The sequence below is a fragment of the Streptomyces xantholiticus genome (genome assembly GCF_014651015.1).
In the GTDB taxonomy this organism is placed as follows: Bacteria; Actinomycetota; Actinomycetes; order Streptomycetales; family Streptomycetaceae; genus Streptomyces; species Streptomyces xantholiticus.
The window spans coordinates 108,621-164,943 of the sequence record NZ_BMWB01000007.1 but is presented as its reverse complement, the minus strand read 5'-3'; the positions used below and the strand labels follow the sequence as shown (position 1 = coordinate 164,943).

53 protein-coding genes and 1 pseudogene (2 of these 54 only partly in view) are annotated in these 56,323 nt (G+C 70.9%); 25 read left to right on the top strand and 29 right to left on the bottom strand.

The genetic code is table 11. The annotated features are described in order from the left end of the window. From IE198_RS14175 to IE198_RS14155, 5 genes are all read left to right on the top strand, one after another. Positions 1–10 carry the 3' portion of an ATP-binding protein gene (locus IE198_RS14175; protein ID WP_189886377.1) on the top strand. It extends 422 nt beyond the left edge of the window, so 10 of the gene's 432 nt are visible here — the last part of the coding sequence; its start codon lies off the left edge, out of view; its stop codon occupies positions 8–10. Between the two features lie 293 nt (positions 11–303). Further along, positions 304–1,200: a helix-turn-helix domain-containing protein gene (locus IE198_RS14170; protein WP_189886376.1), complete on the top strand. Its 897-nt coding sequence runs from the start codon at positions 304–306 to the stop codon at positions 1,198–1,200. Positions 1,201–1,232: 32 nt separating this feature from the next. Then, positions 1,233–2,117: an RpnC/YadD family protein gene (locus IE198_RS14165; protein ID WP_189886374.1), complete on the top strand. Its 885-nt coding sequence runs from the start codon at positions 1,233–1,235 to the stop codon at positions 2,115–2,117. A 183-nt stretch (positions 2,118–2,300) separates the two neighbouring features. Further along, positions 2,301–2,771, top strand: coding sequence for a hypothetical protein (locus tag IE198_RS14160; RefSeq protein ID WP_189886372.1), 471 nt, complete (start codon positions 2,301–2,303; stop codon positions 2,769–2,771). A 206-nt stretch (positions 2,772–2,977) separates the two neighbouring features. Next, positions 2,978–3,679, top strand: coding sequence for an LPXTG cell wall anchor domain-containing protein (locus IE198_RS14155; protein WP_189886370.1), 702 nt, complete (start codon positions 2,978–2,980; stop codon positions 3,677–3,679). A gap of 82 nt (positions 3,680–3,761) precedes the next feature. Here IE198_RS14155 and ppc read toward each other — a convergent pair whose 3' ends face one another. Next, entirely contained in the window at positions 3,762–6,491 is a 2,730-nt protein-coding gene (gene ppc / locus IE198_RS14150) for a phosphoenolpyruvate carboxylase (protein WP_189886368.1), read from the bottom strand. Between the two features lie 216 nt (positions 6,492–6,707). Between ppc and IE198_RS14145 the strand changes: the two genes are divergently transcribed. Next, positions 6,708–7,718: an acyl-CoA desaturase gene (locus IE198_RS14145; protein WP_189886366.1), complete on the top strand. Its 1,011-nt coding sequence runs from the start codon at positions 6,708–6,710 to the stop codon at positions 7,716–7,718. Continuing rightward, on the top strand, positions 7,718–8,404 hold the full coding sequence (locus IE198_RS14140; RefSeq protein ID WP_229833931.1) for a TetR/AcrR family transcriptional regulator: 687 nt from the start codon (positions 7,718–7,720) through the stop codon (positions 8,402–8,404). Before IE198_RS14145 ends, IE198_RS14140 begins: the two co-directional genes overlap by 1 nt. 71 nt (positions 8,405–8,475) lie before the next feature. Here the strand turns inward: IE198_RS14140 and IE198_RS14135 are convergent, their stop codons facing one another. Next, positions 8,476–9,297 (bottom strand): trans-aconitate 2-methyltransferase, encoded by an 822-nt coding sequence (locus tag IE198_RS14135; RefSeq protein WP_189886362.1) that lies wholly within the window; start codon positions 9,295–9,297, stop codon positions 8,476–8,478. Between the two features lie 130 nt (positions 9,298–9,427). On the opposite strand from IE198_RS14135, the gene IE198_RS14130 reads away from it, so the two are divergent. Further along, positions 9,428–9,925 carry a MarR family winged helix-turn-helix transcriptional regulator gene (locus IE198_RS14130; RefSeq protein WP_189886360.1) on the top strand — a complete coding sequence of 166 codons (498 nt, stop codon included), beginning with the start codon at positions 9,428–9,430 and terminating at the stop codon, positions 9,923–9,925. On the opposite strand, the gene IE198_RS14125 is transcribed toward IE198_RS14130, so the two are convergent. From IE198_RS14125 to rsmI, 15 genes are all read right to left on the bottom strand, one after another. After that, entirely contained in the window at positions 9,884–10,663 is a 780-nt protein-coding gene (locus IE198_RS14125) for a LuxR C-terminal-related transcriptional regulator (RefSeq protein ID WP_189886358.1), read from the bottom strand. The genes IE198_RS14130 and IE198_RS14125 overlap by 42 nt on opposite strands. A gap of 273 nt (positions 10,664–10,936) precedes the next feature. Beyond that, entirely contained in the window at positions 10,937–12,049 is a 1,113-nt protein-coding gene (galK, locus tag IE198_RS14120; RefSeq protein WP_189886357.1) for a galactokinase, read from the bottom strand. Next, positions 12,046–13,014 carry a UDP-glucose 4-epimerase GalE gene (gene galE / locus IE198_RS14115; protein WP_189886355.1) on the bottom strand — a complete coding sequence of 323 codons (969 nt, stop codon included), beginning with the start codon at positions 13,012–13,014 and terminating at the stop codon, positions 12,046–12,048. The genes galK and galE overlap by 4 nt, the downstream gene beginning before the upstream one ends. Next, positions 13,011–14,054, bottom strand: coding sequence for a galactose-1-phosphate uridylyltransferase (galT, locus tag IE198_RS14110; RefSeq protein WP_189886353.1), 1,044 nt, complete (start codon positions 14,052–14,054; stop codon positions 13,011–13,013). The genes galE and galT overlap by 4 nt, the downstream gene beginning before the upstream one ends. Before the next feature lie 383 nt (positions 14,055–14,437). Then, on the bottom strand, positions 14,438–15,124 hold the full coding sequence (locus tag IE198_RS14105) for a helix-turn-helix transcriptional regulator (RefSeq protein ID WP_189886351.1): 687 nt from the start codon (positions 15,122–15,124) through the stop codon (positions 14,438–14,440). 234 nt (positions 15,125–15,358) lie between these two features. Beyond that, a complete protein-coding gene (locus IE198_RS14100) occupies positions 15,359–17,203 on the bottom strand; it encodes an outer membrane protein assembly factor BamB family protein (protein ID WP_189886349.1) in 1,845 nt (614 codons plus the stop codon). A gap of 55 nt (positions 17,204–17,258) precedes the next feature. After that, the gene (locus IE198_RS14095; protein ID WP_189886347.1) at positions 17,259–19,100 is read right to left on the bottom strand and encodes an outer membrane protein assembly factor BamB family protein; all 1,842 of its coding nucleotides are present in this window, start codon (positions 19,098–19,100) and stop codon (positions 17,259–17,261) included. Positions 19,101–19,360: 260 nt separating this feature from the next. Next, positions 19,361–21,166: an ABC-F family ATP-binding cassette domain-containing protein gene (locus tag IE198_RS14090; RefSeq protein WP_189886346.1), complete on the bottom strand. Its 1,806-nt coding sequence runs from the start codon at positions 21,164–21,166 to the stop codon at positions 19,361–19,363. Positions 21,167–21,209: 43 nt separating this feature from the next. Continuing rightward, positions 21,210–22,523 (bottom strand): acyltransferase family protein, encoded by a 1,314-nt coding sequence (locus IE198_RS14085; protein ID WP_189886344.1) that lies wholly within the window; start codon positions 22,521–22,523, stop codon positions 21,210–21,212. 287 nt (positions 22,524–22,810) lie between these two features. Next, positions 22,811–23,719: a 4-(cytidine 5'-diphospho)-2-C-methyl-D-erythritol kinase gene (locus tag IE198_RS14080; RefSeq protein WP_189886342.1), complete on the bottom strand. Its 909-nt coding sequence runs from the start codon at positions 23,717–23,719 to the stop codon at positions 22,811–22,813. Beyond that, positions 23,716–24,576 (bottom strand): 16S rRNA (adenine(1518)-N(6)/adenine(1519)-N(6))-dimethyltransferase RsmA, encoded by an 861-nt coding sequence (rsmA, locus tag IE198_RS14075; protein WP_189886340.1) that lies wholly within the window; start codon positions 24,574–24,576, stop codon positions 23,716–23,718. Before rsmA ends, IE198_RS14080 begins: the two co-directional genes overlap by 4 nt. Further along, positions 24,573–26,006 (bottom strand): resuscitation-promoting factor, encoded by a 1,434-nt coding sequence (locus IE198_RS14070; RefSeq protein WP_373299860.1) that lies wholly within the window; start codon positions 26,004–26,006, stop codon positions 24,573–24,575. The genes rsmA and IE198_RS14070 overlap by 4 nt, the downstream gene beginning before the upstream one ends. A 196-nt stretch (positions 26,007–26,202) precedes the next feature. Further along, positions 26,203–27,072 carry a TatD family hydrolase gene (locus IE198_RS14065; RefSeq protein WP_189886338.1) on the bottom strand — a complete coding sequence of 290 codons (870 nt, stop codon included), beginning with the start codon at positions 27,070–27,072 and terminating at the stop codon, positions 26,203–26,205. Between the two features lie 33 nt (positions 27,073–27,105). Continuing rightward, a complete protein-coding gene (locus tag IE198_RS14060) occupies positions 27,106–27,585 on the bottom strand; it encodes a hypothetical protein (RefSeq protein WP_189886336.1) in 480 nt (159 codons plus the stop codon). Positions 27,586–27,715: 130 nt separating this feature from the next. After that, positions 27,716–28,603: a 16S rRNA (cytidine(1402)-2'-O)-methyltransferase gene (rsmI, locus tag IE198_RS14055; RefSeq protein ID WP_189886334.1), complete on the bottom strand. Its 888-nt coding sequence runs from the start codon at positions 28,601–28,603 to the stop codon at positions 27,716–27,718. 53 nt (positions 28,604–28,656) lie between these two features. On the opposite strand from rsmI, the gene IE198_RS14050 reads away from it, so the two are divergent. After that, a complete protein-coding gene (locus IE198_RS14050; RefSeq protein ID WP_189886331.1) occupies positions 28,657–30,387 on the top strand; it encodes a dolichyl-phosphate-mannose--protein mannosyltransferase in 1,731 nt (576 codons plus the stop codon). Between the two features lie 342 nt (positions 30,388–30,729). On the opposite strand, the gene IE198_RS14045 is transcribed toward IE198_RS14050, so the two are convergent. After that, positions 30,730–31,788 (bottom strand): tetratricopeptide repeat protein, encoded by a 1,059-nt coding sequence (locus IE198_RS14045; protein WP_189886329.1) that lies wholly within the window; start codon positions 31,786–31,788, stop codon positions 30,730–30,732. Between the two features lie 136 nt (positions 31,789–31,924). Between IE198_RS14045 and IE198_RS14040 the strand changes: the two are divergent. The 3 genes and pseudogenes from IE198_RS14040 to IE198_RS14030 all read left to right on the top strand — a co-directional run. After that, positions 31,925–32,285 (top strand): annotated as a pseudogene (locus tag IE198_RS14040) (transposase family protein); the annotation flags it as partial. Positions 32,286–32,309: 24 nt separating this feature from the next. Then, positions 32,310–32,468, top strand: coding sequence for a tetratricopeptide repeat protein (locus tag IE198_RS35185; RefSeq protein WP_229833917.1), 159 nt, complete (start codon positions 32,310–32,312; stop codon positions 32,466–32,468). 220 nt (positions 32,469–32,688) lie between these two features. Then, entirely contained in the window at positions 32,689–32,889 is a 201-nt protein-coding gene (locus tag IE198_RS14030) for a hypothetical protein (RefSeq protein ID WP_189886559.1), read from the top strand. Between the two features lie 210 nt (positions 32,890–33,099). On the opposite strand, the gene IE198_RS14025 is transcribed toward IE198_RS14030, so the two are convergent. Further along, positions 33,100–33,876 carry a DUF817 domain-containing protein gene (locus IE198_RS14025; RefSeq protein ID WP_189886327.1) on the bottom strand — a complete coding sequence of 259 codons (777 nt, stop codon included), beginning with the start codon at positions 33,874–33,876 and terminating at the stop codon, positions 33,100–33,102. A gap of 150 nt (positions 33,877–34,026) precedes the next feature. Between IE198_RS14025 and IE198_RS14020 the strand changes: the two genes are divergently transcribed. The 5 genes from IE198_RS14020 (at position 34,027) to IE198_RS35180 (ending at position 37,814) form a co-directional block, all read left to right on the top strand. Continuing rightward, positions 34,027–35,664 (top strand): penicillin-binding transpeptidase domain-containing protein, encoded by a 1,638-nt coding sequence (locus IE198_RS14020; protein ID WP_189886325.1) that lies wholly within the window; start codon positions 34,027–34,029, stop codon positions 35,662–35,664. 55 nt (positions 35,665–35,719) lie between these two features. Further along, positions 35,720–36,238, top strand: a complete 519-nt coding sequence (locus IE198_RS14015) for a YbaK/EbsC family protein (RefSeq protein WP_189886323.1) — start codon at positions 35,720–35,722, stop codon at positions 36,236–36,238. Then, positions 36,235–37,119, top strand: a complete 885-nt coding sequence (locus IE198_RS14010) for an EamA family transporter (RefSeq protein ID WP_189886321.1) — start codon at positions 36,235–36,237, stop codon at positions 37,117–37,119. Before IE198_RS14015 ends, IE198_RS14010 begins: the two co-directional genes overlap by 4 nt. Before the next feature lie 116 nt (positions 37,120–37,235). Continuing rightward, a complete protein-coding gene (locus IE198_RS14005; protein WP_229833915.1) occupies positions 37,236–37,421 on the top strand; it encodes a hypothetical protein in 186 nt (61 codons plus the stop codon). A gap of 66 nt (positions 37,422–37,487) precedes the next feature. Then, positions 37,488–37,814: a PIN domain-containing protein gene (locus IE198_RS35180; RefSeq protein WP_308426806.1), complete on the top strand. Its 327-nt coding sequence runs from the start codon at positions 37,488–37,490 to the stop codon at positions 37,812–37,814. A 72-nt stretch (positions 37,815–37,886) separates the two neighbouring features. On the opposite strand, the gene IE198_RS13995 is transcribed toward IE198_RS35180, so the two are convergent. The 6 genes from IE198_RS13995 to IE198_RS13970 form a co-directional block, all read right to left on the bottom strand. Continuing rightward, positions 37,887–39,077: a serine hydrolase domain-containing protein gene (locus IE198_RS13995; RefSeq protein WP_189886319.1), complete on the bottom strand. Its 1,191-nt coding sequence runs from the start codon at positions 39,075–39,077 to the stop codon at positions 37,887–37,889. 57 nt (positions 39,078–39,134) lie between these two features. After that, the gene (locus tag IE198_RS13990; protein ID WP_189886317.1) at positions 39,135–39,593 is read right to left on the bottom strand and encodes an organic hydroperoxide resistance protein; all 459 of its coding nucleotides are present in this window, start codon (positions 39,591–39,593) and stop codon (positions 39,135–39,137) included. 117 nt (positions 39,594–39,710) lie between these two features. Then, a complete protein-coding gene (locus IE198_RS13985; protein WP_189886541.1) occupies positions 39,711–40,145 on the bottom strand; it encodes a MarR family winged helix-turn-helix transcriptional regulator in 435 nt (144 codons plus the stop codon). A 41-nt stretch (positions 40,146–40,186) separates the two neighbouring features. Continuing rightward, entirely contained in the window at positions 40,187–40,954 is a 768-nt protein-coding gene (locus tag IE198_RS13980; protein WP_189886315.1) for an energy-coupling factor ABC transporter ATP-binding protein, read from the bottom strand. Next, positions 40,951–41,712, bottom strand: a complete 762-nt coding sequence (gene cbiQ, locus IE198_RS13975; protein ID WP_189886313.1) for a cobalt ECF transporter T component CbiQ — start codon at positions 41,710–41,712, stop codon at positions 40,951–40,953. Before cbiQ ends, IE198_RS13980 begins: the two co-directional genes overlap by 4 nt. Before the next feature lie 18 nt (positions 41,713–41,730). Beyond that, positions 41,731–42,810 carry an energy-coupling factor ABC transporter permease gene (locus IE198_RS13970; protein WP_189886311.1) on the bottom strand — a complete coding sequence of 360 codons (1,080 nt, stop codon included), beginning with the start codon at positions 42,808–42,810 and terminating at the stop codon, positions 41,731–41,733. A 167-nt stretch (positions 42,811–42,977) separates the two neighbouring features. Between IE198_RS13970 and IE198_RS13965 the strand changes: the two genes are divergently transcribed. Beyond that, positions 42,978–43,319 (top strand): SsgA family sporulation/cell division regulator, encoded by a 342-nt coding sequence (locus IE198_RS13965; protein WP_189886309.1) that lies wholly within the window; start codon positions 42,978–42,980, stop codon positions 43,317–43,319. Between the two features lie 197 nt (positions 43,320–43,516). Here the strand turns inward: IE198_RS13965 and IE198_RS13960 are convergent, their stop codons facing one another. Together IE198_RS13960 and IE198_RS13955 are read right to left on the bottom strand one after the other, a co-directional pair. Continuing rightward, positions 43,517–45,682 carry an MMPL family transporter gene (locus IE198_RS13960; RefSeq protein ID WP_189886307.1) on the bottom strand — a complete coding sequence of 722 codons (2,166 nt, stop codon included), beginning with the start codon at positions 45,680–45,682 and terminating at the stop codon, positions 43,517–43,519. 116 nt (positions 45,683–45,798) lie between these two features. Continuing rightward, positions 45,799–46,371, bottom strand: a complete 573-nt coding sequence (locus tag IE198_RS13955) for a TetR/AcrR family transcriptional regulator (RefSeq protein ID WP_189886305.1) — start codon at positions 46,369–46,371, stop codon at positions 45,799–45,801. A 191-nt stretch (positions 46,372–46,562) separates the two neighbouring features. Here IE198_RS13955 and IE198_RS13950 point away from each other — a divergent pair, with 191 nt between their 5' ends. After that, complete coding sequence (locus IE198_RS13950; RefSeq protein WP_189886303.1) at positions 46,563–49,982, top strand: S41 family peptidase; 3,420 nt, start codon at positions 46,563–46,565, stop codon at positions 49,980–49,982. Between the two features lie 7 nt (positions 49,983–49,989). Here the strand turns inward: IE198_RS13950 and IE198_RS13945 are convergent, their stop codons facing one another. After that, positions 49,990–50,616: a MerR family transcriptional regulator gene (locus IE198_RS13945; protein ID WP_189886539.1), complete on the bottom strand. Its 627-nt coding sequence runs from the start codon at positions 50,614–50,616 to the stop codon at positions 49,990–49,992. A 171-nt stretch (positions 50,617–50,787) separates the two neighbouring features. Here IE198_RS13945 and IE198_RS13940 point away from each other — a divergent pair, with 171 nt between their 5' ends. The 4 genes from IE198_RS13940 to IE198_RS13925 all read left to right on the top strand — a co-directional run bounded on the left by IE198_RS13940 (position 50,788) and on the right by IE198_RS13925 (position 54,491). Further along, on the top strand, positions 50,788–52,317 hold the full coding sequence (locus IE198_RS13940) for a flavin-containing monooxygenase (RefSeq protein ID WP_189886301.1): 1,530 nt from the start codon (positions 50,788–50,790) through the stop codon (positions 52,315–52,317). Then, entirely contained in the window at positions 52,314–53,252 is a 939-nt protein-coding gene (locus IE198_RS13935) for an alpha/beta fold hydrolase (RefSeq protein ID WP_189886299.1), read from the top strand. Before IE198_RS13940 ends, IE198_RS13935 begins: the two co-directional genes overlap by 4 nt. Further along, positions 53,249–54,130: an SDR family oxidoreductase gene (locus tag IE198_RS13930; RefSeq protein WP_189886297.1), complete on the top strand. Its 882-nt coding sequence runs from the start codon at positions 53,249–53,251 to the stop codon at positions 54,128–54,130. The genes IE198_RS13935 and IE198_RS13930 overlap by 4 nt, the downstream gene beginning before the upstream one ends. A gap of 106 nt (positions 54,131–54,236) precedes the next feature. Beyond that, on the top strand, positions 54,237–54,491 hold the full coding sequence (locus tag IE198_RS13925; protein WP_189886295.1) for a hypothetical protein: 255 nt from the start codon (positions 54,237–54,239) through the stop codon (positions 54,489–54,491). 101 nt (positions 54,492–54,592) lie between these two features. On the opposite strand, the gene IE198_RS13920 is transcribed toward IE198_RS13925, so the two are convergent. Beyond that, positions 54,593–55,390, bottom strand: a complete 798-nt coding sequence (locus IE198_RS13920; protein WP_189886537.1) for an exodeoxyribonuclease III — start codon at positions 55,388–55,390, stop codon at positions 54,593–54,595. A 117-nt stretch (positions 55,391–55,507) separates the two neighbouring features. On the opposite strand from IE198_RS13920, the gene IE198_RS13915 reads away from it, so the two are divergent. Both IE198_RS13915 and IE198_RS13910 read left to right on the top strand, forming a co-directional pair. Beyond that, the gene (locus IE198_RS13915) at positions 55,508–55,996 is read left to right on the top strand and encodes a GNAT family N-acetyltransferase (RefSeq protein WP_189886294.1); all 489 of its coding nucleotides are present in this window, start codon (positions 55,508–55,510) and stop codon (positions 55,994–55,996) included. 109 nt (positions 55,997–56,105) lie between these two features. Then, positions 56,106–56,323 carry the 5' portion of a trypsin-like serine peptidase gene (locus IE198_RS13910; protein WP_189886292.1) on the top strand. It continues 727 nt past the right edge of the window, so the window shows 218 of its 945 coding nt (coding positions 1–218); its start codon is at positions 56,106–56,108; its stop codon lies beyond the right edge, outside the window.

Genomic DNA, 56,323 nt, shown 5'->3' with positions numbered 1-56,323 from the left:
GCTGCCGTGACCGTCGCCGCCGGGTCGCGGATTCCCGCGATGCGGTTCTCCGCGACGCGGCGGGGCACGACGCAAAAGGCTTGAAAGAACTTCTTCAAGGACCGGGGGAAAGAACCCTCCCGACCCCACCCCGCCCCACGCTCACCCCGTCACTCGCACGGGTGACATTGGCCAATTGGGCTGGATTTGCGTCCGGTTGGCGGGCATATGCTCGCGGCGACAACCACAGACATGCGACGGCCCCCGGCCGGGAGTGCAATCCCGATCGAGGGCCTGACCACCGAGGAAGTTAGGCCCTTCCCGATGGATACCCAGCAGGTTAGCGCGCCCTCGCGCGCCACGTCCCGCGTTCCCGGCCGTGTCACCGCCTTCGGCGTGATCCACGTCAACGCGATCCACACCACACGTTTCACGATCGTCGGCAACCACCTCGCCCAGCACCAGCAGTTGTCGCTCACCGCGATCGGGCTCGCCGTCCACATCCAGTCGCTGCCCGACGGGGCCAAAGTCGGCATCAAGGTGCTGGCCGACTGCTTCCCCGAGAGCGAGGCCCGCATCGCCGCCGCGCTACGGGAGTTGGAGGACCACAGCTACCTGTCGCGCACCCTGGAACGGCTGCCCGACGGCAAGGTCGTGACGCGGACGATCTCGTACAACCGGCCGTGCACCGCCGTCCCGGCCGCGACACCGACGCCGGCACCCGTACCGCCCCCGGATCCCGAACCGGCCGCCGTGGCGGAGGCCGCCCCGGCACCGGAACCGGCCGTGGCGCCCGAGCCGCCCGCCCCACCCGCGCCCTTGCCGCCGCGTCCACCGCTCCCCCAGCCGCAGGCCCTCGACCTTGAGCGGCACCGCGCGGCCACCGACCTCCTCGGCGGCCTGCGCCGTCACGAACCGCGGCTGCTGCTGGCCGAGCACGACATCCGCCGTCTGACACCCGCCGTCGCCACCTGGCTCGAACGCGAAGTCCACCCCGACGCCGTACGCCACGCCCTCACCACCGACCTGCCCGAACGCCTGAAACAGCCCGCCGCCCTTCTCGCCCACCGCCTCACCGCACTCCTACCGACGCCCTTGCCGACCCTCGTCCCACCGAAAGCCCGCAACCCCCTCCAGAACTGCGACAGGTGCGACCGCGCCTTTCGCGGCCCGGTGCCGGGCCGCTGCCGCGATTGCCGCGAGGCGCAGGCAGCCGCTTGAACCGTCCTCACCCTCACAACCGAAGGCACCCCATGGTCAGTTCTCCCCACGAGGCGATGCACCGCATCTTTCAGGAGTATCCGGAGCTGTTCTCCCGCGTCTCCGAGGTGCTCGGTGTCCCCTTCACGGCACCCGTCTCGGCCACACTTCTGCCCACCGACCTCACCGAGGCCCGTCCCTTGGAACGCCGCATCGACACCCTGTTACGCATCGACACCGAGGACGACGAGACGTTCCTCCTGGCCATCGAGGCCCAAGGGAAAAGGGACCCGGACAAACCCGCGAGCTGGGCGTATTACCTGTCCTTCCTGTACACGAAGTACCGGACGCCGCCACTGTTGCTGGTCGTCTGCCAGGACCGGGCCACCGCCGAATGGGCCTCGCGCCCCGTACCCATCGGCCCGCGAAAGTGGCCTGCGCTCACCCTGCGCCCCCTCGTCGTGGGTCCGCACAACATGCCGGTGATCGTCGACGTGGCCGAAGCCCGGAAGGACCTGGCGCTCGCCACGCTGGCCGCCATCACGCACGCCGGCGATCCGGACATCGGTGCCATACTGAAAACGCTGTCCGCCGCACCTCGGGACGCACCGGAAGCCATAGCCGACCCCATCGTCGAACTCACCGCACAGGGCCTGGGCAACCGCCCGGCCGCAGATCAGTGGAGGAACCTGGTGGCCGTGGATCTTTCTTTCTACACGTCTCCGCTCTCGGAGGAGATCCGGGACGAAGGCCGCGCGGAAGGCCGCGCGAAAGGCCTCGCAGATGCCATCCTCCTCGTCCTTCAGCAGCGGGGACTCGCCGTTCCCGACGAGGCCCGCGAGCGGATCACCACCTGCGACGACACGCAGTTGATGAGCACGTGGCTCAGCCGCGCGGTGACCGCCGCCTCCACCGAGGCGATCTTCACCGCGGAGTAGCAGCGGACATCGGCGAGCGACGCCTTCCGTTGCTCCTCCCGGGCGAGCGCACGCCCAGGTAGCCGTAGGCCGCTGCCCGGGCGTGCGCGGTGCGGGCCACCCGACCGCACCGGAGGAGCACGCTCTCGTCACCGACCCCGCGAGGTTGACCCGGCGTAGCCCCATGGCCAAGGATCACGGCCCATGAAGCGGAATTCCTCCGGCCGGATGCTGGTCCACACGCGTAATGCGGCGATGGCGCTCGTCGCCCTTCTGCTGCTGATCGCGGGCTTCTGGTCGTCGTGGGGCACCGCACAGCACATCCTGCTCTCCAAGGGCCGTGAGCACGGCACGCTCGCCGTCTCGCGCTGCGACGACGACACCTGCACCGGGGCGTACACGCCCATGGCTCCGTCACCGGACCGGGCGGCGGTGACGATCGAGAAGTCGGTCTCGGTGAAGAAGGGCGTCACGCTGTCCGTCGTACTGAAGCCGGGTACGGGCGAGGCGGTGCGTACGGGGCCGGCCGGTGGTCTGTACGCCTGGGTGCCGTTGGGCGGTGCGCTGTTGCTGTCGGCCCTGGTGATCGGCGGCGGTCTGCGGCTGACGCGGCTGGCGTGGGGCGCGGCGGGTGTCGGCGGGGCGCTGCTGCTGGCGTCGTTCCTGGCACTGTGAGCGGGGTCGACCCTGGCACTGCAAGCGGGTCGACCGGAGCCAAGTGCCTTGGCGGAATCATGCATTCACCTGATCGTTATCAGGACTATCGGGACGAGCGGGAACTCTTGGTGCGGATACGGCGCTCGGCAGCTTGACCCGCGCACCGGTTCACCGGGACGCTGAGCCGCCCCCCACGGCCTTCCCTCTCACCCATGGACTGCCCCATGCGCATGCTCAATTGCACCGGCGCCCTGCTGGCCGCCGCAGCGCTTTCGCTGACGGCCGCCCCCGCCGCGTTCGCCACCCCGCCCGGCGACAACGGCAACGTCAAGATCCACGACATCGCGACGGGCGAGTACGACCACCGCAACAACCCCAAGGTCTGCACGTTCTACCTCGACAGCTTCCAGTTCGACGGTGCCCAGAAGGTCGACTGGGAGATCCAGGCGTGGGCGGTGAACGACCTCGCCAAGGCGACTGTGGTCAAGTCCGGGTCCCTGACCCTGGACGGTTCCGGCCACGAGCGCACCGAGGAGATGACGCTCGCGGACGGCCAGTACAAGCTGTTCTGGACCTTCGACGGCCAGAAGAGCAGCGCCGCCAAGCACAAGGTCTTCAAGGTCGACTGCACCGACGAGGAGACCCCGGGCGAGGACAAGCCGGGTGACAAGCCCGGTGACAAGCCGGGCGAGAAGCCGGGCGAGAAGCCCGGTGACAAGCCGGGCGACGACGCTCCGGCCGCCCCGGACGAGTCACCGGCCGCCTCCGAAACCGCCGCCCCCGCGCCGTCGGCCGACGGCGCCTCCGGCGACCTGGCGGAGACGGGTGCCGGTGCGCCGGTCAGTGCGCTCAGTGCCGCCGCCGCGGCTCTGGTCGCCGTCGGCGGTTACCTGCTGGCGCGGCGCCGTACGGCACGGCGTCACTGAAACGACAGCGTCACTGAAACGACGGTGCCCCCGCCCGCCGCTGACTCACAGCGGCGGGCGGGGGCACCCGCATGTCCGTGTATCAGCCGGTGTTGCGCAGACCGGCCGCCACACCGTTGACCGTCAGCAGCAGGGCGCGGGCCAGCAGCGGGTCCGGCTCCTCACCGCGTTCGGCCGCATCGCGCTGCCGCTTGAGCAGGGCGACCTGGAGGTAGGAGATCGGGTCGAGGTAGGCGTCACGGATGGAGAACGTCTGCTGCAGCACCGGGTTGGAGCCGAGCAGTTCGTCGTTCCCGGTCACCTTCAGCACCTCGCTGACGGTGAGGGCGTGCTCGGCCTCGATGGTCTCGAAGACGTGCTTCAGATGGTCGGGCACCAGCGTGTCGACGTAGTGGCGGGCGATCCGCAGATCCGTCTTGGCCAGGGTCATCTCGACGTTGGCGAGGAAGTTGCGGAAGAAGTGCCACCGCTCGTGCATCTCGGTCAGGACGGTGTCGAGGCCCGCTTCGCGCAGCGCCTTGAGCCCGGAGCCGACGCCGAACCAGCCGGGCACGATCTGCCGCGACTGGGTCCAGCCGAACACCCACGGGATGGCCCGCAGTCCGTCGAGGCCGGCACCGGAGTCGGGGCGGCGGGAGGGCCGCGAGCCGAGGTGGAGTTCGGCGAGCTGGTCGACGGGGGTGGCGGCGAAGAAGTACGCGGGCAGGTCCGGGTCCTCGACCAGCCTGCGGTACGCGGCGTGCGCGGCGTCGGAGACCGTGTCCATGGCCGCGTCCCAGCGCGCGAGTGCCTCGTCGGACTGGCGGGGCGCGGTGTGCAGTGCGGAGGCCTGGAGCGTGGCGGCGACCGTCAGCTCGAGGTTCTCCCTGGCCAGGGACGGGATCAGATACTTGTCGGAGATGACCTCGCCCTGCTCGGTCACCTTGATCTCGCCCTCGAGGGTGCCCCAGGGCTGGGCGAGGATCGCGTCGTGCGAGGGGCCGCCGCCGCGGCCGACGGTGCCGCCGCGGCCGTGGAAGAGGCGCAGCCGTACGCCGTGGCGGTGGGCGACGTCGCGGAGCCTGCGCTGGGCGCGGTGGATCTCCCACTGGCTGGTGGTGATGCCGCCGAACTTGGAGGAGTCGGAGTAGCCGAGCATGACCTCCTGGACGTCGCCGCGAAGCGAGACGAGCCGGCGGTAGGAGGGGTCGGCGAGCATGCCCTCGAGGATGACGTCGGCGGCCTTGAGCTCGTCGGTGGTCTCCAGCAGAGGCACGATGCCGATCTTGGCCCAGCCGGCGTGCAGGTCGATCAGGCCGGCCTCACGGGCGAGGACGGCGGCAGCGAAGACGTCGTCGGCGCCCTGGCACATCGAGATGATGTACGACTCGATGACCTCGGGGCCGAACCGTTCGAAGGCTTCCTTCACGGTGTGGAAGACGCCGAGGGTCTTCTCGCCGGCGGCGTCGAGCGGGGCCGGGGTCGGGGCGAGCGGCCGGCGGGAGCGGAGCTCCTTGGCGAGCAGCTTCTGCCGGTATTCGCGCGGCATGTCCGCGTACCGCCAGGACTCCTCGCCGAGCCGATCGAAGAGCTGGCCCAGGGCGTGGTGGTGGGCGTCGGCGTGCTCGCGTACGTCCATGGTGGCGAGCTGCAGGCCGAAGGCGGACAGGGTGCGGATGACCCGGTCCATGCGGCCGTCGGCGAACAGGCCGCCGCGGTGTGCGCGCAGCGAGGTCTGGATGACGGTGAGGTCGGCGATGAGCTCGGAGGTGCCCAGGTAGTCGCGGCCTTCCTCGTGCGGGGTGCCCTTGGCGAGGCGCTCGCGGGTGTTGACGAGCTTCTGGCGGATGCAGGTGGCCTTGAGCCGGTAGGGCTCCTCCGCGTTGAGCCGCTTGTAGCGGGGGCTGATCTCGGGCAGCCGCTCCAGGTCGGTCCCGAGCGAGGCGAGCAGCTCGTCGGTGGCTCCGGCGTAGCGGATGGAGTTCGACAGCAGGCCGCGGAGGTAGTCGATGACCTCGATGGCGTCGGTGATGCCGTGCTCGTGCTGGAGGATCAGCACGTCCCAGGTGACGGCGGGGGTGACGTTCGGGTTGCCGTCGCGGTCGCCGCCGATCCAGGTGCCGAAGGTGAGCGGCCGGGTGCCCGGGGGCAGCTCGACGCCGACGCGCTCGAGCTCGGCGGCGAGGTCCTCCAGTACGTCGCCGACGGCGCCCGCGTGCAGTTCGTCGAGGTAGTAGATGGCGTTGCGGGCCTCGTCGGCGGGCTCGGGCCGGACGACGCGCAGCTCGTCGGTCTGCCAGATGAGGTCGATGTGCTCGGCGAGCCGCAGGTCGTGGCGGCGCCGGTCGGCCGCGATGCCCGGGTTCTCCAGCAGCTCCGCGATGCGGCGCAGCTTGTTCAGCACGGAACGCCGGGCCGCCTCCGTCGGGTGGGCGGTGAAGACGGGCCGTACGTTCAGGTTCTTCACGGTTTCGCGCAGGTGCTGCGGGTCCGCGTCCTTGAGCCGGTCGGCGGTGCGGGCCAGTAGGCCGCCCTCGGCGGCGCGCTTCTCGCGCATCTCGTGGCCGCGGTGCACCTGCTCGGTGACGTTGGCGAGATGGAAGTACGTGGAGAAGGCGCGGACCAGCTTGGCCGCGGTCTCCAGGTCGGTGTCGCCCAGCAGCTGTGCTGCGGCCTCACCGTCGGTGCGTGTCAGGGCTCGGACACGCTCGACGAGGTCGAGGAGTTCCGGGCCCTCCTGGCGGACGAGGGTCTCACCCAGGAGATCGCCCAGTCGGCGGATGTCGGCACGCAGTTCTGCACTGGCTGTGGGTGTCTGGTCGGCACTGCTCACAGGTGCGGCTCCTTGCAGTGTTTGAGCACGTCTGGAGGGGTACTGGAGGCTTGCGGACCGCGCTGTCCGACGTGACACAGGATAGGTGTCCATTTTCGCGGCGTTGTCCACAGGTCTCTTGCCGCGCTGCTCGGCGCTGCCATACTTACGTCGCCGTAGGTTACGGAACCGTAGCCAGGCGTCCGTCCCCGCTCTCCCCACCCCCAGGGAACCCACATGACCACAAGTCCCGACCTGCTGGACGACGTCCCGGAGACCCCGGAGTCCGACCTGCCCTTCGCGACCCGGGGCGGCGACAGCAAGCGGTCGATCGAACAGATCACCCTGCTGCTGTTCATCACGGTGCCTTTCCTCGCCCTGCTGGCGGCCGTGCCGCTCGCCTGGGGGTGGGGGGTGAGCTGGCTCGACCTGGGGCTGCTGGTGGCGATGTACTACATCGGCTGCCACGGCATCACGATCGGCTTCCACCGCTATTTCACGCACGGTTCGTTCAAGGCGAAGCGCCCGCTGCGCATCGCGCTCGCGATCATGGGTTCGCTGGCGGTCGAGGGGCCGCTGGTGCGCTGGGTGGCCGACCACCGCAAGCACCACAAGTTCTCCGACGCGGAGGGTGACCCGCACTCGCCGTGGCGGTTCGGCGAGACGGTGCCCGCGCTGATGAAGGGCCTGTGGTGGGCGCACATCGGCTGGATGTTCGACGAGGAGCAGACGCCGCAGCACAAGTACGCGCCGGATCTGATCAAGGACCCGGCGCTCCGCCGGGTCTCCCGCGGCTTCGTCTACTGGACGGTGCTGTCGCTGGCGATCCCGCCGCTGGTCGGCGGTCTGGTGACGATGTCGTGGTGGGGCGCGTTCACTGCCTTCTTCTGGGGCTCGCTGGTCCGCGTGGCGCTGCTGCACCATGTGACCTGGTCGATCAACTCGATCTGCCATGCGGTGGGCAAGCGCCCCTTCAAGTCTCGGGACCGTTCGGGGAACGTGTGGTGGCTGGCGGTGCTGTCGTGCGGCGAGTCGTGGCACAACCTGCACCACGCCGACCCGACGAGCGCACGGCACGGTGTGCTGCGCGGACAGCTCGACTCCAGCGCCCGACTGATCCGCTGGTTCGAGAAGGCGGGCTGGGCGTACGACGTGCGCTGGCCGCAGCAGTCCCGTATCGACGCCCGGCGCAGTGACTCCAGGGCCGGTGAAACCCGCCGTGAGAAGGGTGCCGCGAAGACGGCATGATGGACGTCGTGGCGAGTGACGGAAGTATCGGCAGCCCGGAAAAGACCAGGACGCCCGGCGGCAGGCGGGCCCGCCGCGTCCGCATGACCGGCGCCGAGCGCCGTGAGCAGCTGTTGGACATCGGCCGTGCGCTCTTCGCGGAGAAGGGCTTCGAGGGCACGTCCGTCGAGGAGATCGCGGCCAAGGCGGGGGTGTCCAAGCCGGTCGTGTACGAGCACTTCGGCGGCAAGGAGGGGCTCTACGCGGTTGTCGTGGACCGTGAGATGCGTCAGCTGCTCGACATGGTGACGGGGGCACTGACCGCCGGGCACCCGCGCGAGCTGCTGGAACAGGCGGCCTTCGCGCTGCTGGACTACATCGAGAGGTACACGGACGGATTCCGCATCCTGGTGCGCGATTCGCCCGTCGCCCAGTCGACGGGCACGTTCGCGTCCCTGATCAGCGACATCGCCACCCAGGTCGAGGACATCCTGGGGATGGAGTTCAAGAACCGCGGATTCGATCCCAAGCTGGCCCCGCTGTACGCGCAGGCGCTGGTCGGCATGGTGGCGCTGACGGGCCAGTGGTGGCTGGACGCGCGCCGCCCGAAGAAGGCGGAGGTCGCGGCCCATCTGGTGAACCTGGCGTGGCACGGTCTCGACGGTCTCGAGCAGAAGCCGCGGCTCATAGGGCACCGCAAGAGCTGAGCGCGTCGGGACCAGGACCGCCGGGCGCCCCGCGGACTGCGGGGCGCCCGTGCGTCCTCACGGGAGCGGTGTCATGACACCTTGCGCCCGACGGCGAAGATCCGCCGGAAGGGGAACACCGTGCCGTGCGGGCCGGGCGGGTACGCCTTGCGGAGCAGGTCCCGGTACTGGCCGAGGAATTCCGCCCGGGCCTCCGGGTCGTCGGCGAGCTCGGTCAGCACGGGCCGCAGGGCCGTGCCCTTGACCCAGTCCAGTACGGGGTCCTCGCCGCCGAGCAGCTGGAGGTAGGTGGTCTCCCAGGCGTCGGCGTCGCAGCCGAGGTCGGCGAGGCGGCCGAGGTAGTCGGCGGGTTCCAGGACGTGGACGTAGCGCCGGCCGTGGCCGCCGAGGCGGGAGCGCCACTGCGGGGTCTCGCACAGCTCGGCGAGGAGCGCATGGCTGGGCGAGGTGAAGTTGCCGGGGACCTGGAAGGCGAACGTGCCGCCGGGGACGAGTCCGTCGATCCAGGCGGCGAAGGACTCGGGGTGGTTCGGCACCCACTGCAGGGCGGCGTTGGACACGATCAGGTCGTACGGCTCTTCCGGGATCCAGTGCGCGGCGTCGGCCGGCCGGAAGTCGAGCCGGCCGCCGCCCGGGGTGGTGGCGGCGTGCTCGTTCTCGGCCTGGGCCAGCATCTGGGGCGAGAGGTCGAAGCCGGTTATATGGGCGTCGGGCCAGTGGTCGGCGAGCAGTGCGGTGACATTGCCGGGCCCGCAGCCGATGTCGGCGATCCGGGCGGGGCGGTTGCCGGAGGGCAGCGGGGGTATGCGGGCCAGCAGGTCAAGGAACGGACGGGTGCGGTGCCCGGCGTGGCGGAGGTACTGCTCTGGGTCCCAAGTGGGCGCGGAATGCATGGTGGAGTCCCCTCGCAGGAACGGAAGGCCGAAACGGAACGGTGTTCCCGGCCGACCTGCCCAATAGTCCAGCAGACTATATCTTGACGTCAAGAGACTTCACGTCGACAGACCCTTTACACTGATCGACATGGAGGACGAGGTCGATCGACTGGTCGCAGCATGGCGCCGTGAGCGCCCGGACCTCGACGTGGAGCCGCTCGAGGTGCTCAGTCGCGTCTCCAGACTCGCCCGCCATCTCGACCGCGCCCGGCGCATCGCCTTCTCCGAGCACCAGCTCGAGCCGTGGGAGTTCGACGTGCTCACGTCGCTGCGCCGCGCCGGGGCGCCGTACCAGCTCTCCCCCGGCCAGCTGCTCACGCAGACCCTGGTCACCTCCGGCACGATGACCAACCGAATCGACCGCCTCGCCAAGAAGAACCTGGTCGAGCGGCTGCCCGATCCGAGCGACCGGCGCGGCGTCCTGGTCCGTCTGACGCCCGAGGGCCGCGACCGCGCGGACCAGGCGCTGGCCGGGCTGCTCGCCCAGGAGCGCGCCATCCTCTCCGAGCTGTCCCGCGCCCAGCGCGCGGAACTGGCCGCGCTGCTACGCCAGTTGACCGCCCCGTTCGACAACGTCCCCGGCTAGCTCGGCGGGGCCGACGCCGGCCCGGCGGGCCAGGGCGACCGCGGCCAGCGTGGAGTGGACGCCGAGCTTGCCCAGCACGTTCTGCATATGCGTCCGGACGGTGTGCGGGGACAGGAAGAGGCGCTCGGCGACGGCCTTGCGTCCCAGGCCCGCGACCATGCAGCGCAGCACCTCCTGCTCGCGCGGCGTCAGCGACTCCACCAGCCGCTCGCTCTCGGTGCGGTGCTTGCGGGCCGCCGTCATCTCCCGCAGCACGCCGGTGAGCAGCGCGGGCGCCAGATGGGTCTCGCCGCGCAGCACCCCGCGGACCACCGCGAGCAGACGCTGCAGTGAACAATCCTTGGCCACCCAGCCGCTGGCACCCGCCTGCAGGGCCAGCGCCGCCCGGCGGGCGTCGTCCTTCTGGGCCAGCACGACCGAGCGCACCGCGGGCTGGAGCGAGCGGACGCCCGCCACCAGGGAGATCCCGTCGACGAGGCCGTCCACTCCACCGTCGGGCACCGCACGGGCGACCGCGACGGCGGTGGGCGGCACCGCGGAGGCGGCCCCCAGGTCGGCGTCGACGAGCATCACGTCGAACCTGCGGCTCTCCGCCGCGGCGCGCTCCAGGCAGCGCAGCGCGGCAGGCCCGCTGCCAGCCGCGGCGACCTCGACATCGGGCTCTGCCGCGAGAGCCGCGGCGAGCGACTCGGCGAAGATCCGGTGGTCGTCGACGACCAGAACCCGGATTCGGACCACAGGACACCCCCACTGCCACAAGACGGGTCGGCACGGGTACGCCGCCCGGGGGACGGGGGGTCCCGTGCATCGCCCGGCCGCCGCCGTGCTGTGACCGATACCCCGCCCCGGGCACCGTACCCGGCTGTTTCGCCCCCTGATCGGCACCGGCCCCCACCGGTGCTGTGGTTCAGAGTACGGACGCGGGGCGGCGGCGGAAGGTGATTTGCAGAACTGATCGCCACCGTTGTTCCTGGTGTGGCCCCTGTTCCTGCCTGGACGGAAGTCGTCGTCTCACGACAGGCGGCGGGCCCCCGCCGACGGGATCGCGGTGAAGACACGCGGTCCCTGGAGGAAGGTCGTCTCGAAGGCCGCCAGGACCGACGTGGCCACGGTCGGCGCCCGGGACGTCTCCGTCAGCACGATCGCCGAGCCGCCGAAGCCGCCGCCGGTCATCCGCGCGCCCAGCGCGCCGGCCGCCAGGGCCGACTCCACGACCAGGTCCAGCTCCGGGCAGGAGATCCGGAAGTCGTCCCGCAGGGAGGCGTGCCCCTCGGTGAGTACGGGGCCGACGGCCCGCACCTCACCCGCCTCCAGATGCGCGATCACCCGCTCCACTCGGTGGTTCTCGGTCACGATGTGCCGCACCAGCGGACGCACCTCAGGGTCCTCGAGGCGGGCGAGGGCCTGGTCCAGCCCGTCGTACGGCACGTCCCGCAAAGCCTCCACACCGAGCGCCGCCGCGCCCGCCTCGCAGCCGGCGCGCCGCTTGCCGTACTCGCCGTCGCTGTGGGCGTGCTCGACGCGGGTGTCGACGACGAGGAGTTCCAGACCGTGGGCGGCGAGGTCGAAGGGGATCTGCCGCTGCGAGAGGTCACGCGTGTCCAGGTAGAGGGCGTGGCCCTCGGTGCAGCAGGCGGCGGCAGTCTGGTCCATGATCCCGGTCGGGGCGCCTACGTAGACGTTCTCCGCGCGCTGGCACAGGCGGGCCAGCCGCCACCGCTCCAGGCCCAGTTCGTACAGGTCGTTCAGGGCGAGGGCGGTGACGACCTCGAGCGCCGCGGACGAGGAGAGGCCGGCGCCGGTGGGCACGGTCGACTCGTAGTGGATGTCCGCGCCGCTGACCGCGTGGCGGGCCTCGCGCAGTGCCCACACGACGCCCGCCGGGTAGTCGGTCCAGCCTGCGGGGCCGCCGGGGGCGAGCTCGTCGACGTGCAGTTCGACCGCCCCGCCGGGCATGTCGGCGGAGGTCAGCCGCAATACGCCGTCGTCGCGGCGGGCGACGGTCGCCACCGTGGTGTGGGGCAGCGCGAAGGGCATCACGAAGCCCTCGTTGTAGTCGGTGTGTTCACCGATCAGATTCACCCTGCCGGGCGCCGCCCACACGCCCTCGCCCCTGAGGCTCATGATGCCTTGGCCCTCCTGCGGGCGAAGGCCCAGGCGTCGGTGACGATGTCGGCCAGGTCGGCACGGCACGGCTTCCAGCCCAGGCGTTCCTGGGCCGTTGCGGCGGAGGCGACCAGTACGGCGGGGTCGCCGCCCCGGCGTTCCGCGACCACCTCGGGCACCGGGTGGCCGGTGACCAGGCGGACGGTCTCGATGACCTCGCGCACCGAGAAGCCGTTGCCGTTGCCGAGGTTGCAGATCAGGTGCTCGCCCGCGGTGGCCGCGTCGAGCGCAAGGAGGTGGGCCTCCGCGAGATCGGCGACATGGATGTAGTCGCGGACGCAGGTGCCGTCCGGGGTCGGGTAGTCGTCGCCGTAGACGGAGATCGACTCGCGCCGGCCGAGGGCGACCTGGAGCACCAGCGGGATGAGGTGGGACTCGGGGTCGTGGCGCTCGCCGCAACTGCCGTAGGCGCCCGCGACGTTGAAGTACCGCAGGGAGACCGCCGCGAGGCCGTGGGCCGCCGCCTCACCGGTGATCATGTGGTCGACGGCGAGCTTGGAGGCGCCGTAGGGGCTGGTCGGGGAGGTCGGATCGGACTCGGTGACGGGGGTGGAGACGGGCTCGCCGTAGGTGGCCGCGGTGGAGGAGAAGACCAGCGTGCGCACACCGGCGGAGCGCATGGCGGCCAGCAGCTCCATGGTGCCGCCGACGTTGTTCGCCCAGTACTTCTCCGGCTCGGCGACCGACTCGCCGACCTGCGAGAAGGCGGCGAAGTGCAGCACCCCGTCGTACGAGGCGTCCAGCCACCGGGCGGCGTCCTGGATCCGTCCCTCGACGAACTCGGCGCCCGCGGGCACGCCTTCGCGGAATCCGGTGGAGAGGTCGTCCAGCACGGTCACCCGGTGACCGGCTTCCAGCAGATGCTGCGCCACCACACTGCCGACATATCCCGCACCGCCGGTGACCAGGTATTTCTTGCTCACTTGCTCGCTACCTCTCGCAGTCGCCGCGCCGCGGCCTCCGGCGGCACATCGTTGATGAACACGCTCATACCGGATTCGGAACCCGCGAGGAACTTCAGCTTGCCGGAAGTGCGGCGGATGGTGAAAAGCTCGAGATGGAGGCCGAAGGCGTCCCTTCCCCCGCCCTCGAACGGGGCCTGGTGCCAGGCGGCGACGTAAGGGGTGGGCGGTCCGCCGGCGCCGAAGATCCGGTCGAAGCGCCTCAAGAGTTCCAGATAGATCTGTGGGAACTCCGTGCGCGCCGCGTTGCCTAGCTTCCGCAGGTCCGGCACTCGCCTCTTGGGGTGCAGGTGCACTTCGAACGGCCAGCGCGCCGCGTACGGCACGAAGGCGATCCAGTGCTCGCCCTCCAGCACCACCCGTACGCCCTCCTCGCGCTCGCGCGCGACCACGTCGTCGAAGAGGTTGCGGCCGGTCCCGGCTCGGTGGGAGGCGAGGGAGCGGAGCATCAGTTCGGTGCGCGGGGTGATGAACGGGTAGCCGTAGATCTGCCCGTGCGGGTGCCCGAGCGTGACGCCGATCTCCGCGCCGCGGTTCTCGAAGCAGAAGACCTGCTTGACCTGTGGAAGTCCGGCCAGTTCCGCGGTGCGGTCCGTCCACGCCTCGAGGACCAGGCCGGCCTGCGCCTCGGTGAGATCGGCGAAGGACGCGTCGTGGTCGGAGGTGAAGCAGACGACCTCGCAGCGGCCGGCGTCGCCGGCCAGGGACGGGAAGCGGTTCTCGAAGACGACGACCTCGTAGTCGGCGGCCGGGATCTCACTGGGAGCCCCCTCACGGGACGGGCACAGGGGGCACTCGTCGGCCGGCGGGTGGTAGGTGCGGCCCTGGCGGTGCGAGGCGATCGCGACCGAGTCGCCGAGCAGCACGTCGCGCCTGATCTCCGCGGTGGTGGCGACCGCGTCGAGGGGCCGGTGGTCGACGGCATCGCGGACGGCGTCGTCGCGCGAGTCGTAGTAGAGCAGCTCACGACCGTCGGCGAGACGGGTCGACGTCTTCTTCACTCGGAGCTCCCTCACGACTCCCATTCAACAGAATCGAACACAGCAAACCACAAGTCAACAGCTTCCGTCAACGAGTCCATCCGCGGGCAGCCGGAAGCGGGCATGCGGATGCAGGGCTGCCGGCCACGGTGTGCCCGGGCATCGCCGTGATCGGCCCTGCTCCGGCGTTGATGGCCGGCAGGCGGCCGACGTCCCGCGGTCGACGCCCGTCCACATGCGGCATGTGTTCACGTACGACAGACGGGCCCGGTACATGAAGAAAGGCCGCGACGACCGGTACTACCTGCGCTTCTTCCCGCCGATCACGGCGACCGGTGAGCTGTGCTCCACAGGCACCGTGTCCCCTGCGGCTTCTCGGGCACGGGCCACCTGCGGACCCGTCCTCACGAAGGGCGCGGCCGGGTTCCGTACGCCGCCCGGTCCAGCAGGCCGGTCCGGGCGGCCAGTGCCGCCGCCTCCAGCCGCGATCCGACGCCCAGCTTCATCAGCACGCGCTGCACATGCGTACGGGCCGTACTCGGTGCGATCCCCATACCGACGGCGATCAGCCGGGTGTCCTCGCCCTCGGCGACCCGCACCAGCACCTCGACCTCGCGCGGCGTCAGCAGCTGCAGCAGCCGCTCGCCCTCATCGTCGGGCTGCGCGGCCGGATTGAGCAGCTCCGCGAACGCGCCCTGCAGCAGTTGCGGCGCCACCACCGCCTCCCCCGCCCGGGCCTTCACCAGTGCCCGCTCGACCCCTTCGATGCGCTCGTCGTGGCGCACGTAACCGGACGCGCCGGCGGCGAACGCCGCGGCTATCCCACGGGGGCTGGGCACCGGCCCGAGCACCACCACCGCCACCTGCGGCCGCTCCCGTTTGATCCGCACGACCGGGTCGAAGACACCGGGCTCCGCGGGCGTCGCCGTGCCCAGCAGGCACACGTCGGGAGACCTCGCTATCACCAGCTCGGCCGCCCCGGACGCGGGGGCCGCCGCCGCGAGCACCCGGTGCCCACGCAGTTTCAGCGCAGAGGCGAGCGCCTCTGCGAGCAGTCTGTGGTCGTCGACCACCATGAGCCGAACACCCATAGAGCAACCCCCGTCCCGCTGGAGTCGGCCCCCCGGCCCTCCCCACTACCCCGTCAGTCCCGGCAAGCTACACGCTTGCTCCGCGAAGCGCGCCCCCGACTGCACAGAAGCCCCCCAGAATGCCGAATTACGCACCAAACAGGCCTACTTGCTGTACAACCCGGTGGCGTACGGCAAACGGCCCGGTCCCCCGCCGGAGCGAGGGGCCGGGCCGCGGTGTGCCGGTCTGTGAGGTCAGCCCTTGGGGCCGAAGGAGATGGCCAGGTACTTCGTCGAGCTCGAGCTGTCGGTCCCGGGCTCGCTCAGGGTGTCGTCAGCGATGAACAGACGCCCGTTCTCGAAGCGGTACTCGGAGCCGGTCTCGACGAAGCTCGTCTCCGCGTCCCGCACCGTCTTGTCAGCGGGATTCACCAGCAGCACGGTCTCCTTGAGCGTGGCGCCGTTGATGCTGACGACCTGGCCGCCCTTGTCGTACGGGGGCCACTTGTAGGCGATGATGTTGCCGCCGTCCATGCGCAGCGGCAGCGAGTGATACCCGTTCCCGGCGTCCGCACGGCCGCTGACGGCCTTTCCGGTGGCGAGGTCGAAGGCGACGATCTCGTTGGTGCGCGAGTACGACTCGCCGGTGCCCTCGTGCTCCTCCGTCGGCAGGTAGATCCTGTCGTTGCCGACGACCACGAACTGGCAGCCCTCGACACCGTCACTGGCGGAGCACCGGGCCAGGTACTTGTCGCCCGGCGCGGCGATCCTCGCCCGCAGCTTCCCGGTCTTGATGTCGATCGAGAAGAAGTCGGAGATACCGAAGGAGCCGGTGTCGCCGACGTCGGCCGCGACGACCAGCGGGTCGGAGGAGACGACCCGCGCGTCCTCCAGACCGTCGGGCATCTTGAATGAGGAGAGCGGTGTGCCGTTCTCGGGGTTGAGCGCCTGGATGGTCACCGACGGTGCGTCGTAGGAGCCGCACCGGCGCACCGCGATGAGTGCCTTGCCACCGCCGTAGCCGATGTCCCTGCACTGCTCGGCGTCGACCGTGGGCTTCCAGCGGACGGCGCCGGTGGTCAGGTCGAAGGCGGCGCTGCCGCTGAGGTCGCCCGCGGCCACGGTGTTGCCGCTGATGGTGACCTGGTCGAAACGGGCCTTCTCGTCACCGCTCGAGCCGCCGGTGACGGACTTGCTCCAGAGCAGCTTGCCGGCGGTGAGGTCGACGACCCCGACCTCGGAGCACGGCGGGTAGCCCTTGTCGCCCTTGGCCCGCTTCTTGGCCTCGAAGACGACCGCGGTCTTGTTGTCGTCCGTCAGGTGACGCGAGGCGGCGCACACCTGACCGGGCAGCGGCAGGGTCCACAGCTTCGATCCCTTGGTCGCGTCGTACGCCTCGATCGTGTTCACACCGGTCTTGACGTACGCCTTGTCCGTGACCCAGGAGCCGGGCACGCCGGTCACGTCGATGCGCGGCGGCAGCGGCAGCTGGAAGGCGACCTTGGAGGCGGTGTCGGCGGGGGCCTTCTCGGTGCCCGGACCGTCGGGGGCGGCCTGGGACTCCTCGCCCTTGCCGTCCTTGCCGCCGTCCGTGCCGCCCGAGCTGTTGCCCGCCCGGTCCTGCTTGCCGCCGTCGTCCTTGGTGGAGGAGTACCAGAAACCGCCGCCGATGATGAGGACGATGGCGAGGCACGCGGCTATGACGATCTGCAGCTGCGTCTTGTTCAGCAGCCCGCCGCCACCCGCCGACGCCCCGGCGGGCTGCGCCGCCATGGGCTGCGTCGGGGCGCTGTAGGCCGGCTGGCCGGGCGCGCCCTGCTGCGGGTAGCTGTAGGCCGGCTGGCCCGCGGGCATGCTCTGCGGCGCCGTCTGCGGATATCCGTAGCCGGGCTCCGCCGGCGGCGGGGACTGCGGAGGCGTCTGCGGGTAGCCGTAGGGCTGGTTCTGCGGGGGCGGCGGGGTGCCGTACCCGCCGGCCGGCTGCTGGGGGTCCTTCGAGAGTCCGAAGCCGCCGCCCGCGGGCTGGCCGGGCGGCTGGTTCGGGGGCTGTCCCGGCGGCGGGCCGGGCGGCTGACTGGGCGGTGGCGGCGGCTGCGTCATGGCGTGCTTACCTCTGGGGAAGGGAAGGTGGGTGGTGCGACGGCGAAGGCGGCGGTCACTGGCCGAAGCCCATCATGGTCTTCGTCTCCTCCTCCGCCTTGTCGTTGGGCGCGCTCACCCGGCCGCTGGCGAGGAAGAACCGCCCGTCGGCGTACGCCATCTTCGGGGAGTAGAAGGAGCTCTCGATCTCGGCGGTCGAGGCGGGGTGCTGGAGCAGTGTCTTCGGCGCGCCACCGGTCGGTGCGACGGTGGCCACACCGCCGCCCGTGTTGTACGAGGGCTGCATGTAGACGAGGACGTTGCCGCCCTCCATGCGCAGCGGCGTCATCTTGCGCTCACCACCCGCGGGCGAGCGCCAGGCCTCCTTGCCGGTGTCGAGGTCGAAGGCGACGAGCTCGTTGGCCTTGCCGTACTCGGTCTCCGTGGCCATGTAGAAGTGCTTCGCGTCGGCGGCGACACCGGTGCAGCCCTCGAGGTTCTGCCCGAAGATCACGAACGCGCCGCCGCAGCGCGGCTGGAACTTGTCGTTCTTGCCGCCCGCGATCTGCGAGCGCAGCTTGCCGTTGTCGGTCAGCGCGATGATCGACCACTTCTTCTCGGGCTCGCGCTGGGTGATGGAGACGACCAGTGGGCTGACGGAGTAGACCTTGTCGATCTCCCAGCCCTCCGGGGTGTTGTACGTCCACTGGGGCTTGCCGGTGGACGGGTCGATCTGCTGGATCTGGTGCTTGGGCTTCTCCGGGTCGGAGTCGCAGGCGGCACCGGCGATCAGCTTGGGCCCCCCGGCGTAGGCGAACGGCTCGCAGCCGCTCTTGGGCGTGCCGAACAGCTGCTTGCCGGTGGCCACGTCGAAGCCGTACGAGTTGCTGCCGCCACCGACCGCAAGGGTCTTGCCGGAGATGGACAACGTGTAGTCGGCGAGCGAGGCGAAAATGCCGGAGGGCTTGGGAATCGACTTCTTCCAGCCGGCCTTGCCGGTGTTCATGTCGATCATCTGGAGGTCGTTGCACTTGGCCTTGTCGGTGAGGCCGTCCTTCACACCTACGACGATCTTGCCGTCGCTGGAGGACTGCACCGACGCCGAGCACACGTCGGCGGGCAGCGCAACACTCCACTTCTTCTGCCCGTCGGTCACCGAGTAGCCGGCGACCTCCCGGTACATGGCCTTGACGACCGTGTCGCCGTTGACCCACGGGCCGAAGACGTCGGCGCCGTTGCGGGGCAGGTCGATGTCGTTCTTGGTCAGGAAGAGGACCTTGGCCTCGCCGTCCTGGCGGCCGGCGTTGAGGTCTTCGTCGCCCTCACGGCCGGTGCCGCTGCCGTCGCCCTGGTCGACGGATTCGGAGCCGGTCGGCTTGGGATCGTCGCTCGACTTGCTGACGTTCGGCTTGTCTTCCTTGTCGTCGCCGCTCAGGGCGAACCAGGTACCGCCGCCGACGACGAGCAGCGCGGCGGCCGCCGCGGCCACGATGATGCCCGTCCTGCCCTTGAAGAAGCCGCCCCCGCTGCCGCCCCCGGGGGCCGGCGCGCCCGGGTACTGCGGCTGCGTCGGGTAACCCCCGTAGGGACCGGGCTGGTTGTAGGGGCCGGCCGGCTGGTTGTACGGTCCCGGCTGGTTGTACGGTCCCGGCTGGCCAGGAGGCTGACCCCCTGGGCCCTGCGGCCCGGGAGGTGCCCCCAGCGGGTAGCCGTAACCGGGCTGGGCCGGGGGCTGTTGCGGGTAGCCGTAACCGGGGGCCGGAGCACCGGGGGGCGCAGCCGGCGGCGTCTGCGGCGGGCCCTGCGGGGCGGGCGGCATCTGCGGCGGCTGCGCGGGCGGCTGATGAGCACCCTGCTGAGGGTCCTGCGGTGCTCCGAAGCCCGGCTGCGGCGGTTGCTGGCTGGGCGGCTGAGTCATCAGCGCCTCCCCCTTTTTCCGTACGGTCTGCTGCCCGGCCGTACTCCCCCGCTGTTCCGGTCGGCTCATTGCCCCGGAAAGGAGTGAATCGGACAAGGATTCCGTTTGATTTGTGTCAGTCGAGCGGGCCCTCTTTGTATCACCCGCGACCAAGGGGGAGTCGGCTCGGTCCACCCCTGTTCCCAAGGGAGGACCGGGCCGTGATGGGGCTGTTACGCGCTTTGCACGGCATCTCTACGGGCCGGTACGGGGACGCTTCGTCAGGCGTCTTCCGCCAGTTCGAGCCACCGCATCTCCAACTCGTCCCGCTCGTCGGCGAGTTCACGGAGTTCCGCGTCCAATTTGGCCACCTTCTCGAAGTCCGTGGCATTTTCCGCGATTTGCGCGTGCAGCTTGGTCTCCTTGTCGGACACCTTGTCCAGCTGCCGCTCGATCCGCTGCAGTTCCTTCTTCGCCGCGCGGGCGTCCGCCGCCGACTTCTCCTTGACGGCGCCGGCCGGGGCGGGCGGCGGCGTCGGTGCGGCGGCCTCGACCATCCTGGCCCTGCGCTCCAGGTACTCGTCGATGCCGCGCGGCAGCATCCGCAGCGTGCCGTCGCCCAGCAGCGCGAACGTACGGTCCGTGGTCCGCTCGATGAAGAACCGGTCGTGCGAGATGACCACCAGCGAACCGGGCCAGCCGTCGAGGACGTCCTCCAGCTGGGTCAGCGTCTCGATGTCGAGGTCGTTGGTGGGCTCGTCGAGGAACAGCACGTTCGGCTCGTCCATCAGGAGGCGCAGCAGCTGGAGCCGGCGCCGCTCACCACCGGACAGATCGCCGACGGGCGTCCACTGCTTCTCCTTGCCGAAGCCGAACTGCTCGCACAGCTGGCCCGCGGTCATCTCCCGGCCCTTGCCCAGATCCACCCGGTCCCTGACCTGCTGCACCGCCTCCAGCACCCGCAGCGTCGGTGGCAGTTCGGTCACGTCCTGCGAGAGGTAGGCGAGACGCACGGTCCTGCCGACGACGACCCGGCCCGCCACGGGCTGCTCCTCGCCCTGGGAGAAGGCCGCCGTGGCGAGGGTAAGCAGCAGCGACGTCTTGCCGGCGCCGTTGACACCGACCAGGCCGATGCGGTCCCCGGGTCCCAGCTGCCAGGTCAGATGCTTCAGCAGCACCTTGGGCCCGGCCTGGACCGTCACGTCCTCCAGGTCGAAGACCGTCCTGCCGAGACGCGCGGAGGCGAACTTCATCAGCTCGGACGTGTCACGCGGCGGCGGCACGTCGGCGATCAGCTCGTTCGCCGCCTCGATGCGGTAGCGGGGCTTGGACGTACGGGCGGGGGCGCCGCGCCGCAGCCAGGCCAGCTCCTTGCGCATCAGGTTCTGCCGCTTGGCCTCCTCGGTCGCGGCGATGCGCTCGCGCTCGGCCCGGGAGAAGACGTAGTCGCTGTAGCCGCCCTCGTACTCGTACACATCTCCGCGCTGCACGTCCCACATCCGGGTGCAGACCTGGTCGAGGAACCAGCGGTCGTGGGTGACGCAGACGAGCGCGGAACGCCGGGCCTGGAGGTGCTTCGCCAGCCAGGCGATGCCCTCCACGTCGAGGTGGTTGGTGGGCTCGTCGAGGATGATCAGGTCCTGCTCGGCGATCAGCAGCTTGGCCAGCGCGATACGGCGGCGCTCGCCGCCGGACAGCGGCCCGATGACGGTGTCGAGTCCCTGCGGGAAGCCCGACAGGTCGAGGCCGTCGAACAGCCCGGTCAGTACGTCACGGATCTTGGCGTTGCCGGCCCACTCGTGGTCCGCGAGGTCACCGATGACCTCGTGCCGGATCGTCGCCTCCGGGTCGAGCGAGTCGTGCTGCGTGAGCACGCCGAGCCGCAGCCCGCCGCTCTGGGTGACCCGGCCGGTGTCGGGCTCCTCCAGCTTGGCGAGCATCCGGATGAGGGTGGTCTTGCCGTCGCCGTTGCGGCCGACGACACCGATGCGATCCCCCTCGGAGACGCCGAGGGAGACCCCGTCGAGCAGGGCGCGTGTTCCGTACACCTTGCTGACTGCCTCGACATTGACCAGGTTGACGGCCATTTCTCTCCTGACAGGGGGAACGATCGACCTCCCAGCCTACTTGTCAGGCACGGCTGCCCCGTCCGGCGCGTTCCACCAGCAGCCAGCCGCCGAGCGCCATGACCACCGCGGCGGGCGCGCTGACGTGCACGGCGACCAGCATCGCCGTCCGGCCTTCGAGCAGCCCGCCGAAGCCGACCATGGACAGGCCGAGGACGCCGAACAGGCAGAGCGTGATCCCCGCGGCGGCGATCGGCGCGGTGCCCCGCACCGGCGCTGCACTGCCGTGCGCGGGCCGTTCGAACCGGCGGAACCCGGCGACGAGCAGGGCCGTCAGTCCCGCCGCCACGGCCACACGCAGCGGCACCTGCGCCCACCAGGCGGCTGTGGCCGGCTCCGGCAGTGCGAACCCTGCCGCGATCATCGCACCGTAGACGCCGAGCATGGCGGTGAGGTGCCACAGGAACGCGGTCATGGCGATCCCGTTCGCGGCCACCACTCCCCGCCAGACGCGGGCCCGCCGTACGAACCGTGTCCCCGGGCCCCGCAGCAGCTCCACCGCGCCCACCAGCCACAGGGCGTGGAGGAGCAGGGCGAGCGTCGGCGGGGCCATGTTCGAGATCTTCTCGCCGGGCATCCCGACCATGGACAGCGGATACGGCCCGAGCGCGACGAGTGCGGCGGCCCCGGCGAGACCGGCCGCCGCGAGGGCGGCAGGCCTCCGGATGCGGCCGTCGGCACGCAGGAAGCCGAGCTGGTGGACGGCGAGCCAGACGAAGGCGAAGTTCAGGAACTCGACGAAGGGGACATGGGCGGCGAACCGCAGGACGTCCACGGCCACGGCCGCCCCCACGAGCCCGCCGAAGGCGCCCCAACCGTAGCGCTCGTGCAGCCTCAGCAGCGGCGGCGTGAACGCGACCATCGCGAGATAGATCCCGATGAACCACAGCGGCTGCGCCACGAGCCGCAGCGCGACCCCGGTCATCCCGCCGCCCCCGCCGAGCAGCTGCACGACGAGCGCGGCGGCGCCCCAGACGAGGACGAACGCCATGGTGGGCCGCAGGAGCCGCTGCAGCCGGACGCGCAGAAACACCGAGTACACGGAGCGGTCCGGGTAGCGGCGGCGCAGCGACCGGTAGGAGAGGGCGTGCGAGAACCCGCCGACGAAGAAGAACACGGGCATGACCTGCAGGCCCCAGGTGAGCAGCTGCAGCTCCGGCACGACGGCCAGCAGATTCCCGACGCCGTCGCCGGTGACGGCGGCCATCAGCCAGTGCCCCCCGACGACGGTCCCGAGCGAGGCGACCCGCAACAGGTCGATGTACCGGTCCCGTGTACCGGGCGTGGCGGCGGCGAGCTCACGAGCGGTGGTTCCCATGGGGGTACGGTGCCGGGACGGTGGGGGTGAGCGGGAGAGCGCTCGTACTCAGGTGAATGCTGAGTACGTGGGCGTCTGCGGGGCAACGGGGCCGCTGCGCGGAGCTGTTCCCCTTCCCGGGACCGGGCTCCGCCGGTACGCCGCGCCTCGGACGCCGACGGGGACTGGACGATCCGGCCCGCCCGGCGGTCGAGGACACCGCGTGAAGCGCGGTACGGAGTCCGGGCGGAGCCCGGTCCCGGGATGGGGCGGGGAGGGGAGCAGGCCCACGCGGCGGCCCGACCGCGTCAGACGGCGACCGCCCTCGCTCCCATCGCCGGCGCCCCGGCAACCCGCGCCGCCCGGCACGTGCCTGACGCCCTCAGGGCCGTGGCCACGCCCTCCGCCGCGTCCTCGTCCTTGACGAGGAACGCCGTCGTCGGGCCCGAGCCGGAGACCAGCGAGGCGAGCGCCCCTGCACCGGCACCCACAGCCAGCGTGTCCGCGAGCGGCGGCCGCAGGGAGAGGGCCGCCGGCTGGAGGTCGTTCGACACCGCGTCCGCCAGTGCGAGGACGTCGCCCGTGCGCAGCGCGTCCAGCAGCGCGGGCGAGGCGACCGGGGCCGGGACGCTGAGGCCCTCGTTCAGCCGGTCGAACTCCGCGTACACCGCGGGAGTGGAGAGCCCGCCGTCCGCCACGGCGAACACCCAGTGGAAGCTTCCGCCGACCTCGAGTTCGGTCAGCCGCTCGCCGCGCCCGGTGCCCAGCGCCGCCCCGCCCACCAGACTGAACGGCACGTCGGACCCCAACTCCGCACAGATGGAGAGCAGTTCTTCGCGCGACGACCCGAGTCCCCACAGCGTGTCGCACGCCAGCAGCGCACCCGCGCCGTCCGCGCTGCCGCCCGCCATGCCGCCGGCGACCGGGATGTCCTTGGCGATGTGGATGTGGACGTCGGGTGCGATGCCGTGGCGGGCCGCGAGCAGTTCGGCGGCGCGCGCGGCCAGGTTCGTGCGGTCCAGGGGCACCTGTTCGGCGTCCGGCCCGGTGCAGGTGATCGTCAGCGACGCGGCGGGGCGCACCGTCACCTCGTCGTAAAGCCCCACCGCCAGGAAGACGTTGGCGAGGTCGTGGAAGCCGTCGGGGCGTGCACCACCGACCGCCAGCTGGACGTTGACCTTGGCCGGCACCCGTACCGTCACGCTGCGAACGGTCACTTCTTCGCCTCCGCGATCCGTGCGAACTCCTCCACCGTCAGCGACTCGCCCCGCGCCTGCGGCGACACACCTGCCGCGACGAGCGCCGCCTCGGCCGCGGCCGGCGACCCGGCCCAGCCGGCGAGCGCGGCCCGCAGGGTCTTGCGCCGCTGTGCGAAGGCCGCGTCGACCACCGAGAAGACCTCCGCCTTGGAAGCAGTCGTCGCCACCGGCGAGGTCCGCCGCACCAGCGACACCAGCCCCGAGTCCACGTTGGGCGCGGGCCAGAAGACGTTGCGGCCGATCGCCCCGGCCCGCTTGACCTCGCAGTACCAGTTGGCCTTGACGGACGGAACGCCGTACACCTTGTTCCCGGGCCGTGCGGCGAGCCGGTCGGCGACCTCTGCCTGGACCATGACCAGGGTCCGTTCGATCGTGGGGAAGCGGGCGAGCATGTGCAGCAACACCGGCACCGCCACGTTGTACGGCAGGTTGGCGACAAGGGCGGTCGGCGGCGGACCCGGCAGTTCCTGCACATGCATCGCGTCCGAGTGCACCAGCGAGAAGCGCGAGGCCCGCTCCGGCAGCCGCGCCGCGACCGTCGACGGCAGCGCGCCGGCGAGCACGTCGTCGATCTCGACGGCGACGACCCGGTCCGCCGCCTCCAGCAGGCCGAGGGTCAGCGAGCCCAGCCCGGGGCCGACCTCGACGACCACGTCGTCGGGCTTCACCTCGGCCGTGCGCACGATCCGGCGGACCGTGTTGGCGTCGATGACGAAGTTCTGGCCGCGCTGTTTGGTGGGCCGTACGCCCAGCGCGGCGGCCAGCTCGCGGATGTCGGCGGGGCCGAGGAGTGCGTCGGGATCAGTGGTGCTCACCGATACAGCCTACGGCCGCAGTGCGGCCACGGACTCGCCCCCCGCTGCACATAGAGCTTCTTCGCCCGGTACGTCTGCTCCTCGGCGGGCGCGTCCTGCGGGCGTCCGCTGCCGCCCAGCGAGCGCCAGGTCGCGGTGTCGAACTGGTACAGCCCGCCGTGGTTCCCGGAGGGGTCGACGGCGTCGGGCCGCCCACCCGACTCGCAGGCGGCGAGCGCCTCCCAGTCCAGCCCGTCCACCCCGCGCACGGAGGACGGCGGTTGCCGCGTGCCGGTCCTCACCTGCCGGGTGACGGGTTCGCGTACCCGTTCCTCGTCGATCCGCCGGGGCTCCTTGCGTACGCCGTTGACGGTCCGCACGGCGTAGGTGACCCGGCGCACACCCGGCTCGCCCTGCTGTACGACGGCCTCGGTGCCGGCGAAGGAGGCGGGGTCGCGGGTCCTGACCACGGCGAAGTCGACCGGCTCCTCCCGTACCTTGCGGCCGCCGCTGATCCGCAGGACCGCGACGGCCCGGCCGTCGCGCGGGAACCCGATGGGCGGCACGGACGTGGTGTGCTGGCCGCGCAGCACGTTCCCCGCCTCGCCGAACACTTCGCGCACGGAGGCGGCGTTGGTGCGGATGGTGCGTTCGCGTCCGTCGGCCATGAACGTCACGGCCCGCTCCGTGCGCACGTCCAGGACCAGGCCGGTCCGCGGGATCGGGGTGGAGCGCGGCACGGAGACGTACGCGCCCTCTGTGCGTACGCCGAGTTCGCGCAGGGCGGCCTCCACCGTGCGGGCCGTCGTCCACACCCTTTCCCGGAAGCCGTCGAGGGTGAGTGTCAGGGGCCTGCCGTAGCGGACGGTGATCTCGTCACCGCCGTCGAGAGCCGCGTCGGGGCCGGGGGCGGCGACGTCGTGCGCACGCAGGTCGACGCCTTGCTCCTCGAGGAGTTCGGACACGTCGTCGGCGAAGGTGTGCGCGGTCCGGGGCACGCCGTCGACGGTGAGGCGGACCGCCTTGTCGTCGGCGACGAAGGCGGACGTCCCTCCGGCGAGGAACGCGACGACGAGGGCCTGCGGGACGAGCCGGCGCAGTGCCTCAGGCAGCTCGGCGGGCCGCCGCCGTGCCCCGCGCCGCGCCTGCGCCCGCCCGACTCGGCGGGCGTCCTCCGCGGTGTGAACGCCGGCCGCGTCCCCGCGCACCCGGTCGGCCGCCCCGGGCGGCGTCGACTGCCGCGGCAGCGGCGGCCCCGGGCGGCCGGCTTCCCCGAGGTCCAGGTACGGCACGGTCGGCGCCTGCGCCAGGACGTGCTGACGGCGCCGGGCCTCTGCGGCCCCGGCGTCCCTGCGGAGGTCCACGTACGGCAGGGTCGGCGTGTAGGCCGCCGTGAGCGGGACGTCCACGACGGTCGGCTGCGGAGCCGCCGACGGCCCGAGCGGCGCCACTCCTTTGCTGCTCCCCCACCACGTACCCGCGCGCCGCGCGCCACGTGCCGCGCGGTGACTGCCCTGCGAATTACTCACACTCACGACGCTCCGTAAGGTCCGGCCAGCCAAGTGGCAACGGACAGTAGCGGAGGGATCATCACTCTCCAAGATGGACACGAACACGCAGCGTTGGGAAGGCGGGCTCCCGGTCCGGTCAGTATCCGAATGCGCGCGCGGTATTGGTTGCGATCGCCCCGGCCAGAGCGTCCTCGTCCATCCCCTTGACCGCCGCCATGGCGCGGAGCGTGACCGGAATCAGATACGGCGCATTGGGCCGTCCGCGGTACGGCGCCGGTGTGAGGAACGGCGCGTCCGTCTCGACGAGTACCAGTTCGGCGGGCGCCACGGCGAGCGCGTCGCGCAGCGGCTCTGCGTTCTTGAAGGTCACATTGCCGGCGAAGGACATGAAGTAGCCCGCTGCCGCGCAGACTTCGGCCATTTCCGCGTCGCCGGAATAGCAGTGGAACACCGTGCGCTCCGGCGCCCCTTCCTCCGCCAGGATCCGCAGCACATCCGCGTGCGCGTCGCGATCGTGGATGACGAGCGCTTTGCCGTGCCTTTTGGCGATCTCGATATGGGCGCGGAACGAGCGTTCCTGCGCGGCGATGCCCTCAGGCCCGGTGCGGAAATGGTCGAGGCCGGTCTCACCGACGGCCTTGACCTCGTCGAGCGCGGCCAGCCGGTCGATCTCCGCGAGCGCGTCGTCGAGCGCGGCCTCCCCGCCCGCGTCCCGCGCACCCTGCCGCGACCAGCCCTGCGGATCGCCGAGCACGATGCGCGGCGCCTCGTTCGGGTGCAGGGCCACCGCGGCGTGCACCTCACGGTGCGCGGCGGCGGTCTCCGCCGCCCATCGGGAGCCCTTGATGTCGCAGCCCACCTGGATCACGGTCGTCACACCGACTGCGGCGGCCCTCGCCAGGGCCTCCTCCACGGTGCCTTCCTGCATGTCCAGATGGGTGTGCGAATCGGCGACCGCGACACCGAGCGGTTCGGGCAGCGGCGGCGGTGCGGATTTCGAACTCATGGGCGCGATCCTACGTAAGGAGCGCCCGGCGGCTCATGTGCGGTGGTGGAAGGGGTGCAGCAGATCGGAGAGGTGCCAGTGGCGCGCTTCCGGTTCCGCCTCTGCGGTCCCCGGGTCCACGGTCGACTCGTCCGCGGTCGACTCGTCCACGGTCGACCCCGCCGGCGGCGGCGCGGTCGCGACGGGGGCCGCCACCGGAGTCACCGGCCCGGACGGGGAGGCGGACGACACGGGCGACGCCGTGCCCGGTTCGGTCAGCCCCATCAGGGTCCGCACTGTCGAGACCCGGCCCGGCTGCATGATCCTTACGACGTGGCCGCCGCAGTTGCCGCAGGTCGGGCTGGACAGCGGAGACGGGACCCGTCGCCCGTCCGTCTTGTACACCACGAAGTCCTCGCCCGCCGGGTCGGTGTGATGCTCGATCTCGTAGGACTGTTCCCACCCGTGCCCGCAGCGCATGCAGGCAAAGGAATACGCCTCATGGACCGTGGCGGTGTGTGTGGTCTCACTCATGCCGGCTCCTCTCCACCTGGGTCCAGTGGACGCCTTTTCGGGCGGGAGCGCATCAGCGCCTGTCGATTGATTGTGCGGTCTTTTGATTTTCCATACAGAAGAGGTCAGGACACGGTCTGCGCTTTGCTTTTCACGATAGACCTTTACCTTCTGCCGACGCCGGTCCAGCCGCGTTCTTTGCCGCGACGACCGCATCGAACACCTCCCGTTTGGGAAGCCCCGCCTGGGCGGCGACCGCGGCGATGGCCTCCTTGCGCCGCTCCCCCGCCTCCTCCCGCACCCGCACCCTGCGCACCAGCTCGTCGGCGTCAAGTTCCTGCGGACCGGTCTCGGGCGCGCCCTCGACGACGACGGTGATCTCTCCCCGTACGCCCTCGGCCGCCCAGGCCGCCAGTTCACCGAGTCCGCCGCGCTTCACTTCCTCGTACGTCTTGGTCAGCTCCCGGCACACGGCGGCCCTGCGGCCGGGCCCGAAGACATCGGCCATGGCCGCCAGCGTGTCGTCGAGGCGGTGCGGCGCCTCGAAATAGACGAGGGTGCGGCGCTCGCCCTCGACCTCGCGGAGCCTGCCGAGCCGCTCGCCCGCCTTGCGGGGAAGGAAGCCCTCGAAGCAGAAGCGGTCCACCGGCAACCCGGACAGGGCGAGGGCGGTCAGCACGGCCGACGGGCCGGGAACCGCGGTGACCTTGATGTCCTGCTCCACCGCGGCAGCGACCAGCCGGTAGCCGGGGTCGGACACCGACGGCATGCCCGCGTCGGTGACCAGCAGCACCCGCGCCCCGCCGGCCAGCGCCTCCACCAGCTCCGGAGTCCGGGCCGCCTCATTGCCCTCGAAGTAGGAGACGACCCTGCCCCGCGTGTGCACGCCCAGCGCCTGGGTGAGCCGGCGCAACCGCCGGGTGTCCTCGGCGGCGACGATGTCGGCGCCCTCGAGTTCGGCGGCGAGCCGGGGCGGCGCGTCCGCCACGTCACCGATGGGCGTCCCTGCGAGTACCAGCGTTCCTGTCACACTCGCCATCCTCCCAGGACGGGGAGCACCAATCGCACAGCCGTGTTCCTTACGATGGCGCGGTGACCAGTACCGCGCCACAGCCCCTGCGGGGCAAGGACGACGCCGAACAGCAGCCGCCCGGCTGGGAGCACCGGCTGCGCCGCTTCGGCTACACGCCCAAGCCGGTGATCGGGCTGCGGGACCGCCTGGTGCCCCCGTACGTCCGGCCCTCCCGGCAGCTGTGGACGGTATTCGGCATCCCGCCGCGGGCCGTCGAGCCGCTGCTGCGCGTCGCCGCGTGGGGCGGACCGCTGCTGGTCGCCCTGGTCGCGGGTGTGCTGCGGTTCTGGAACCTGGGACAGCCCCATGCGGTGATATTCGACGAGACGTATTACGCCAAGGACGCCTGGGCGCTGATCAACCAGGGGTACGAGGGCAGCTGGCCCAAGGACATCGACGAGTCGATCCTCGAGGACCCGTCGGCCGTCACGATCCCCACCGACCCCGGGTACGTGGTGCACCCGCCCGTCGGCAAGTGGGTGATCGGCCTCGGCGAGAAGATGATCGACTTCACGCCCTTCGGCTGGCGGTTCATGGTCGCCCTGCTCGGCACGCTGTCGGTGCTGATGCTCTGCCGCATCGGCCGGCGGCTGTTCCGCTCGACGTTCCTCGGCTGCCTCGCGGGACTGCTGCTCGCGGTGGACGGTCTGCACTTCGTGATGAGTCGCACGGCGCTGCTCGACCTGGTGCTGATGTTCTTCGTGCTGGCGGCGTTCGGGGCGCTGATCCTCGACCGCGACCGGGCCCGGCTGCGGCTCGCGGCGGCGCTTCCCGCGGACGACGACGGCACCCTGCGACCGGACGCGCGGATCGCACAGACGCTGCGCCTCGGCTGGCGGCCGTGGCGTCTGACGGCCGGCGTGATGCTCGGCCTGGCGGCCGGCACCAAGTGGAACGGCCTGTTCATCCTGGCGGCGTTCGGCCTGATGACCGTGTTGTGGGACGTGGGCTCGCGCCGCACGGCGGGCGCGGTCCGCCCGTACCGGGCCGTGCTGAGGAAGGACCTCGTCCCGGCGTTCGTCTCCACCGTCCCGGTCGCGTTCGTGACGTACATGGCCTCCTGGACCGGCTGGCTGGCCACCGACAAGGGCTACTACCGGGACTGGGCATCCGACGGCGGGGGCAAGGACAGCAACTGGAGCTGGCTGTTCCCCGACTGGTGGCGCAGCTTCTGGCACTACGAGAACCAGGTCTTCGACTTCCACGTCGGCCTGACCTCCGGCCACACCTACGAGTCGAACGCCTGGAGCTGGCTGGTCCTCGGCCGCCCTGTCTCCTACTACTACGAGGACCCGAAGCCAGGTGTAGAGGGCTGTCCGAAGGACGCGGTCGACAAGTGCGCCTCCGAGGTCCTGGCCCTCGGCACCCCGCTCCTGTGGTGGGCCGCGTGCTTCGCGATCTGCTACATCGCCTGGCGCTGGCTCTTCCGCCGCGACTGGCGCGCGGGAGCGATCCTGTGCGCGATCCTGGCCGGCTGGCTGCCGTGGCTGCACTACCAGGAGCGCACGATCTTCCTCTTCTACGCGGTCGTGTTCGTCCCGTTCCTGTGCCTGGCGGTGGCCATGATGATCGGCGCCATCCTCGGCCCACCCGGCTCCGACGAACGCCGCCGCGCGATCGGCGCCATCGGGGCGGGTGTGCTGGTGCTGCTGATCGTGTGGAACTTCATCTACTTCTACCCGATCTACACGGGCACGCCGATCCCCATGGACGACTGGCGCAACCGCATGTGGCTCGACACCTGGGTCTAGCCGGGATCAAGGCGGGCCCGACACCTCTCGGTGTCCGGCCACTGCCGCACCCGCCCTCCATACACCCCCGCTGGAAGCACTGGGCGGAAGCGGTGCACGAGACCAAGTCCGTAGTCTTGTCGCCGAGTTCGAGTCGATTCTCGAGCCTGTCCACTCGATCATGTGACGATATGACTTCCGGCTCGTTGAATCCTCGTATAAGGGCGGGGTGACTTGACCGGTCCGCACCGGACACGCGGCGGCAGGACGACCTGTGGCCGCTAGGCGCGTGTGAGGCTCAGGGCGAATGGCTCATCGATGGGCCCCGAAGCCAGGGAGCGAAGGGCCCGTCCACGGCCCGCTCTAGCGGGGCCGGGGAAGGTCAAGCTTCTGCCGCAGCTCCGCCAACCCTTGTGAGCGTTGCTCGTCGCGGCTGTCCTCGACATGCGTGTAGAGCGCGAGTATCAGCCTGCGGCCACGCTCGTACCGTTCGTCGCTCCAGGTCTTCAGGCGCTCCAGTCCCGCGTGCACCGGTCCGAATTCCGCAGGGAACAGATGGAAGCCGACGTCAACGAGCGCGGGACGGCTGACCTGCTGGAAGTACAGGCCGGACTCGAAGGGCTCCCGCACCACCGTGCCCTCATCCACGCCGCTGCTTTCCATCTGGTCGTCGACCAGGTCCAGGCTGAACGCCTCGCCTGCCAGCAGCTCCCCGAACCGGAGGGCGACCCAGGGGTGCAGGCCCTCACTCCCTGCCCTGGCTGGGTGGGACTTGCTGTGCGCGTCCTGGAGCACCTGGCCTGCCTGGTCCTTTTCGTCCTGCCCAATGAGGATGTGCCCTTCAAGGTAACCCGCATAGCCTGCGAACAGGAGGTCGCACCATTGTCGTGCGTGCCTCAGCGGCTCAAGGGCCGCGGCCGGGTCGCCGCTGTGGAGCAGGAGGCTGCCGAGCAGAAGGTTGGCGAGGTCCCCGATCTCCGTGTCCTGGTAGAGGTTGACGGCCTGCTCGAATCCGTTCCGGGCCGTGTCCAGGTCGCCGGTGAGTTGGGCCGCGAGGCTCCGCAGGAGCACTCGGTCGGAGTCCGCGGACACATACGACTGGAAAACCGGCGCGAGTATCACGGCAGCCAAGGGGCCCAGCCACGGGTCCTCTCCCGCGGCCACCTGCTCCAGCCATGTCCGGCAGGAGCCGTCGAGCCCGTTCTCGCCGAGTTCGATGCCTGCCAGCGCCATGGCCGCATGTCCGGACACCGCGGTGCGTCCGACGCCGGCGATCGTGGTCAGCAGGGCCCGCGCTTGCGGGGCATCATCCGCCCGGAACGCCGCCAGCCCGCGTTCGACCTCGTCCGGCACCGGGCTCAGGAGGTCAGCGGGAATCGGAAGGGCCATTCCATTGGAGTCCAGCAGGGATTGATCGCTCATGGCATTGCTTTCTCGTGAAGGTATTTCGTGCAAGCGTGCCACGCGCGTCTGACATTTGATCATGACGAACGTGGCCCCGTGGATCATGGAGTTCTCTACGCTTCACGATCCACGAGGGTGCCGTGTTCGTCCCGCCATTCGCATCGCCGCTCCGCATCACTCGGTACCCCGTCTCGATGAGCTCGGCAGCTACGGCGTCCCCGAGCAAGTCCGCAGTCTGGTCGACGCATCGGAGTCCATCTCTGATCCGCGTGGCGCATGCGGGGTGCGCTACCGGCTGTCCTCGCTGTTGGCCCTGTTGGTCTGCGCGATGACGACGGCGGGCCACGACTCGATCACCGCGGCGGCCGAGTGGTGCCACCGGGCCGCGCCCGAGGAACTGGCCGCGTTCGATCTGCCCTACCACCCCCTCCTTGGCCGCTACCGCGCCCCGAGCGAAAAGACACTGCGCGGCGTCCTGGGCCGGCTCGATCCGGCCGTGGCGTCGGCGGCGGCGGCTGGGCGAGGACCACCGCGACACCTTGGACTCTGCCCACAGCCTGGCCATCACCCTGAACAATCTGGACCACCACGTCGAGGCACGCGCCCTGCACGAGGACACCCTGGAGCGGCGTCGACGGCTGCTGGGCGAGGACCACCCCGACACCCTCACCTCAGCCCGCGACCTCGCGTCGTGTTGAAACTTGGGACGCCTGAACGTGCAGCAGTAATTGGAAGCGGGGAGGTAGACCGAGGGCGGTGTAGCGGCTTTGGGCGGGAGCTGTCATGGGGCGAGAGATCATAGCCCTTGCGCTGGCCTCGAATCGGGCTGGCTTCTCGCCTGTGCTTGCCGTCGCGGCTCAGCACGTGGTCCGGAACCGTCGCATCAGCGGTGAGAGTGGCACAACGCGCACAGCCTTCATGGGGCGTTCCGAGAGCATGATCACGGCCCTGAGACGGCCCAGTGCATTTCCGACGGCCCTCAACGGCGGTGAAGCTGCTGGTCGCGGCCATATACAGCGCAAGCGCCGGGACTTCGTCTACTTCTACCCGATCTACACGGGCACGCCGATCCCCATGGACGACTGGCGCAACCGGATGTGGCTCGACACCTGGGTGTAGCCGGGATCCAGACGGGCCCGACACCGCTCGGTGTCGGGCCCGTCAGCGGTCGGACGACTGGTTGCAGCAACCGTCGGCGGACGGAGCACGTCAGCCGGGTGAGACACCACACTACCGAGGCGTACGGGCCGAGCTTTCGGTGCTGCCTGCCGAATGACGGTGCGCTCCGGGGCGGGCCCTCGGCCCGCTCCGGACGGCTCGCCCAAGGTGCTACGCGGACCGCAGCGGGCGGGGCGGGCGGGAGCGGGCCACCAGGACGAACGTGACCGTGATCAGGAGCGCCCATGCGCCGAATTTCGCCACCGAGACCGGTTGCCAGCCCGCCAGTTGGTCCGGATAGGTCCAGGCGCCCGCGTAGGTGGAGATGTTCTCCGCGATCCACAGGAAGAAGCCGATCAGCACGAACGACAGGGCGAGCGGCATACGGTGATCCTGCTCACCCACCCTGAACCGCACCCGCGTGCCCGCGGTCGCGCACAGCAGCAGGGCCGCCAGTATCCAACGGGCGTCCGGCAGCCAGTGGTGGGTGAAGAAGTTCAGATAGACGGCGCCGGCCAGCACCGCCATGACGCGGGGTCGATAACCGCCCAGGCGCAGGTCGAACAGGTGCCAGGCGCGACAGACGTAGCTGCCCACCGCCGCGTACAGGAAGCCGCCGTACAGCGGGACGCCCGCGATCTTGGTCACCGCCTCCTCCGGGTAGCTCCACGAGCCCATCCGCACTTTGACCAGTTCGAAGACCAGCCCGATCAGATGACATACGGCGATCACCGCGGTGTCCCGGGGGCTGTCCCAGCCCAGCTTTCTCGCGAGGACCGCCAGGGCCAAGCCGTAGATCAGCAGCAGGTCGTAGCGGGCGACCGGGAGCTCCGGCAGCAGAGCGGAGACCGCGATGCCGCCGATCAGCGCCACCGCGAAGGCGCAGCAGCGCGCCTCGAGCAGCGTGAAGCGGAGCAGCTGGCGTGTCCGGTGCGAGAGGGTTCCCATGGGTGCAGGGACGCCGCCCGGCCCGTGCCCGGTTCGCGTCCCGGTCCCATAAAGACCACGGACGCCGACACCCCTGTCCCGTAGAGTGCCAAATGACTCACGCCTTTGAACACGTTCAAAGGCGTGCACTCTGGGGAGGGGGCTGCGGTCATGCGCAGTGGAGCAAAGGTCGCCGTCGTCGGCGGCGTCTTCGCGGTCGTCGCAACCGGCGTCGGCTACGGGGGCTACAACCTGTACACCGGACTGACCGGCTCGGGTGGCGGCGGTGTGAGCACCAAGGCCGGATCGGCTCAGAAGAAGACGGGACCGCCCAGCGCGGACGAGATCGAGCAGACCGCGAAGAACTTCCTCGCCGCATGGGCCGAGGGCAGGGGCCTCGAAGCGGCCCGGCTGACGAACAACGAGGCCGAGGCCGAGCCGCTGCTGACCGGGTTCAGCGACAAGGCGCACGTCACGGGGGCCGTCATCAAGCCCGGACGGGCGGCGGGCGCCACCGTGCCGTTCACGGTCGAGGCGACCGTGTCGTACCAGGGGGAGAGCAAGCCCTGGTCGTACGCCTCCTCGCTGACCGTGGTGCGCGGGCTGACGACCGGGAAGGCGCTGGTGGACTGGCAGCCGTCCGTCGTCCACCCGAAGCTCTCCGAGGGCACCTCGCTGGTGACGTCACAGGCGTCGGCCCCGCAGATCAAGGCCGTCGACGACAACGGTGTCGAGTTGACGAGGGAGAAGTACCCCTCGCTCGGCCCGGTCCTGGACCAGCTGCGCAAGAAGTACGGCAACGAGGTGGGCGGCACCCCCGGCATCGAGCTGGCGATCACGTCCGCGGCGCCGGACGTGCCCGACCGGACGCTGCTCACGCTGACGGAGGGGAAGGCGGGGACGCTGCGCACCACCCTCGACGCCGGTGTGCAGGCCGCCGCGGAGAAGGCGGTGCGGAACTACGCCGCCGCGTCGGTCGTCGCGATCCAGCCCAGTACCGGCGAGATCAAGGCGGTCGCCGACGCCGAGGCCGGGGAGTTCAACACGGCGCTGCAGGGCGCCCAGGCACCCGGCTCGACGATGAAGATCGTGACGGCGGCGATGATGCTGGACAAGGGCCTGGTGAACGGGCCGAACTCACCGGTCGAGTGCCCGTCGACGGTGACCTGGGAGCGGGAGTTCCACAACCTCGAGGACTTCTCCATCCCCGGGGCGACGCTTCAACAGGCCTTCGCGCGCTCCTGCAACACCACCTTCATCAAGCCGGTCAAACCGCTCGGCGCGGGCGCGGGCACGGCGCTCGGCGACACCGCCCGCAAGTACTTCGGCATCGGTCTCGACTGGCAGACGGGTGTTGTCACCTTCGACGGCAAGGTGCCGGAGTCGGCGGGCGCGGAGACCGCCGCCTCATACATCGGCCAGGGGCAGATCCAGATGAACGCGCTCAACGTCGCGTCCATCGCCGCGACCGTGAAGGGCGGCGGGTTCAAGCAGCCCGTCATCGTCCCGCAGGGCCTGGACAATCGTGAACTGGCCAGGGCCACGCCGCTGCCGGACTCGATCGCCGGGTCGCTGCGGCAGATGATGAACGCGGCCGCCACGAGCGGCACGGCAACCCGGGCCATGGCTTCGGTCAGCGGGAGCAAGGGCGCGAAGACCGGCTCGGCCGAGGTCGACGGTCAGGGCGACTCCAACAGCTGGTTCACCGGGTACGCCGACGACCTGGCCGCGGCTGCGGTCGTGCAGGCCGGCGGGCACGGCGGCGACGCGGCGGGACAGGCGGTCGCACGGGTGCTGAACGCACGCTGAACCAACGGCCGAAACCGTTCGCATGGCCCCTACAGCTACCGCTAGCGTGCGGGCCATGAGCACTCACGACACCGCCGGCACCCATCCCCGTTTCGCCGAAGCCCTGCGCGAACTCGGCCTCGACGTCCCCGTACGCCGCTTCCCGGACGCCACGCGGACCGCCGCGCAGGCGGCGGAGGCGATCGGCTGCGACGTGAGCGAGATCGTCAAGTCGCTGATCTTCGCGGCCTGGGGGCACCCCCAGGCCGAAGGCTCTCGGGGTGTGCCGGTGCTGGTGCTGATGGACGGCGCCTCGAGGGTGGACGTGGAGCGCGTGCGGCAGGAGCTCGGCGCCGAGGCCGTGAAGCGCGCGGACGCCGACCTGGTGCGGGAGACGACGGGGTACGCGATCGGTGGCGTACCGCCGTTCGGCCACCGGACCCGCACCCGGGTGCTGGCCGACCGGGGACTGCTCGACCACGACGTGGTCTGGGCGGCGGCCGGGACCCCGCACACCGTTTTCCCGCTCGACCCGAAGTCCCTGATCGCCCACGCGGGCGGCACCCTGGTGGACGTCCGCGAGCGCACCGCGTGACGCCTCTGGTCACCGGGGCGGTCCTCGCGGCGGCGGTGACCCACGCCGGCTGGAACGCCCTCGCCCACCGGATCAAGGACCGGCTGGTCGTCTTCACGCTGATCGTCGGGGGCGCGTCGGTCATCGGTGGGCTGATGGCTCCGTTCGTGCCGGTACCGGCCGCCGCTGCCTGGCCGTATCTGATCGGGTCCGCGTTGCTGCACGTGGGCTACCACGCGCTGCTGCTGCGGTCGTTCAGCCTCGGGGACTTCGGCCAGGTGTATCCGATCGCCCGCGGCACGGCCCCGCTGGTGGTGACTCTCGCCGCCGCCGTGTTCGTCGACGAGCGCGTCGGCGGCTGGCAGTTGACCGGTGTGGTGGTCGCCTCCGCCGGGCTGGTGGGGCTCGCCGTGTGGGGCGTCCTTCCGATCCGCCGCGGCACCGGCGAGCGCCGCACCGGTGAGGTTGCGCGGCCGCACTGGCCGGCGGTGCTCGCCGCGCTCGCGACGGGCCTGTCGATCTCCGCGTACACCGTCGTCGACGGGGTGGGTGTGCGGGCCGCCGGAACCGCGGGCGGCTACGTCGCCTGGCTGATGATCCTGGAGGGCATACCGCTGGTCCTCTACGCGATATGCGTGCGCCGGTCCGCGCTGTGGCCGCAACTGCGGCCGTACGCAGGGCGCGGGCTGCTCGGCGCGGTGATGGCGGTCACCGCGTACGGCCTGGTGCTCTGGGCGCAGACGCGTGCGCCGCTCGCCCCGATCGCGGCGCTGCGCGAGTCGTCGATCATCGTGGGCGCGGCGATCGGGGCGCTGTTCTTCAAGGAACGCTTCGGCGGCCCGAGGATCGCGGCGGCCATCCTGATGGTGGCCGGCATCGGCCTGATGCTCACGACCGCCTGACGCCGCACGGCGACGGTGTCCGGTGTCGACCACTCGCCGCGTAAGACGGGTTGTCCTGCGCTGCTTCCATGGCTGACACCATCACGATCCGAAGTGATTAGGAGACCGAGCACGCATTGGCGGTTCTCACCCACGACGGCAGTTCTCGCTCGGCGGCCATCCGGCAGGCCGTGCTGGAAGCCGCCCTGCGCAAGGAGCGGGCTGCCGCCATGCGGCGCGCGGTTCTGCGCATGCCACTGGGCGAGCCGGACGGCATCGACGTCGCCGCCGAGATCTCCCGTGGTCGCGAGGAAGAGCGCTGATGATCTACCTCGACTCCGCCGCTGTCGTGAAGCTCGTCCACGCGGAATCAGAGTCGCAGGCCCTTCGTGACTGGCTCGACGAGCGAGCCGAGATCAGCTGGACCAGTTCCGTCCTGGTGGAGGTCGAGACCTCCCGCGCCCCTGGCTCGCCATGCCCCGCAGGCCGTGGCGCGTCTGCATCCCGTCTTGGACCTGATCGGCCTGATCGACCTGGACGCAGGCGTCCGCATCCTGGCACAGACCATCAAGCCGACCACCGTACGCAGTCCGGATGCCATCCACTTGGCCACAGCGCTGCGGGTACGGACACAGCTCACCTCGTTCGTCACCTATGACGAACGTCTGGCCGACGCGGCGCGGGAGGCCGGGCTCGGCGTGGACGCCCCCGCCTGACGACGCCTGCCGCTCAGCGGTGGAAATGCCGCGCCCCGCCCGTGATCCATGCGCCGTAGCCGTCGAAACGTCTCATAGGGCCGAACGTACCGCCCTGATCAGCGCCTGGGCACGCGGATCGGCGGTCACGCCCTTGCGCATGCCGTTCGTCGTGTAGCCGAGCGCGATGCCCGACTCGGGGTCGGCGAAACCGAGGGAGCCGCCGCGGCCGGGGTGGCCGAAGGAGCCGGGGCCGAGCAGCGGCGACACCGGGCCGTGCAGCATGAACCCGAGTCCGAAGCGGGTGGGTACGACCAGGACCCTGTCCCGCCCGGCGGACTCCTCGGTGCGGGCGAGGGTGAGCGTGGCCGGGGCGAAGAGCCGGGGCCCGCCGTCGACCTCGCCGATGGTCGCGGCGTAGAAACGGGCGAGGGCCCGTGCCGTGGATATGCCGCCCGAGGCGGGGAGTTCGGCTGCACGGTAGGCCGGGTCGTTCTCGTCGGGGAGCGGGTCGATGGCCTCGAAGGCGCGGCGGGTCAGGGACATGGGGTCGCGGTACGCCTCTGCCACGGAACGTTTGGGCCGCAGCTTGAGACCGCCGCCCTCCGCGGTCGGCGGCTCCGCTATCTGCCCGAGCCGGCCGACCCGGTGGGCCTCGTCCCCGGGCAGCCCTATCCACAGGTCGAGGCCGAGGGGGCGGGCGATCTCCTCGGCGACCCAGCGGCCGAGGGTGCGGCCGGTGACACGGCGTACGAGTTCGCCGAGGAGCCAGCCGTAGGTCTGCGCGTGGTAGCCGTGCTCGGTGCCGGGTTCCCACACGGGGGCCTGTGCGGCCAGCGCGGCCGGTCCGCTGACACCGTCCCCGGCCTCCGCCGGGGTGATCGGGCGGTCCAGCACCGGCAGGCCGACCCGGTGCGAGAGCAGGTGGCGCACGAGGGCCCGTTCCTTGCCGGCCGCCTTGAACTCCGGCCAGTACGTGCCGACCGGCGCGTCCAGGTCGATCTGACCGCGCTGGTGGAGCAGCAGGACGACTGCCGCGGCGACGCCCTTGGTGGCCGAGCGGACGATCTGTGCGGTGTCGACCGCCCACGGCTCGTGCCCGTCGACGTCCCGAGTGCCCGCCCACAGGTCGACGACCTTGCGCCCGTCACGGTAGACGGCGACGGCCGCCCCGCGCTCGCCGCGCTGCTCGAAGCCCCGCGCGAAGGCGTGCGCGACCGCCTCGAAGCCGTCCGCCACCGTGCCCCGGACGTCCACCACGTCTGCTCCTCCGCTGCGATCCATCCCCCCATGGTGCAACGTGGTGCAGACCGGTCTGCTCGCGGGGCGGGACGGGCACGGTCAGCTGAGAACGATGGAGACGTCGATGTTGTCGCGGGTGGCGTTGGAGTACGGGCAGACCTGGTGGGCGGCGGCCACCAGCCGCGAGGCGAGGTCCTGGTCGACGAGCGGCAGCGAGACGTTGAGGGCGACCGCGAGGCCGTAACCACGCGCCTTGTTGGGTCCGATGCCGACCTTGGCGGCGACGGTGGAGCCGGTGAGGTCGAGGCCCGCACGGCGGCCGACGAGCACCAGGGCGTTGTGGAAGCAGGAGCTGTAGCCGGCGGCGAAGAGCTGCTCCGGGTTGGTGCCGCGGCCGTCGCCGCCGAGTGCGGGCGGCATGGCGACGCGTAGTTCGATCTGGCCGTCGTGACTTGTCACATAGCCGTCGCGGCCGCCGTGGGCAGTTGCCTCCGCCACATACATGATCTTGGTCGGGCGGGTGTCGGTCGTGCCGAAGGTGTCCACCTGTTCGGTCATGCTGCGCCCCCGGGGTGCGTGCGCCGGATGGTCCGCATCGCGTGAGCCGGCGCGTGATTTCGTCGCGGATTGCGAAATTTACATCGCGCACAATGTATCGGTGCAGCGAACCTCTTGTTACTCCGGGGTAGCCTTCGCGGCCGTCTCCGCCAGACGGTGGAGGTCGGCGCGGAGGCGGGCGATCTCCGCCCCCTCCATGCCGGTGCTCACCAGCAACTGCGCAGGCACCTTCCCGGCCCGTTCGCGCAGCGCCTCCCCCTCGTCCGTGAGTACCAGCCGCACCGAGCGCTCGTCGGCCGCGGAACGCTCCCGCCGCACCAGCCCCGCCGCCTCGAGCCGCTTGAGCAGCGGGGAGACCGTGCCGTAGTCGAGCCGCAACGCGGAGCCCAGCTCCTTGACCGGGATCTCGCCGCGCTCCCACAGCACCAGCATCGTCAGGTACTGCGGATAGGTCAGGCCGAGCTCGGCGAGCAGCGGCCGATAGGCGGCCGTGACCGCCCGCTGGGCCGCGTACAGCGCGAAGCACAGCTGATCGTCGAGCAGCAGCGACATCGGCGTCGCCCCGCTCCGGTCCTCATGTCCGTGCTCCGTGTTCACGCGCCTATTGTCACGGACCTCGGGTCGAAGCCGAAGGGCAGCTCCAGACGGTGCGTCCGCATGAGTTCGTCGTCGCCCAGCAGCGCCTGCGTGGTACCGTCCGCCGCGATCACGCCGCCGCTGAGGATCACCGCCCTCGGGCACAGCTCCAGCGCGTACGGCAGGTCGTGCGTGACCATCAGCACGGTGACGTCCAACGAGCGCAGGACGTCGGCCAGTTCGCGGCGCGAGGCGGGGTCCAGGTTCGACGAGGGCTCGTCGAGCACCAGGATCTCCGGCTCCATCGCCAGCACGGTCGCGACCGCGACCCGGCGGCGCTGCCCGAACGAGAGGTGGTGCGGGGGCCGGTCGGCGAAGTCCGCCATGCCGACCCTGTCCAGCGCGGTCATGACGCGGGCCTCCAGTTCGGCGCCGCGCATCCCGGCCGACGCCGGGCCGAAGGCCACGTCCTCCCGGACAGTCGGCATGAACAGCTGGTCGTCCGGGTCCTGGAAGACGATGCCGACGCGGCGGCGGATCTCCGCGAGATTCCTGCGGTCGACCGGCAGCCCGGCCACGGCGACGGAGCCGACACCGCCGGTCAGGATGCCGTTGAGATGCAGCACGAGCGTGGTCTTGCCCGCGCCGTTGGGTCCGAGGAGAGCGACCCGTTCGCCGCGCCCGACAGTCAGATCGACGCCGAACAGCGCCTGGTGGCCGTCGGGGTAGGCGTACGCGAGTCCGCGTACGTTCAGCGAAGGACTCACGGCGTCCGAAGCAGTCATAGCGTCCATCCCAGCAGACAGACCGCGAGCGCGGTCACGGGCAGTACGGCGGCGGCCGACCACTGGGCACGGGTCGCCCGCACCTCGTCGAGGACCGGCATCGTCCCCGTGTAGCCACGGCTCACCATCGCGAGGTGCACCCGCTCGCCGCGCTCGTAGGAGCGGATGAACAGGGCGCCGGCTGACTTGCCGAGTACGCCCCAGTGGCGAACTCCGCGCGCCTCGAAGCCGCGCGAGCGGCGGGCGATCGACATCCGGCGCATCTCGTCGGCGATGACGTCGCCGTAGCGGAGCATGAAGGAGGCGATCTGGACCAGCAGCGACGGCAGGCGCAGCCGCTGCAGGCCGAGGAGCAGCGACCGCAGCTCGGTGGTCGAGGCGAGGATCACGGAGGCGGCGACGCCGAGTGTCCCCTTGGCGAGGATGTTCCACGCGCCCCACAGTCCGGGGACGGAGAGCGAGATCCCCACTACCTCGGTGTGCTCGCCGGGCACCACGAAGGGCATCAGCACCGCGAAGGCCACGAACGGGATCTCGATCAGCAGCCGCTTCAACAGGAAGCCCGCCGGGATGCGGGCCACCGCCGCGACCGCGCCGAGCAGCACCGCGTACAGACCGAAGGCCCAGACCGCCTCGCGCGGGGTGGAGACGACCACCAGCACGAAGCCGAGGACGGCGAGCAGCTTGCAGTGCGCCGGCAGCGCGTGCACCGGCGAGTGGCCGCCCCGGTAGAGCTTGTGAGCGTGTCCCGCACCCATGTCAGAACCGGCCCCGTCTCAGACGGAGCTCTGCGCGGGGGTGCGCTCGTCGCCGGCCGTGTCGCGGCGACGGCGCACCACGTAGAGGACGCCGCTGCCGACGGCCACCGTCGCGCCGACGCCGATCACGCCGGCGAGACCGCCGGAGAGCCGGGTGTTGTCGATGTCCTCGACGCCGTAGTCCGCGAGCGGGGAGCCGGCGGCCGCGTGCTCCTCGACCGACTTGTCGAAACCCTTGTCGGAGGCGACCTTCTCCAGCCCGTCGGGGCTGGCGGAGGCGTAGAAGGAGACGAAGCCGGCGAGGACGAGGCTGGTCACCAGGCCGCCCAGCCACAGTCGGCGCGGCGAGCGGGCGGCGAGAGGCGCCGGCTGGGCGGCGGGCGCGTCGACCAGCTCTCCCCCGACACGCAGCTTGAGCCGCGTCGTCAGGCCCCGGGCGCCGTACACGAGGTCGGGCCGTACGGCGATGACGGCGCCCACGGTCAGCATGGTGATCACGGCCTCGCCGATGCCGATGAGGACATGGACCCCGACCATCGCGGTGAGGACCGAGCCGACGGGGACCTCCGTGAGCCCGCCGATCGCGTAGACGAGGGTGAAGGCGGCGGCCGACGCGGGCACGGACACCAGCGCGGCGACGAAGGAGGCGGCTGTCACCGAGCGTCGGGTGCGGGGCAGGACCTTGACCAGGCCGCGGAAGAGCCCGTATGCGACGAGGACGGTGACGACGCCCATGACGGTGATGTTGACGCCGAGCGCGGTGAGGCCGCCGTCGGCGAAGAGGATGCCCTGCATCAGCAGCACGACCGCCATGCAGAGCACCCCGGTGAACGGCCCGACGAGGATGGCGGCCAGCGCCCCGCCGAGCAGATGCCCGCTGGTGCCGGCCGCGACGGGGAAGTTGAGCATCTGAACGGCGAAGACGAATGCGGCGACCAGGCCGGCGAGCGGCGCCGTGCGGTCCGCGCCGGGCAGCTGGGACGGTGTTCCGCCCAGCTCACGGCGGGCCCCACGAAGGCTGACGGCGACCGCGCCGGCGGCGGCGACCCCGGCGGCCACAGAGACGGGTGCATTGATGAATCCGTCGGGGACATGCATGGAGAGCTCCGCTTCGGACAGACGAACAACTGGTCAATGATAGTGCCCTACTGCAAATGACTTGCAAGTGCGTATGGGTCACATATGAGCACGCGACTGCAGACGGAGCGTCCCGCGCAAAATATGGGACATTAGAGACAAAGTGGACGAGTGTGAGGAGCTTGCCGATGTCGCACGCCGTCAAGGAGCAAGCCAGTGGGCGGATCGTCACCGACGCCCCTCAGCACCGACCAGTACGTGTGTTCCTGAGTTACGACCCGAACGAGGATCCCGGCGCAGTCCGCTTCGGGTTCCCCAGCGGCCGGGAGTGGACCTTCCCCCGCGAGCTCCTGGAGTCGGGGTTGCGCGCGCCCGCACGGGACGGGGACGTCGGCATCTGGCCGTGCGGCCGGGTCCAGGCGGTCATCGAGTTCCACACCACCGACGGCGTCGCGGTGGTCCAGTTCGACGCGAAAACGCTGATGAGGTTCCTGCGGCACACCTACGGGGTGGTGACCCCGGCGCTCTGAAGCACCCCGGAACCGGCCCGAAGACGGTTCCGGAGACACGAAGGTGGCCGTGTGCGCCGGCTCCATGGCCGGCGCACACGGCCACCTGTCCCGCGTGACGGCGCCCGTGCCCACGGTGCCGCCACGGACGCCGGGGATCCGCTCTCGGGGTCGGCGCGGACGGGCCGCGCCGACCGCGCCCCCGGGGTCGCGGGAAGTCAGACGCGGACCAGTTCGCGGTCCCCGTCCGGGTCGCCCGGGCTCCGGGCGAGCTCCTTCCGCAGCTTCTCGCCCTCCACGTCGACATCGGGCAGCGCCCGGTCGAGCCAGCGCGGCAGCCACCACGCCTTGTGGCCCAGCAGCGCGAGCACCGCGGGCACGATCGCCATGCGGACCACGAACGCGTCGAAGAAGACGGCGATGGCGAGACCGAAGCCGATCATCTTGACCATCTGCTCGCTGGAGCCGATGAACCCGGCGAAGACTGCGATCATGATGACGGCCGCGGCGGTGACCACGCGGGCACCGTGCCGGAAGCCGGTGACGATCGCCTCGCCGGGCCGCTGGCCGTGGACGTACGCCTCCCTCATCCGGGTGACCAGGAAGACCTCGTAGTCCATGGCGAGACCGAAGACGACACCCACCATGAAGATCGGCATCATCGACATGATCGGGCCGGTCTGCTCGACACAGAACAGGGAGCCGAGCCAGCCCCACTGGAAGACGGCGACGACCGCGCCGAGCGCAGCGACGACCGACAGCAGGAAGCCGAGGGCGGCCTTGAGCGGCACCAGGACCGAGCGGAACACCACCATCAGCAGCAGGAAGGCGAGGCCGACCACGAGCGCCAGATAGGGCAGCAGCGCGTCGTTCATCTTCTGCGAGAAGTCGATGTTCATGGCAGTGGCGCCGGTGACGAGCACACCGTCGCCACTCTTGTCGCGGATGTCGCGGACCAGGTCCTCGGTCGCGCCCGAGGACGGTCGGTCCTCGGGGATCACCGTGATCATCGCGGTGTCGCCGGCCTTGTTGAGGGTCGGCGGGGTGACGGCGGCGGCGCCCTCGAGTCCCTTGATCACGTCGACCGTGCGGTCCGCGGCGCTCTTGCCGCCGTCGACGACCACCATCAGCGGACCGTTGAAGCCGGGGCCGAAGCCGTCGGACAACAGGTCGTACGCCTTGCGCTGGGTGGTGCTCGTGGGCTGCGAGCCGTCGTCGGGCAGACCCATCTCCAGCGAGGCGGCCGGCACGGCCACGGCACCGAGGCCCAACACACCGACGAGCAGTACGGTCACCGGGCGGCGCAGCACGAAACGCGCCCAGCGGGTCCCGGCGTTCGGCTTGTCGGAGACGGGCTCGCCCTTGCGGGCCTTGCGGCCGAGGACGCGCTTGCCCGCGAAGCCGAGCAGCGCCGGGATCAGGGTGAGGGCGATCAGCACGGCGATGACGACGGTGCCGGCCGCGGCGAAGCCCATCTTGGTGAGCATCGGGATGTTGACGACGGCGAGGCCGACGAGGGCGATGACCACGGTCAGACCGGCGAAGACGACAGCGGAGCCCGCGGTGCCGACGGCCCGCCCGGCCGCCTCCTCGCGTTCCCGGCCCTCGGCCAGCTCGGCGCGGTAGCGCGAGACGATGAACAGCGCGTAGTCGATGCCGACGGCGAGGCCGATCATCATCGCGAGGGTCGAGGTGGTGGTGCCGAGGTCGAGGACGTTCGCCAGCGCGGTGATCGTGGAGATCCCGATACCCACGCCGATGATCGCGGTGAGCAGCGGCAGCCCGGCGGCGACCAGCGAACCGAAGGTGATGACGAGGACGACGCCCGCGACGATCACACCGATGATCTCGCCGGCTCCGCTCTCCGGCATCGCCTGCAGCGCGTCACCGCCGATCTCCACCGTCAGGCCCGCGTCGCGTGCCTCGGTGCCGGTCTCCTGGAGCGCCTCGCGCGTGCCGTCGGTCAGCTCCATCGAGCTGACCTTGTAGGTGACCGATATGTACGCGGTCGAGCCGTCCTTCGAGACGGCCCCGGCGATGTACGGGTCGGTGACGGAGGCGATCTGGTCGGAGCCGGCCTTCAGCTCGGAGACGGCCTTCTCCACCTCGGCCTTGTGGCCCGCTTCGGTCATCTTCTCGTCGTCGGGGGCCTTGAAGACGACCCGGGCGGTGGCGCCGTCGGCGCTGCCGCCGGGGAAGCGCTCCTCCAGCAGGTCGAAGGCCTTCTGGGCCTCCGTCCCCGGGATGGAGAAGGACGAGGAGGTGGCGGTGGACGCGGTGGCGGCGCCGACTCCCGCGATCGCCAGCAGCGCCACCCACAGCAGGGCGACGAGACGGCGGCGCCTGAAGGCGGACCGTCCGAGTTTGTAGAGAAACGTGGCCACGAGGGCTACTCCCGTTTGTGAGGGTGAACAGGGCATGGGGAGTCGGCCCGACGACGAGAGCGGCGCGCGTCAGGTGCTGTGCTGTGGTGCAGCGGGGAGAGGGCGACCCGGGGAGGTCAGACGCCGAGGGCGGGGAGGACCACGGCGTCGAGATAGTCGGTGAGGAAGGCTTGGTCGGGGGTGCGGTACTCGATCAGCTGCCGGGCGACGAAGGCGCCGACCAGCATGTGCGGCACATAACCCAGCGCGGGGTTGTCCGCACTGATCTCGCCCCGGTCCACGGCCCGCCGCAGCAGCGCGTCGAGTCCGGTGATCTCGGGCTCGATCAGCAGTTCGCGCAGGGCCTCGTGGAGATCGGGATGGGCGTGGATCGCCTGGGCCAGACCCCGCATCAGCGCGGAGTCCTTCTCCATCTGACAGTCGTCGGTGCGTCCGATCATGGTGTGGAAGTCACCGCGCAGCGTGCCGGTGTCGATGTCGCCGACATGCACCGGCTTGCCGTGCTTGAGCGCCGTGGCCACCAGCTCGGGCTTGCTCTTCCACTGGCGGTAGAGCGTGGCCTTGCTGGAGCGCGTACGGGCCGCCACGGCGTCCATGGTCAGGGCGTCGTAACCCACCTCGCGCAGCAGGTCGAGCACCGCTTCGTACAGCTGCGCCTCGCGCTCGGGGGTGAGCCGGCTGCGGGTCACGTCGGCCTCCCGGTCGCAGACGATCGAACGAAACTGTTTCGTACACCTCAAGGTTACTCCGGGCCGTCAGCGAAACGAAACCGTTTCGCTTGTGGCTTCGGTCACGGCATCAGCAGGCCGCATCGGCGGGCGGCCGGAACCCGACCGGCCGCCGAGTTGCCGCGCCCCCGTTGCGCGGAAAGCATTGGGGGGTGAGTGACGACGTCGGGTATCTCCGTTTTCCGCATCTGCACGAGGACCTGCTGTGCTTCGCCGCCGAGGACGACCTGTGGGTCGCGCCTCTCGTGCCGGAGGGGCAGCGGCCGGGCCGGGCGTGGCGGCTGACCGTGGACCGCACCAGAGTCGGCCACCCGCGCTTCTCCCCGGACGGCCGCCACATCGCCTACACGAACTGGCGCAGCCTCGACCCGGAGATCCACCTGGCACCCGTCGACGGCGGCCCCGCGCGCAGGCTCAGCTACTGGGGGTCGACCGACACCCGCGTCTGCGGCTGGACCCCCGACGGCCAGATCCTCGCCGTCTCCTCGCACGGCCAGCCGTTCTCGTACTTCTCCTGGGCCTACAGCGTCCCCACCGACGGCTCCCCCGGCGGCCGGCTCCCCTGGGGACCGGTCTCCGACATCGCCGTCACCGACGAGTCCGAGGGCCCCTCCCAGGCCGGCGGGACCGGATGCGAGCGGCGCACGCTGCTGCTCACCGGCAAGCCGCCGCACGAACCCGCCGCCTGGAAGCGCTACCGAGGCGGGGCGACAGGCCGGCTCTGGCTGCACGGGGAGCGGCTGCTCCCCGACCTGAACGGCCATCTCGACTGCCCGATGTTCATCCTCGGCAACGGCTCGGCCAGATGGTCGGAGGACGACGGACGCATCGCCTTCCTCTCCGACCACGAGGGCGTCGGCAATCTGTACTCCTGCCGCCCCGACGGCACCGATCTGCGGCGCCACACCGACCACGACTCCTTCTACGCCCGGCACGCCTCGAGCGACGGCCGCCGGGTCGTGTACCAGTGCGCCGGCGACCTGTGGATCGTCGAGGACATGACCTCGGCGGGTTCCGTGCCGCGCAAGCTGGCGGTACACCTCGGGGGGCCACGTGCCGGACGCCGTACGTACCAGGTACCGGCCGCCGGCAACGTCAACGCGATCTCGGTGGACGAGACCGGGCGGGCCAGCGCCGTCAACGTACGCGGCAGCCTGTACTGGCTCACCCACCGCGACGGACCCGCCCGCAGCATCGCCGACACCCCCGGTGTACGGGTGCGGCTGCCGGAGATGCTGGGCAGCGGCGGCCGGGTCGCCTACGTCACGGACGCGGAGGGCGAGGACGCGATCGAGGTCGCGTACCTGCCGCGCGCGACCGGGCCGCGCGAACCGCGCCGCCTGGCGGCGGGCAAGCTCGGGCGGGTGCTGGAGATGGTCGCCGACAACGAGGGCGAACGGATCGCCGTCGCGTCACACGACGGCCGGCTGCTGCTCGTCGACACCGCCGAGGCGGCGGACACGCCCGCGGGGGCCACGATGTGGCAGGAGTCCGAAGAGCCGCCCGAACCGGCGAAGACCGAGGAGCCGCCCGAACGGACCGAGGAGCCGCCGGCGTCTTCGGCGCCGTCGGACGAGGTCACCGAGCTGGTCCGTTCCGTGAACGGGCCCGTGCGGGACCTTTCCTTCTCCCCCGACGGGAACTGGCTGACCTGGTCCCAGCCCGGCATCGGGCGTTCGCTGCGGCAGATCAGGATGGCGAGGATCGCCGACCGCACGATCGTCGACGTCACCAACGGCCGTTTCGAGGACGAGAATCCGGTCTTCACCAGCGACGGCCGCTATCTCGCCTTCCTCTCGTGGCGCGGCTTCGACCCCGTCTACGACGTGCACACCGGCGACCTCTCCTTCCCCCTGGGCTGCCGTCCCTACCTGGTGCCGCTGTCGTCCGCGACGCCGTCGCCGTTCGCGCTGACACCGGAGGGCCGGCCGGCCGCCGGCGGACTCGATCCGCTGGAGGAGTCGCCCGACAGCACGGTCCTCGTGGAGATCGAGGGCCTGGAGAACCGGGTGACGCCGTTCCCCGTCGCCGCGTCCAAGTACTCGGCACTGCACCCGGTCGCCGGCGGCGGCCTCGTCTGGCTGCGCTGGCCCATCTCGGGCGCCCTGGGCGAGACGTTCGTCAATCCGGCCGACACCTCCGGCAGGCCCACCCTGGAGCACTTCGACATCTCCAAGGCCCGCAGGACCGAACTGGTCGACCATCTGGACTGGTTCTCGGTGAGCGGCGACGGCAGCCGTCTCGTCGTCGTCGACGAGGGCGACCTGCGTGCCGTGCCCGCCACCGAGACGGGCGACGGCGACTCCACCGTCTTTCTCGACATGCGCCGCATCCTGCACGAGGTGGACCCGGTGTCCGAGTGGCGGCAGGCCTACGGGGAGGCCGGCCGCATCATCCGGGACCACTTCTGGGAACCGGACATGTGCGGCATCGACTGGGAGGGGGTGCTGGAGCAGTACCGTCCACTGGTCGAACGGGTCGCCTCCCCCGACGAGTTCGCCGACCTGATGCGCGAGGTCCTCGGCGAGCTCGGCACCTCCCACGCGTACGTCACCGGGGCACGGCGCAACGAAGGACCGCCGCACTACCAGCGGGCCATGGGCCTGCTCGGCACCAACCTGGTGTGCCGGGACGGAAAATGGGTGGTCAAACGGATCCTGCCGGGCGACTCATCCGACTCCAAGGCCCGGTCCCCGCTCGCCGGTACGGGCATCAGGGAGGGCGCGGTACTCACCCATGTCGACGGCCGGCCCGTCGACCCGGTGGCGGGGCCGTACCCGATGCTCTCCGCGGCGGGCGGCACGACGGTCGAGCTGACGTTCCTGCCCCCGGAGGGCGAGGGCCACCCGCGCCGGATCGCGATCGTTCCGCTGATCGACGAGCGGCCGCTGCGCTACCAGGACTGGGTCGCCAAGCGGCGTGCCGTCGTACTGGAGTCGAGCGACGGCAAGTGCGGCTATCTGCACATCCCCGACATGGGCGGCTCGGGCTGGGCGCAGTTCAACCGCGATCTGCGCATGGAGGTCTCGCGGCCCGCGCTCATCGTGGACGTACGCGGCAACGCGGGCGGCCACATCAGCGAACTGGTCATCGAGAAGCTCACCCGCAAGATCCTGGGCTGGGACCTCACGCGCAACGCCGAGCCGGTCTCCTACACCTCCAACGCCCCGCGCGGTCCGGTGGTCGCCATCGCCGACGAGGCGACCTCGTCGGACGGGGACATGATCACGGCGGCGTTCAAGCTGCTGGGGCTGGGCCCGGTCGTGGGCACCCGCACCTGGGGCGGCGTGGTCGGCATGACGGGCCGCCACCGCCTGGGCGACGGCACGGTGATCACGGTCCCGATGAACGCGGCGTGGTTCGACGCGTACGGCTGGTCGATCGAGAACCACGGCGTCGAACCGGACCTGGACGCCCTGCGCACCCCGCTGGACTGGGCCGAGGGACGCCATGTGGGCCTCGACGACGCGATCCGGCTCGCGCTGGACATGCTGAAGGCGGCTCCGGCCGCCGTGCCGCCGGACTACTCCAAGGCGCCGAACCTGCGCCGGCCCCCGCTACCGCCGCGCTGAGAGCCGCTCAGGGGCGGGGCGGCGTCCGCAGGCGGCGGTCCATCGCCATGGACAGCTCCGCCTCGACGACGCTCTTCGCAAGCGGGCGCAGCTTCTCCAGTCCGCCGTCGGCGCCGTGTTCGGTCAACACACCGATGAACAGTTCGGCCAGGGCGTCCGCGTGCACCCTCACCTGGCGGCCCGTCTCCAGCACGGCCGCCAGCGGGACGCCTTCGCGCACCAGCGCGGCAGAGACGTCCAGCAGACGGCGGCTGATGTGGACGATCTGCTCGCCGTCGGTGGCCAGATAGCCGAGTTCGAGCGCGGTGGCCAGGTTCTCCGGGGTGACCTCGCCCTCGAAGTAGTCGGCGAGTGCTTCAGGGGTGAGGCGGACGGGCGTCTCCTCGGTCGGTTCGCCGAGGCCGAGGACCTCTCCGACGTCGCGTCCGCTCTCGAAGGCGGTGGCCAGGTCGGCGATGCCGTTGAGGGTGTGGCCACGCTCCAGCAGGGCGGCGATCGTGCGGAGCCTGGCCAGGTGATGGTCGTCGTACCAGGCGATCCTGCCCTCACGGCGCGGTGGCGGTATCAGCCCGCGCTCGCGGTAGAAGCGCAGGGTGCGCACCGTGATCCCGGCCTCCTTGGCCAATTCCTCCATGCGGTACTCGCGCGCTTCCGTCACACCGGAAGCCTATGTTGTACCGCCGGTAACTTGTCGCGCCCTACCCCTACCGCTCGGTATGGAGCTGCTCTACCCTCCCAACCATGCCAGTGATCGCTGGCAGCGTTTTTGGGTTCTGCACGGGACGTTCCAGCGGGAGGCGGCGGCATGGGCCAGCAGCAGCACGAACACGTACGGGTGGCGGTGATCGGATCCGGATTCGGTGGCCTCGGGGCGGCCGTCCGGCTGCGCCGCGAGGGAATCACCGACTTCGTCGTCCTGGAACGCGCGGACTCGGTCGGCGGCACGTGGCGGGACAACAGCTACCCGGGCTGCGCCTGTGATGTGCCCTCACACCTGTACTCGTTCTCCTTCGCGCCCAACCCGGACTGGCCCCGCACCTTCTCCGGCCAGGAACACATCCGCGCCTACCTGGAGCATGTGACGGACACCTTCCGGCTCCGCCCGCACCTGCGGCTGAAGCACGAGGTGCTGATGATGCGCTGGGACACCGACGCGCTGCGCTGGGAGATCGAGACCTCCCGGGGCACGCTCACCGCGGATGTCGTCGTCTCGGCGACCGGGCCGCTGTCCGACCCGAAGACGCCCGATGTCCCGGGACTCGCCGACTTCCCCGGCAAGGTCTTCCACTCGGCCCGCTGGGACCACGACCACGACCTGCGAGGCAAGCGCGTCGCGATGATCGGCACGGGCGCGTCCGCGATCCAGATCGTGCCCTCGATCCAGCCGGAGGTCGGCAGGCTCACCCTCTTCCAGCGCACTCCTGCGTGGGTGATGCCGCGCGTCGACCGGAAGATCTCCGGGGCGGAGCGCTGGCTGCACCGGCAACTGCCGATCACCGGGACGGCGCGGCGGGGACTGCTCTGGGGCATCAGGGAGCTGCAGGTCCAAGCCTTCACCAAGCGGCCGAACGAGCTCGGCCTCGTCGAGCGGATCGCCAAGGCGAATATGCACAAGGCCATCAAGGACCCGGCACTGCGGGCCAAGCTGACGCCCTCGTACCGCATCGGCTGCAAGCGCATCCTGCTCTCCAGCACCTACTACCCGGCGCTCGCACAGCCCAATGTGGACGTCGTCGCCTCCGGTCTCAAGGAAGTGCGCGGCTCCACGGTGGTCGCGGCGGACGGCACGCAGACCGAGGCCGACGTGATCATCTTCGGCACGGGCTTCCGTGTCACCGACATGCCGATCGCCGAGCGGGTCGTCGGCGCGGAGGGCACCACGCTCGCCGAGGTGTGGAAGGACGGCATGGAGTCGCTGCGGGGCGCGACCGCGGCCGGCTTCCCCAACTGGATGACGATCATCGGTCCGAACACCGGGCTCGGGAACTCCTCCATGATCCTGATGATCGAGTCCCAGCTGAACTACATGGCCGACTACATGCGGCAGTTGAACCTCCTCGGCGAGGGCTCCGCCCTCGCGGCCCGCCCGTCCTCCGTCCACGCGTGGAACCGCCGTGTGCAGGAGCGGATGAAGCGGACCGTGTGGAACACCGGCGGCTGCACCAGCTGGTACCTGGACGCGAGCGGCCGCAACACCACCATCTGGCCGGGCACCACGACCGAGTTCCGCAGCGCGACGCGGCACGTGGACCTCTCCGAGTACGAAGTGATCAGGGCCGCCCGCAGGAAGCCGGTCGCCGAGATCGTCACCCAGGACACGGAGGCCGTCGTATGAGCCTGCCCCGGAGCCTCCGGCCCGCAAGGCACTTCCGGCCGCGCCGCCAGGACGCCCCGCCCGTCGCCGACCGCGAACTGACCGCGGTCTCCGCCGACGGAGCGCGCATCCACATCGAGGTGCACGGCCCCGAAGGCGCGCCCCCGGTCGTGCTGGCCCACGGCTGGACCTGCTCCACCCTCTTCTGGGCCGCGCAGATACGGGACCTGGCGGCGGACCACCGCGTCGTCGTCTACGACCAGCGCGGTCACGGCCGCACACCGGCCGGGGCAGTCGGCACCGAGAAGCTCGCCGACGACCTGGAGGCCGTGCTCGCAGCCGTACTGGCCCCGGGCGAGAAGGCCGTCCTCGCGGGCCACTCCATGGGCGGCATGACCATGATGGCCGCGTCCGGGCGGGCCGGCTTCCGTCAGCACGCGGCCGCGGTGCTGCTGTGCAGCACGGGCAGCGCACGCCTCGTGGACGAGTCCCTGGTGCTGCCGATGCGGGCCGGGCGGCTGCGGACGAGGCTGACGCATCTGATCCTGGGGGCCCGCGCCCCGCTCGGCCCCGTCACGCCGGTGTCCCGCCGCATCCTCAAGTACGCGACCATGGGCGCTGCGTCCGCGCCGGAGCGGGTCGACGAATGCGCCCGCATCGTGCACGCCTGCCCGCGGGCAGTGCGGGTGGCCTGGTCGCACGTCCTCGGCGGGCTCGACCTGGACGAGGGGGTAAGGGAGCTGGGTGTGCCCGCAGTCGTGCTCGGCGGCACGGCCGACCGGCTCACGCCGATCGTGCACGCCAAGCGGCTGGCCGCCGAACTCCCGCAGTGCCTCGAGCTGGTGGAGCTGGCCGGGATGGGCCACATGACACCGGTGGAGGCCCCGGAGGCCGTCAGCACCAAGATCCGCGAGCTGGTCGTTGCGTACCTGGACGTGAAGGAGGAGGCCGCATGAGCAGGGTGAGCCTTGAGGGACAGGTCGTGGTCGTCACGGGCGCGGCGCGCGGCGTCGGCGGGCTGCTGGCGCGCAAGCTCTCCGCGCGCGGTGCGAAGGTGGCGCTCGTCGGCCTGGAGCCCGACGAGCTGAAGAAGGTCGCTGCCCGGCTGCACACCGAGGCCGACCAATGGCACGCCGACGTCACCGACCACGAGGCGATGGCGCGGGTGGCGCAGGAGGTCAAGGAGCGCTTCGGCAAGGTCGACATCGTCGTCGCGAACGCCGGCGTGGCGTCCGGCGGGCCGTTCGTGCACTCCGACCCGGTCTCCTGGCGGCGCGTGATCGAGGTCAACCTGATCGGAAGTGCCGTGACCGGACGGGCGTTTCTGCCCGCACTGCTGGAGAGTCGCGGCTACTTCCTGCAGATCGCGTCGCTCGCCGCGATCACCCCCGCGCCGATGATGTCCGCGTACTGCGCGTCCAAGTCGGGTGTGGAGGCGTTCGCGCACTGCCTGCGGGGGGAGGTCGGCCACCGCGGTGTGCGGGTCGGCGTCGGTTATCTGTCCTGGACCGACACCGACATGGTGCGCGGCGCCGACCAGGACGACGTGATGCGGGAGCTGCGGCAGCGGCTGCCGTGGCCGTCGAACCGCACGTACCCGCTGGGTCCCGCGGTGGACCGGATCGTGGCGGGCATCGAACGCCGTTCCGCGCATGTCTACGGGCAGTGGTGGCTGCGCGGGATGCAGTCGATCCGCGGCTACCTCCCGTCGGTCATCGGGACGGTGGGACAGCGCGAGATGCGCCGTTTCGAGCCCCGTCTCGGCTCGGTCCCGAGGGGCCTCGTAGGGGCCGGTGGGGCCGCTGACGAGGCCGTACGCACGGAGAGCCACTGAGCGTCACTGATCGAAATGCGTGCTTTGTCGGTGCGTGCCAGGCTGGTCGCAGCCTCGGAGGCATGACTGCTTCCGACCCCCCACACCCCCTTAGGAGTGACATCTCATGGGCATCTCAGACCAGTTCAAGGACAAGGCCAACGAGCTCGCGGACCAGGCGAAGCAGAAGTCCGGCAAGGCAGACCCCCAGCAGCGCGCGCGCCGCGCCCGGGAGGAGGCCTCCGAGCGGACGCAGGGCCGCGAGCAGCAGGGCGGCCGGTCCAGGGAGTCCATGCGGGAGCGTGGCGAGGACCCGACGCGCGAGCGTGGCGAGGACCCGATGCGCGAGCGCCGCGACAGGCTCGAGGACTACGACGTCTGACGAGACGGCGTAGGCCCTGCGGCTCTGCGGACGAAGGGCGCACCCGCCCACAGCGGGTGCGCCTTTGCTGTGCTCGGCCACCAACTCACTTTCGGGCGGCCTCAGTTCTCGTAGACCGCTGTCACGGGCGCGTGGTCCGACCACCGTTCGCCGTGCGTCGCCGCCCGTTCCACCCACGACTTCACCGCTCGCCGCGCCAGACCGGCCGTCGCCACCTGGTAGTCGATGCGCCAGCCCGTGTCGTTGTCGAAGGCGCGGCCGCGGTAGGACCACCACGTGTACGGGCCCTCCTGGTCGGGGTGGAGGGCGCGGACCACGTCGACGTACTCCGCCTCGTCGAAGACGCGGCCGAGCCACTCCCGTTCCTCGGGCAGGAACCCGGAGTTCTTCCTGTTGCCCTTCCAGTTCCTGAGGTCGGCCTCACGGTGCGCGATGTTCCAGTCACCGCAGACGACGACCTCCCGGCCGTCCGCCGCCGCGCGACACCGCAACTCCTTCAGATACGGCAGGAACTCGCCCATGAAGCGCATCTTCTCGTCCTGCCGCTCCGTGCCGACCTCGCCGGACGGCAGATACAGGCTGGCGACCGTGACTCCCGGCAGGTCGGCCTCGACATACCGGCCGCTGCCGTCGAACTCGCTCGAGCCGAACCCGATCCGCACCGCGTCGGGTTCCCGCCTCGTGTAGAGGGAGACGCCCGCTCGGCCCTTGGCCGCTGCGGGGGCGTGCACCGTGAACCAGCCGTCGGGCTCCCGCACCTCGGCCGGCAGCTGGTCGGCGGTGGCGCGTACCTCCTGGAGGCAGATCGCGTCGGCGGCGGTCGTGGCCAGCCACTCGGCGAAGCCCTTCTTCGCGGCGGCACGGAGACCGTTCACATTCACGGAGGTCACGGTGAGCAAGACATGGTCCAAGGGTTCAGGAGCGGCGTGAGCCCGCCGACGCGCCGGCGGAGGTCACGGTGAGCATCCCGGCACGATACCGGCCGGGAGCATTCGCATACACGTACGCTTTCCGGCATGCATGTCAGAACTGTGGGCTTCGACCACCCGGACGCCGTCAAGCTCAATGACCAGGTCCAGCTCGAGTACGTCGAGCGTTACGGGGACGGGGAGGGCGACGCCACGCCGCTCGACGCCTCGATGTTCGTGCCGCCGCGTGGCCTTTATCTCATCGCCTACAACCATCAGGACCACCCCCTGGCGACCGGCGGCTGGCGCACCCAGGACGCGAACCCCGAGGGCTACTCGGACGGCGACGCCGAGCTCAAGCGCATGTACGTGATACCCGAGGCACGCGGTCTGGGCCTGGCCCGACGAATTCTCGCCGCGCTCGAGGAGGACGCCCGGGCGGCCGGCCGGACCCGCATGGTGCTGGAGACCGGGGACATGCAGCCGGAGGCGATCGCGCTCTACGCCTCCAGCGGCTACGAGCCCTGCGCGAAATTCGGTCACTACCGGGAGTACGAGAGCAGCCTCTGCATGGCCAAGCTTTTGACGCGCCCCTGACATAGATCCGGGATTCGTGGCACTCTGCCTCACGCACGCCGATCCGCACCGCCTCGCCCCCTCCCCGCCCGAGCACGTCCGCGGGCGGGCACGGCAGAAGGAGACATGCGTGAGACGCCACCGCTTCGCCGCCTCGGTCCTCGCCGCCGTCGGCGCCCTGCTCGCCGGGGCGCTGTTCGCCACCCCCGCGAGCGCCGCCTCCTCCCCCTCCCCCGTACCCCCCGCTTCCTTCGCGCCGCAGCAGGCGGCCGAGGGCTTCTGGACCGCCGAACGGATGCGCGGCGCCACCCCGCTCGACCTGGTCCACTCCACCCCCGGCCCCTTCCG

Coding starts and splice junctions, on each gene's coding strand:
- IE198_RS14170 (WP_189886376.1), top strand. CDS start 304: ATGGATACCCAGCAGGTTAGCGCGCCCTCGCGCGCCACGTCCCGCGTT.
- IE198_RS14165 (WP_189886374.1), top strand. CDS start 1,233: ATGGTCAGTTCTCCCCACGAGGCGATGCACCGCATCTTTCAGGAGTAT.
- IE198_RS14160 (WP_189886372.1), top strand. CDS start 2,301: ATGAAGCGGAATTCCTCCGGCCGGATGCTGGTCCACACGCGTAATGCG.
- IE198_RS14155 (WP_189886370.1), top strand. CDS start 2,978: ATGCGCATGCTCAATTGCACCGGCGCCCTGCTGGCCGCCGCAGCGCTT.
- IE198_RS14145 (WP_189886366.1), top strand. CDS start 6,708: ATGACCACAAGTCCCGACCTGCTGGACGACGTCCCGGAGACCCCGGAG.
- IE198_RS14140 (WP_229833931.1), top strand. CDS start 7,718: ATGGACGTCGTGGCGAGTGACGGAAGTATCGGCAGCCCGGAAAAGACC.
- IE198_RS14135 (WP_189886362.1), bottom strand. CDS start 9,297: ATGCATTCCGCGCCCACTTGGGACCCAGAGCAGTACCTCCGCCACGCC.
- IE198_RS14130 (WP_189886360.1), top strand. CDS start 9,428: ATGGAGGACGAGGTCGATCGACTGGTCGCAGCATGGCGCCGTGAGCGC.
- galK (WP_189886357.1), bottom strand. CDS start 12,049: ATGAGCCTCAGGGGCGAGGGCGTGTGGGCGGCGCCCGGCAGGGTGAAT.
- IE198_RS14105 (WP_189886351.1), bottom strand. CDS start 15,124: ATGGGTGTTCGGCTCATGGTGGTCGACGACCACAGACTGCTCGCAGAG.
- IE198_RS14100 (WP_189886349.1), bottom strand. CDS start 17,203: ATGACGCAGCCGCCGCCACCGCCCAGTCAGCCGCCCGGCCCGCCGCCG.
- IE198_RS14095 (WP_189886347.1), bottom strand. CDS start 19,100: ATGACTCAGCCGCCCAGCCAGCAACCGCCGCAGCCGGGCTTCGGAGCA.
- IE198_RS14090 (WP_189886346.1), bottom strand. CDS start 21,166: ATGGCCGTCAACCTGGTCAATGTCGAGGCAGTCAGCAAGGTGTACGGA.
- IE198_RS14085 (WP_189886344.1), bottom strand. CDS start 22,523: ATGGGAACCACCGCTCGTGAGCTCGCCGCCGCCACGCCCGGTACACGG.
- IE198_RS14065 (WP_189886338.1), bottom strand. CDS start 27,072: ATGAGTTCGAAATCCGCACCGCCGCCGCTGCCCGAACCGCTCGGTGTC.
- IE198_RS14060 (WP_189886336.1), bottom strand. CDS start 27,585: ATGAGTGAGACCACACACACCGCCACGGTCCATGAGGCGTATTCCTTT.
- rsmI (WP_189886334.1), bottom strand. CDS start 28,603: ATGGCGAGTGTGACAGGAACGCTGGTACTCGCAGGGACGCCCATCGGT.
- IE198_RS14045 (WP_189886329.1), bottom strand. CDS start 31,788: ATGAGCGATCAATCCCTGCTGGACTCCAATGGAATGGCCCTTCCGATT.
- IE198_RS14030 (WP_189886559.1), top strand. CDS start 32,689: ATGGGGCGTTCCGAGAGCATGATCACGGCCCTGAGACGGCCCAGTGCA.
- IE198_RS14025 (WP_189886327.1), bottom strand. CDS start 33,876: ATGGGAACCCTCTCGCACCGGACACGCCAGCTGCTCCGCTTCACGCTG.
- IE198_RS14020 (WP_189886325.1), top strand. CDS start 34,027: ATGCGCAGTGGAGCAAAGGTCGCCGTCGTCGGCGGCGTCTTCGCGGTC.
- IE198_RS14015 (WP_189886323.1), top strand. CDS start 35,720: ATGAGCACTCACGACACCGCCGGCACCCATCCCCGTTTCGCCGAAGCC.
- IE198_RS13995 (WP_189886319.1), bottom strand. CDS start 39,077: ATGGATCGCAGCGGAGGAGCAGACGTGGTGGACGTCCGGGGCACGGTG.
- IE198_RS13990 (WP_189886317.1), bottom strand. CDS start 39,593: ATGACCGAACAGGTGGACACCTTCGGCACGACCGACACCCGCCCGACC.
- IE198_RS13985 (WP_189886541.1), bottom strand. CDS start 40,145: ATGTCGCTGCTGCTCGACGATCAGCTGTGCTTCGCGCTGTACGCGGCC.
- IE198_RS13980 (WP_189886315.1), bottom strand. CDS start 40,954: ATGACTGCTTCGGACGCCGTGAGTCCTTCGCTGAACGTACGCGGACTC.
- cbiQ (WP_189886313.1), bottom strand. CDS start 41,712: ATGGGTGCGGGACACGCTCACAAGCTCTACCGGGGCGGCCACTCGCCG.
- IE198_RS13970 (WP_189886311.1), bottom strand. CDS start 42,810: ATGCATGTCCCCGACGGATTCATCAATGCACCCGTCTCTGTGGCCGCC.
- IE198_RS13965 (WP_189886309.1), top strand. CDS start 42,978: ATGTCGCACGCCGTCAAGGAGCAAGCCAGTGGGCGGATCGTCACCGAC.
- IE198_RS13945 (WP_189886539.1), bottom strand. CDS start 50,616: ATGGAGGAATTGGCCAAGGAGGCCGGGATCACGGTGCGCACCCTGCGC.
- IE198_RS13940 (WP_189886301.1), top strand. CDS start 50,788: ATGGGCCAGCAGCAGCACGAACACGTACGGGTGGCGGTGATCGGATCC.
- IE198_RS13935 (WP_189886299.1), top strand. CDS start 52,314: ATGAGCCTGCCCCGGAGCCTCCGGCCCGCAAGGCACTTCCGGCCGCGC.
- IE198_RS13930 (WP_189886297.1), top strand. CDS start 53,249: ATGAGCAGGGTGAGCCTTGAGGGACAGGTCGTGGTCGTCACGGGCGCG.
- IE198_RS13925 (WP_189886295.1), top strand. CDS start 54,237: ATGGGCATCTCAGACCAGTTCAAGGACAAGGCCAACGAGCTCGCGGAC.
- IE198_RS13915 (WP_189886294.1), top strand. CDS start 55,508: ATGCATGTCAGAACTGTGGGCTTCGACCACCCGGACGCCGTCAAGCTC.